We start from the raw sequence: 55,657 nt of genomic DNA on the forward strand, positions 1-55,657 counted from the left end.
CCATGGCGCTGACCCCCACCCCGCTCCGCTTCGCGGATCGACCCTCCCCACAAGGGGGAGGGTAAAGCTCACTCCGCCGGCTTGTCAGCCGGATAGGGCGTCCTCACCAGTATCGCCATGCCGATGCCGAGGAACAGGATGATCACGGCCATGCCAAGCCGCGCCGAGTCGCTCAGCGCGGTGATGGTCGCCACCATGAACGGCGCCAGGAAACTGGTCGCCCGTCCGGCGAGCGCATAGATGCCGAAATAGCGCCCGGATTCCGCCGCCGTGACGCTGCGCGCCATGTAGGAACGCGACGACGCCTGCACCGGACCGAAGGCCAGCCCGATCAGCAGGCCGTACATGATGTAGGCCTTTTCGGCGGCCGTGCCAAACAGGCCACCTGAGTCGGTGGTCGGGAGTTGGATCAGGCCGAGCAAGGTGAAGCCCGGACCGGTCGAGACGACACCGATGGTGGCGACGGACAGCATGACCAGCGAGATCATCACCACTGCCTTGGAGCCGAGCGCGGTGTCGAGCCGGGCGGCGATCCAGCAGCCGAAGATGGCGACGACATTGAGGATGATGCCGAACATGCCGATCTCGGTGATCGACCAGTGGAACATGCCCGCCGCGAAGGTGCCGCCAAGCGCCAGCAGCGCGTTGACGCCATCCTGGTAGATCATGCGGGCGACGAGGAAGCGGAAGATGCCGCCGCGCTTGCGCACCTCGGCCAGCGTCGATTTCAGCTCCGACAGGCCCTCGCGCACCGCCGGCCCGATCGGAATGCCCTTGATGGCATCCGGCGTGAAGAAGAACATCGGCAGGATGAACAGGAAATACCAGCCGGCCGAAAGCGGCCCGGTGGCGCGCGCATCCTCGCCCAGCTTCGGGTCGAGCCCGAACAGCGGGTTGATGCCGATGATCGTCTTGCCGGTCTCCGGCGAGCCGGCGAGACAGGTGACGACGAAGATCAGCGCGATCATGCCGCCGAGATAGCCGAGACCCCAGGCCGTGTTGGAGATGCGGCCGATCTCGCTCTTCGGCACCAGCCGCGGCATCATCGAATCGTTGAACACGGTGGAGAATTCCGCCGCCACCGATGCCAGCGAGAACAGCGCCACGATCAGGAACAGGTTCGAGCCCGGCGCGGCGAACCAGAGCAAGGTGAGACTGGTGATCTTGATCGCCGCGAAAAACCCGATCCACGGCTTGCGCGGACCGGTCTGGTCGGCGATCGAGCCGAGGATTGGCGACAATATTGCAATGACCAGCCCGGCGGCGGCTATGCCGTAACCCCATACAGCCTGGCCGGTGGTGGGATCGCCCGCCATCCGCGAAACGAAATAGGGGCCGAAGATGAAGGTGGTGACGACCGTGAAGAACGGCTGCGCCGCCCAGTCGAAGAACATCCATCCCCAGATGCCGCGCCCGGACGCACGCTGCACTGCTACCTCGGCCATATCCCCTCCACTCGCCTACGCTTCGTTGGCGGTTCGCGCCATGTCTGCATGTTTTCCGATGGTCATGCAAACACAAGCGTCGCAGGCGCCAACCCTTACCTCCCCCTTGTGGGGAGGTCGGACCGAAGGTCCGGGTGGGGGTCTGGCACCGCCACCCCCGCTGCTTCGCAGCGACCCTCCCGCTAGGCGGAAGGTAAGCCTCACATCCCCGTCAGGTCGCTCATCAGCCCTGATGCCACCGACAGCCGCGACACGGTGATGTCGCCGCCTTCGGTCAGCGCCTGCAGCCGCTCGCGGATACGCGCCACGCGCTCGCCGCCGGCTTCCAGCCAGGCCGCGACCGCATCGGCCGCCTTGGCATGGCCGGTGAGTGCCGCAACCGCAATGCCGCGACGCGCCGCACCAATCGTGTCGGTGGCCCGCGAAAGCGCCAGCTGATCATAGTAGTCCGAAGGCGTGATCGAGCGCGCGGCGTCCTCGACGCGCGGAATGCGGAAGGCATCGCTCACCGCAAAGAATGCTCGTGCAGCCGCGACGATGTCGGCATTTGCCATCCGCGCGGTCAGCGCGATGTCGGGGATGAGTTCCGCCACCTCGCTCAGCGCCAGTTGTTCGGCCAGCCGCTCAGGCGCGCCGGCCTTGAACAGCCCGTGCCGTTTCTCCTCGATGCGTTCGCGCGAAAACGCCGGCAGCAGCGAAACGAGCTTCGGCTCCAGCGCCTTGCGCGCCTCCTGCAGTTCCGCGATGCGCTGGCCAAGGGGTGCCGTGCCGGTATCGTTCTTGAGATACCAGCCGCTGGTCACGTAGATCAGCCGGCTCACCATCTGGTAGAGATCGAGCTGCACCTGGCCGTCGATCTGGTTGTCGAGCGCGTCGATCTCGCGATAGAGCGCCGGCAGCGCAAAGCCGTCACGCACCACGGCGAAGGTGCGCACCACGTCGGCGGCGGTGCGCCCCGTGGCCTCCTGCAGCCGGTTGACGAAGGAAGGGCCACCGCGATTGACGAGGTCGTTGGCGACGACGCGGGCGATGATTTCGCGGCGCAGTCGGTGGCCATGGATTTCGGCGGCGTATTTCTTCGCCATCCGGTCCGGGAAATAGCCCATCAGATCGCGGTCGAAATGCGCGTCATCAGGCACGTCGCTGGCGACGATGTCGGAAAACAGCACGATCTTGGCGTAAGCGAGCAGCACGCCGAGCTCGGCCCTGGTCAGCGGCTCGCCACGTGCTTCACGCTCGGCAAGGGCCGCCGGCGACGGCAGTGTTTCCACGGCACGGTCGAGCAGGCCGCGCGCTTCGAGCGCCGACATGAAGCGGGCCTGGTGCGCGATGTCGGCGAGGCCCCGCTTGCGGGCGATCGAAAGCGCCAGCGTCTGCTGATAGTTGTTGGACAGCACCAGCCCGCCGACCTCGTCGGTCATCTCGGCCAGCAGCTTGTTGCGTGCAGGGCGCGTCAGCGATCCCTTGCGCATGGCCGACGCCAGCGCGATCTTGATGTTGACCTCGACGTCGGAGCAATTGACGCCGCCCGAATTGTCGATGGCGTCGGAATTGCAGCGGCCGCCATTCATGCCGAATTCGATGCGCGCCCGCTGCGTGACGCCGAGATTGGCGCCCTCGCCGATCACCTTGGCACGCACGTCGAGCGCGGTGATGCGGATGGCGTCATTGGCGCGGTCGCCGACCTCGGCGTTGGTTTCGGTGGATGCCCTCAAGTAAGTGCCGATGCCGCCGAACCACAGAAGATCGACCGGCGCCTTGAGGATGGCGGTCATGATCTCGACCGGCGTGGCGGTCGTCTTGCCGAGGCCGATTGCCGCCGCGGCCGCGGCCGGCAAGGTGATCGACTTCTGATTGCGCGAGACGATGATGCCGCCTTCCGACAGCTTGCTCTTGTCATAGTCCTGCCAGCTCGAACGCGGCAGCGCGAACATGCGCTCGCGCTCGGCCATCGAGGCCGCCATGTCCGGATCGGGATCGATGAAGATATCGCGATGATCGAAGGCTGCGATCAGCCTGGTTTTCGGCGACAACAGCATGCCGTTGCCGAACACGTCGCCCGACATGTCGCCGACACCGACGGCGGTGAACGGCGAGGCCTGGATGTCGCGGTTCATCTCTCGGAAATGCCGCTTGACCGCTTCCCAGGCACCCTTGGCGGTGATGCCCATCTTCTTGTGGTCATAGCCCGCCGAGCCGCCGGAGGCGAAGGCATCGTCGAGCCAGAAGCCATGCTTCTCGGAGATGGCATTGGCGGTGTCGGAGAAGGTCGCCGTGCCCTTGTCGGCGGCGACGACGAAATAGGGATCGTCCTGGTCGCGCCTGATGACGCCGGCCGGCGGAATGACACCCTCCAGTCCGATATTGTCGGTGATCGACAGCAGGCTGGAGACGAAATTCTTGTAGGCGGAGGTGCCCGCCTCGAAGATCGCGTCGCGGCTGCCGCCGACTGGAAGGCGCTTGGGGAAGAAACCGCCCTTGGCGCCGACCGGCACGATCACGGCGTTCTTGACCTGTTGCGCCTTGACCAGGCCGAGCACCTCGGTGCGGTAGTCCTGGGCACGGTCCGACCAGCGCAAGCCGCCACGCGCCACCGGGCCGAAGCGCAGATGCAGGCCCTCGACCTCGGAACCATAGACGAAGATCTCGCGCCACGGCCGTGGCGCCGGTAGCCCTTCGACCGCCTGCGACTCGAGCTTGATCGCCAGGGACTGGCCGTTCTGCTTCGTATCGGTAACGAAATGGTTGGTGCGCAGCGAGGCTTCGATCAGGTTGAGGTAGCGGCGTATGATGGTGTCGTCATCGATGTTGGGCACATCCTCCAGCGCATCCTTGATCTTGGCCTTGAGATGCTTTGCCGCCACCACCCCATCGCCCTCGGCCGTGGGGCCAAGCCGGGCAATGAACAGCGCGTGCAGGCCACGTGCGATCTCGGGATAGCGGTTGAGGGCGGCAGCGATGAAGTCCTGGCTTTGCGGAATGCCGACCTGCTGCAGATAGCGGCCATAGGCGCGCAGGATGATGATTTCGCCGGACCACAGGCCGGCCGTCTGGGCGAGGCCGTTATAGCCGTCATTGTCGACGTCGCCGCGCCACACCGACAGGAACGCGTCCTCGAACAGCGCGCCGCCATCGGCAAGGTCGATCGGCTTGCCATAGCTGTTCTCCAGCTCCATGTCGTGGATGAAGACCATGCCGGGCTGATCTCTATTGATCATGCCGGGCTGGTCGTCGCCGACCTCGAAGGTGCGCTCGCTGATGACGCGGAAGCCGATGTTTTCCAGCACCGGCACACGCCGCGACAGCGCCACCGGGCTGCCATGGTGATAGATCTTCAGCGCCGCCTGATGCGGCTTCTGCTCGGCATGGCGGTAGTAGTCGATGGCGATCGGATTGTCGGCGCTGATCCTGGCGATGCGCCCGGCATCGACCAGCGCCACCGCCGCGCTGAACGAGTCGCGATAACTTTCCGGCAGCCTTGCGGCGATGGCCTTCAACACCTGGTCGCCACCATCGGCGTCCGCCGCGTCGGAAAGGGCATCCTCCCAGGTGCGCACGATATCGCGGATCGCCGCCTCGATCGTCGCCTGCTCGACTTTCGGCGTCTTGCCGCCGGAGCGGCCGATGATGAAGTGCACGCGCGCCAGCCCGCCTTCCGGGAAGGCCGGGTAATAGGCCGACAGCCGGCCCTCGAACACGGTCTTGAGATAGGCGCCGATCTTCTCGCGCACGACGCTGTCGTAGCGGTCGCGCGGTACGAAGACGAGAATCGAGACGAAGCGGTCGAACTGGTCGGCACGCACCAGCGCCCGAACGCGCGGCCGCTCGATCAGCCCCAGAATGGCCGCGGCGTGCTTGCGCAGAATCGGCACCGGCACCTGGAACAATTCGTCGCGCGGATAGCTTTCCAGCACGTTGATCAGCGCCTTGCCGGAATGGTCGTGCCGGTCGAAACCGGACTTGGCGATGATGGTCTCGGCCTTTGACCTGAGATACGGGATCTTCATCACCGACCGGGTGTAGGCGGTCGAGGTGAACAGGCCGACGATGCGCAGTTCACCCGACAACACACCCTTGGCGGTGTAGGTCTTGACGCCGATGTAATCGAGATAGATGCGCCGGTGCACGGAAGACTTGGCATTGGCCTTGGTGACGATCAGCGGCTCCGGCCCATGCAGGAAGGCGCGAATCTCGGGCGTTGTCGTCACCGCTTCGGTGCCGCGCCTCAGCACCAGCACATCGGGATCGCTGAGGATACCGAGGCCGGGCTTGTCGGCGCGCTCCAGATTGCCGCTTTCCTCGCCGCCGGTGTATTTGAACTCACGCATGCCGAGGAAGGTGAAATTGTCGTCGCGCAGCCATTCCAGGAAGGCGATCGCCTCCGCCACGCTCTTCTTGTCGAGCGGCACCGCGGAATAGCGGAACTCGGAGATCGCCTGGTCGAGCCGGGCCAGCATCGGCTTCCAGTCGTTGACGGCGGCGTGAACCTGACCAAGCATCTTGCGCAGCCGCTCGGTCAAGGCGTTTGCCGCGTCCGCGGTCAGCCGCGGGATATGGACGTGGATGACGCTCAGCCGGTCGTGATTGCCGTCGTCCTTGGCGAAATTGCCGTCGCCCAGGATTTCCTCGACACCGCGTTTGCCGTGGCGCACGGTGATGACCGGGTGGGTGACCAATGTCGGCTCACCCGATGTCTCGGTAACCTCGCCGAGGATGGAATCGAACAGGAACGGCATGTTGTCGTTGACGACGGTGATGACCGTCACCGGGCGGCCTTCGCGAGCGACGCCCGAATCGGTCTCGACGGCAACGACGCACGCGCCCTTCTTGTGCCTGGCGACCGCCTCGCCGGCGAGGTCGGCGGCGCGTTCGAGGTCCGCCACGTCATAGGCGGCGATGTCTTCGGCCGGCGCGCGGGCGAGGAGGTAATCGGCGAGCCGGGCTGGCCTTTCCTCGGTCTTTGTCGCTGATGTGGGTTTTTTCTTCGGCTTCGCTGCGGATTTCACGCTGGCCATGACGCTATTCCCTCCCGTCGAATGCTTTTACGACTATCGTAGCAGATGACCGCTGTTTGGCGACAAAGGTTTGACGGCTTGCCGAGAATTATCCGAATTCGGCGGCAAGGCGGCGCCCGAAGAGGAGAAAATGACCATGACCGGCAAAATCACCGCGCTTGATCTCGATTCAGGGGAACTGAGCGAACCGACAAAGGCCTATTTCGCCAAATGCGAGGAGAAGCTCGGCCTGGTTCCGAACGTGCTCAAGGCCTACGCCTTCGACGACAAGAAGCTGCGCGCCTTCACCGACATGTACAACGATCTGATGCTGGGTGATTCGGGCCTGTCGAAGCTGGAGCGCGAGATGATCGCGGTCGCGGTCTCCTCGATCAACCATTGCTATTACTGCCTGACCGCGCATGGCGCAGCGGTGCGCCAGTTGTCCGGGGACCCTGCGCTCGGAGAAATGATGGTGATGAATTTCCGCGCCGCCGCTCTGTCGCCGAGGCAGGCCGCCATGCTCGAATTCGCGGTCAAGCTGACCGAGGAGCCCGCCAAGATCGTCGAGGCCGACCGGGTCGCGCTTCGGAAGGCCGGCTTCAGCGACCGCGACATCTGGGACATCGCCTCGACTTCAGCCTTCTTCAACATGTCGAACCGCGTGGCTGCTGCGATCGACATGCGGCCGAACGACGAATACCACGCCATGGCACGGTGAGGCTCCAACCTCGCCTTACATTAGGCATTCCTCATTCTCGTTGCTTGTTTGCCGGTTTGGTCCGATGATCGGCAGGCGGCATGACCGCATGCCGGTTCGATGCCGCTCATCAAGGGAGGAGAACATGGCGAAGTTTCTCTATGTCTATCACGGCTCCGGAAAGATGCCGACGAGCGAAGCCGAGCGAAAGGCGATGACCGACGCCTGGACAGGCTGGTTTGGAAAGCTTGGTTCGGCTGTTGTCGACCCGGGCAATCCGGTCGGCATGTCGAAGACCGTCATGCCCGGCGGCAAGATAGAGAACAATGGCGGCAGCAACCCAACCGGCGGCTACTCGATCATCGAGGCCAGGGATATCGACGATGCCGCCGAGAAGGCAAAGGGCTGCCCGATGCTGGCCATGCCGAACTGCAACGTCGAGATCGCACCCATCATCAATATGATGGGCTGACGCCTCGCCTCAGGACCGCACAGCGATCGCCGCGGCGGCGCCGGCCATCGTCGTGGCGCTGATCCGGTTGGCGATCTTCATGGCGCGCTTGCTTTTCAGGAGCTTGCGCGCCTGAGAGGCGGCAAGCACCCAGGCGAGATCGATCGCGATCAGCACCACCGCCATGGTCGCCGTCAGCTCGACCCAGCCGACAATGCTGACCGAAGCCAGGTCGATGATGGTCGGCAGCAGCGCCAGGTAGAACATCATGATCTTGGGATTGCCGAGCGTTACCGCCATGCCCGCGAAAAACAGCTTCGCCGGCGAATCCTCGCGCGGCATCTCGCCCTCTTTCGCGTCGACAGGCGCCGTCCACATCTTCCAGGCGAGGTAAGCGAGATAGGCGACACCGGCCCATTTCACCACGACAAAGGCGAAGTGGAAGGTCTGTGCCACCACGGCCAGCCCGAACACCGCCAGCGACAGCCAGATGCCCTCGCCGATCCACATGGCGAGCAGGAACGGAAACACGTCGCGAAAGCCCTTCGAGATGACGCGCGCCACGAGTGCGGCGATCGACGGGCCGGGCGAGCCGGCGGCAACGAACAAGGCGGCGGCGAAAATCAGCAGCGAGGTGAGGTGCATGGCGGAGCCTTCCAGCGTTGGAGGGTGAAAGATATCCGATCGGTGGTGGTTTGGCACCCTGCCGCCCATCGTGAGATTCGCCCTCAAGAGACGTCGGCGCCGCCCCTCATCTGGCTGCCGCCATCTTCTCCCCATGGGCAGCGCTGACGTCCGCAGCAATTGAGTGACCTCCCATGCATCAGTTGTTCTGCCGGCCGCTGAAACCCTTGCCCGTCCGCCGCCACGCCGCTAGAAGACCCGCCGCGAAACAATTTCGAGCTTCACTTTGCCTCAGTAATCGCCGGTCTCGCCAACTCCCCTGATCACACCTGCAGGGCGCCGCATCAGCGGTGACTGCTCATTTTCATGTGTTCCTCAGGCGGCGGTTCGAGACCGGTTTGGCACTGCTGAACCGCTGTCGCGTGCTTGTCGCCCGTGACACCTGACTTCCGACCATAGCTAGCTCTCGCCACGCCGTGCCCGCATGGGCATCTCGACATTGCCAGCCTGAAGAACTTCCGCACTGGAAGGTTTTTCGGCTTGTCTCAACATCTTGTCATTCAATGGGCGATCACGCCTGCAATCGCCCCTCAACCCCTGATCAACTGCAATCGCTGCGGAGGCGTGAAGGCCTATCGCTGCAGCGGCAAATTCCGCGTCAACGCCAACGGCAAGCGCATCGATGTCTGGCTGATCTATCGCTGCGTCGATTGCGACAATTCCTGGAATTTCGGCATTTTCGAGCGCTGCAATCGCCGCGACATCGAGCCCGCGCTGCTGCGGGCACTCGAAAGCAACGACCTGGGGCTTGCGCGGCGCCATGCCTTCGATGTCGTCGCCTTGCGCAACCAGGTGGGGCGTGTCGAGGAGTTTGCCGATGTCGCCGTGCGCAAGCTATTGCTCGGCGGTACCAGGGAAAGCGCGGCGACCCTGGAACTGCGGCTCGGGCTGGAAATGCCGACATCGCTCCGGCTCGATCGTCTGCTTGCCAATGAACTCGGCATCTCGCGCTCGAGGCTTCAGGCGCTGGAGGAGCGACGTCTGCTGGTCGTCGATCCGGACGGAGCCAAAGCCTTGCGCAAGCCGGCCCGCCAGGGAATGACGATCCGCCTCGACCTGGCCGGCGAGCCGGACCACGAAGCGATCATCAGCGCGGCCGGCGGATGAACGAGAGAGGGGCGGAGCACTTGATGCTCCGCCCCTCTCAGAAATCGTCAGTAGAAGAAATTACGCCGCGCCGACCGCCTTGGCCGACTTCTCGAAACGCTTGCGCTCGTTCGGATCGAGATAGAGCTTGCGCAGGCGGATGGTCTTCGGCGTCACCTCGACCAGTTCGTCGTCCTGGATCCAGGCCAGCGCGCGTTCCAGGGTCATGCGGATCGGCGGGGTGAGCTTGACCGCCTCATCCTTGCCGGCGGCACGGATGTTGGTCAGCTTCTTGCCCTTCAGCACATTCACTTCGAGGTCGTTGTCGCGGGAGTGGATGCCGATGATCATGCCCTGATAGACCTTGACGCCCGGGTCGATGACCATCGGGCCGCGGTCTTCCAGGTTCCACATGGCGTAGGCGACCGACTCGCCCTGCTCGTTGGAGATCAGCACGCCGTTGGTGCGGCCCGGCAATTCGCCCTTGTAGGGCTCGTAGGCATGGAACAGCCGGTTCATCACGGCGGTGCCGCGCGTGTCGGTCAACAGTTCCGACTGGTAGCCGATCAGGCCGCGCGTCGGCGCGTGGAACACGATGCGCTGGCGGTTGCCGCCGGACGGGCGCAACTCGACCATCTCGGCCTTGCGCTCCGACATCTTCTGAACGACGACGCCGGCATGCTCCTCGTCGACGTCGATGACGACTTCCTCGACCGGCTCCAGCAATTCGCCGTTCTCGCCCTTCTGCATGACGACGCGCGGACGCGACACGGCGATCTCGAAGCCTTCGCGGCGCATGGTCTCGATCAGCACGGCGAGCTGCAATTCGCCACGGCCGGAGACGAAGAACGAATCCTTGTCGGGCGATTCCTCGATCTTGAGCGCGACATTGCCTTCGGCCTCGCGCAGCAGGCGGTCGCGGATGACGCGGCTGGTCACCTTGTCGCCTTCGGTGCCGGCGAGCGGGCTGTCATTGACGAGGAACGACATGGTCACGGTCGGCGGATCGATCGGCTGCGCATGCAGCGCCTCGCTCACCGCCAGGTCGCAGAACGTGTCGGCGACGGTACCCTTCGACAGGCCGGCGATGGCGACGATGTCGCCCGCCTGGGCTTCGTCGATCGGCTGGCGCTCAAGGCCGCGGAAAGCCAGGATCTTCGAGATGCGGCCGGTTTCGATCTGGGTGCCGTCATGGTGCAGCACCTTGACCGCCTGGTTGGCCTTCAGCGTGCCGGATTCAATGCGGCCGGTGATGATGCGGCCGAGGAAGGGGTTGGCTTCCAGGATGGTGCCGATCATGCGGAACGGGCCGGGATGAACGGTCGGCGCCGGCACATGCTTGACGATGAGGTCGAACAGCGGCGCCAGCTGCTGGTCCTTCGGGCCTTCCGGATTTTCCGAAACCCAGCCGTCACGGCCCGAACCATAGAGGATCGGGAAGTCGAGCTGCTCGTCGGTGGCGTCGAGCGCGGCGAAGAGGTCGAACACCTCGTTGACCACCTCGACATGACGCGCGTCCGGGCGGTCGATCTTGTTGATGACGACGATCGGCTTCAGCCCGACCTTCAGTGCCTTGCCGACGACGAACTTGGTCTGCGGCATCGGGCCCTCGGCGGCGTCGACCAGCACGATGGCCGAATCCACCATCGACAGGATGCGCTCGACCTCGCCGCCGAAATCGGCGTGGCCGGGGGTGTCGACGATGTTGATGCGGGTGTCCTTCCAGTCGACCGAGGTCGCCTTGGCCAGGATGGTGATGCCGCGTTCCTTTTCGAGGTCGTTGGAATCCATGGCGCGCTCGGCGACGCGCTGATTGTCGCGGAAGGAACCGGACTGCTTCAAAAGCTGGTCGACCAGGGTTGTCTTTCCATGGTCGACGTGCGCGATAATCGCGATATTACGGAGTTTCATGTTCTGGTCTCGGGAGCGTTGCAGGCAGCAGGCCAAAGGCGCCGCCTCTTTCGGTTGCGCGGCTCATACAGGGTTTTTCGCATTTGCGAAAGAGGACGCGCGACACCAAATACTCATCAAATCTTAAGCATCTGCGTGTGAGATGATTTTGTTAACCAAGGCGGGAACCTTTTCAGGACCCGGACAGTTCGACCATCATGACCGATAAACTCAATCGTTTTTGGCCGCTCATCGCATCCGCGGCCTTTGCCATGCTGCTGGCGGCCAATGCCGCGCAGTCGGCCGCGACGCTGAAGGAGGCACGGCCGGCCCTGCCGTCCAATCCGCCGGCCGAACAGGTCTTCGCCGACGCACCCGATGGCGTCGATCCGGTGGTGACCGGCCCGGTCACCGCCGCCTTCAAGCAGCGCCAAGCCGCCGCCAACTGCGACAGCGCGGTGTGGCCGAACATTCCGATGGTCTGCTACCCGGATTAGGATCCCATCGCGGAACTAGCGGGGTCGAAGCTGCCAATCTCCCTCCTTGAGGGGGAGATGGCCGGCAGACCAGAGGTGGTCGGTTCGACCGGGCTCAACTCATTCTCGCAGGCGCAGGACGTCAGCGCTTCACGCGAGGTCCCCCTCTGTCGCCCTTCGGCGACATCTCCCCCTCGATGGGGGAGATCACAAGGCCTCACCACGTCAAGCGGCTTGCGGTTCCGGGTCGAACGCTGGCCGGCTGGTGTTGATCAGCAGCGAGATACAGGCCGCCGCGATGGCCGTCATGCCTGCGATGAGGAAGGCCAGCTCGTAATTGCCCTGCAGCTCGCGCATGGTGCCGCCAAAGGCGGCCGCGGCCGCGGCGCCAACCTGGTGTCCGGCAACGATCCAGCCGAACACGATCGGGCCGCTGCGGTCGCCGAACGCCTCGTTGGCGAGCCGCAGTGTCGGCGGCACGGTTGCGATCCAATCGAGGCCGTAGAGCACGGCGAAAATGATCAGGCTGGTGGCCGAGAAGCCGGAATAGGGCAGGTAGATCAGCGACAGGCCACGGATGGCATAGTAGACACCGAGCAGCTTGCGCGGGTCGAAGCGGTCGGTGAGCCAGCCCGACAGCGTCGTGCCGATCAGGTCGAAAATGCCCATCATCGACAACAGGCCGGCGGCCTGCACCTCGCCGATGCCCATATCACCGCAGAAGGCGATCAGATGCGTTCCGACCAGCCCGTTGGTGGTGAAGCCGCAGACGAAGAAGGTGGCGAACAGGTACCAGAACACCCTTGTGCCGGCGGCGCGGCGCAGCGTGTTCAGCGTATGCGCCAGGAAATTGCCTTGCGATGCCGGCGAGACCGGCGGCACGTCATCGGCCTCGGCGCCATAGCGCACCATGCCGATCGAGGCCGGGCGCTCCGGCACCAGCAGCCAGACCAGCGGCAGAAGACAGGCGGTGGCGATCGCGACCGCGATGGCGACCGGCTTCCAGCCTCCCGACTGCGCCAGCGAGGCAAGCAGCGGCAGGAACACCAGCAGACCGGTGGCACTTGAGGCCGACATCAAGCCCATGACCAGGCCGCGATTGGTCTTGAACCAGCGGTTGACGATGGTGGCGCCGAGCACGCTGGCGACAGCGCCGGAGCCGATACCCGAGAAGACGCCCCAGGTGATGAACAGATGCCAGGGCTCGGTCATCAGCAGGCTGAGCGCCGTCGAGCCCGACATCACCACCAGCGACGCGATCAGCGTGCGGCGCATCCCGATCCGCTCCATCAGCGCGGCGGCGAACGGACCGGTCAGGCCATAGAGCAGGATGCCGACGCCGGCGGCCAGCGAGATAACGTCGCGCCGCCAGCCAAAACTGTTTTCCAGCGGCAGCATCATGACAGCGGGCGCGGACCGCAGGCCGGCCGCGATCAGCAGGCAGAGGAAGATGACACCGACCACGACGAAAGCGTAGCGCTGGCCAAATGGACGGGATTGGGCTATCATGTTACTGACCGGTACGTTGCAAGAAGGGAGCATGTATACGTACCGATCGGTAACATTGTCAATCGAGTCCCATGATGCCAACCGACAAAAATATTGAACTGACGATCAGCGACGGTCATGCACCGGCGCCGCCGAAGGCCGCCAAGAAGATCCTCGACGTGGCATATGACCTGTTCTACCGGCGCGGCATCAGGGCGATCGGCGTCGACGAGATCGTCAGGCGCGCCGGCGTCACCAAGCCCAGCCTCTATCGCAGTTTCCCGTCCAAGGACGAATTGGCCGCTTCCTATCTCAGGCGGTACGACCTCGAGTTCTGGGGGCGTTTCGACGAGGCGGTCAACGCCCATCCGGGCGATCCGCGGGCGCAGATCCGCGCCTTCCTGACCCGCATCGGCAAACGCACGCAGATGCCGGAATATCGCGGCTGCGGCATGACCAATGCGGCGGTCGAATATCCGGAGCGCGGCCATCCGGCGCGCGTGGTGAGTGAAGACAACAAGCAGGAACTGCGCCGCCGCCTGCGCGCCATGGCCGCGGCGATGGGTGCCGGCGACGCCGATACGCTGGGCGACGGGCTGCTGCTCTTGATCGAGGGCGCCTATATCAGCGGCCAGCTGTTCGGGCTCGGCGGTCCTGCGCAGTCGGTTGCCCGCAACGCCGATCTGCTGATCGAAGCGAGCTTGAAGAAATAGCGATTGGCGGTACGCTGCTCCGGCCCGAACCGGAGGTGTCCGTCATGCGTGCCGTTCTGATCCCGCTTGCCCTCGCCGGTCTCTGCCAGGCAGCCCATGCCGGCGACATTTCCAGCGCCTACACCGACCTCGACTGGAAGAAGGACTGCGTGACTTACGCGCAGGCTGGTGAAGGCGATGGCGACTGGGCCGATCTCGCCTGCTCCGGCTACCGCGGCTATCCCGTGCTGATCGCCTATGACGACGCCCGCGAATCGCTGTTTTACGGTTTTCCGCCGGGCGGCGACATGACGTCCGCCTGGGAGAGTTTTTCAGGCTTCAATTCATCCGGAGCCAAGGTCGAATGGCGCATCGAAACCAATGGCGACAAGGCCGTGCCCTTCGCGGTCATCCACCGCCGCACAATCAGCAATGGCGAGGACGAGAACAAGTCGATCGAGGTGCTGCTCGTCGCCAAGGTCGGCCAGATGGATGCGCGGGAAAGCTGCGCGGTCGGCCTTGTCCTGGCCACCGGTAACCCGCAAGCCAACGATCAGGCGCGAAAACTCGCCGACGAGAAGGCGCGAACCTTTGCCTGCGGCAAGGACCGGCACACCGCCATCGGCAATGTGCCGGCGTTTGGCAGGGTGGATAACTGAGGACGTTGGACGTTCGCTGAAGCACCGCGCCTTCGTCATCCACGGGCGAAGCAAGGAGCGAAGCGACGCGGCGCAGACCCGAGGATCCATGCCGCGACCTCAACAACAGCCGCAACGATGCAGAATTTTGCACTCCGCGCACTACGCCAGCGTCACGGCATGGATACTAGGGTCTCCGCGACGCCGCTTCGCGGCTGCTCCGCCCTAGTATGACGAAGCTGAGAGGCTTCGTCACAAGAGTCAGCAGAATCCCAGCGTCGCCTACTTGCTCTTCTTCGCCCGTTCGATCGCCTCGACGATCATCTTCTTGGCATATTTGGAATCGTGCCAGCCTTCGATCTTGACCCATTTGCCGGGCTCGAGATCCTTGTAGTGCTCGAAGAAGTGCTGAACCTGCTGGCGCGTGATGTCGGGCAGATGCGTGTACTCGGTGACGTTCTCGTAACGCAGCGTCAGCTTCGGCGACGGCACGGCGATGACCTTTTCGTCCTGACCGGCATTGTCTTCCATCACCAGCACGCCGATCGGCCTGACATTGATGACGCAGCCCGGCACCAGCGCGCGCGTGTTGCAGACCAGCACGTCGATCGGATCGCCGTCACCCGACAGCGTGTGCGGCACGAAGCCGTAATTGCCGGGGTAGCGCATCGAGGTGTGCAGGAAGCGGTCGACGAACAATGTGCCGGCCTCCTTGTCCATCTCATACTTGATCGGCTCGCCGCCGATCGGCACTTCGATGATGACGTTGATGTCCTCAGGCGGATTCTTTCCGATGGCTATGGCTTCAATGCGCATGGCTTTGTCCCTCTCTCGATTGGGAGGAGATAGCGGGCGGCGCGGAATGGTGCAATGCGGCGAATGGTGCTCACGAAGGTCAGGCGGGACGCGCAGGCATCCGGCACGTTCAATCATCGGCACAAGATGTTTCAGCGCCGTGATTTGGCGTGGGATACGAACCGCGCACCGGCTTGGCTTGCCGCAATCGCCCCTGGGCGGTCACTCCCAGACGAAAGCGACCTTCTTCAACGCCTTCTGCTCGAAGATTTCGACACCCTCGGCGATATCGCGACCGCCGGCGCCGGCATAGAAAGCCAACGCGTTCTGGTTATCTTCCAGAGCCCACACCACCATGCCTTTCAGGCCATGGTCAGCAAGACGCGCCCTGGCTGCCGCGAACAGGCGACGGCCGAGACCGATGCCCTGATATTCCGGGCGCAGGTACAACTCGTAGATTTCGCCTTGCTGCTTGAGCTCCCGCGCGCGGTTCTTGCCGATCGTCGCGTAGCCGGCGATCGTACCGCCGATTTCGACCACCAGAACGGTGGCGGCGCGACGAATCGCATTCGCCCACCAGTCGGCGCCGCGGCGGTTGATCATCGATGTCAGCGTGCGGTGTGGAATAATGCCGGAATAGGCGCCGCGCCAGGCTTCCAGATGCACCTCGGCGATGGCGCCTGCATCGCGCGGGTCGGCTTTCCGGATGTCGATCGTCAGCGTATTCATGATTTGTTAACCATAAACCCGCATCGCCCGATTGCAAGAGTCCGGGCGACCCGTCGATCGCTTTCTCACAGCCGATGCCGACACCGCTGCCGTCGGGCAACGCCCGTCCCCAAGCAGGCCGGATCGGCAAGGTGGCGCTTGCAGGCAGGCTTTTCAGATTTCGACCAGATGGTCGTCCAGCTCGTTGGCATCGCCCGGGGTGACCGGGAAATGTTCGGCCAGCACCGACCCCACCTGCTCGATCGCCTTGACGAACCCGTCGGCAAGCCGGTCGTCGCCGGCGTGCGCCGTGAGGTCGCGCACCACCCCGTCCCAGACATGCTGGCCGACCTTGGCGTCGATGCCCGAATCGGCGACCACCTCGGCGTAGCGCTCGGCGATCGAGACGAAGATCAGCACGCCGGTCCGCGCCGCGGTACGATGGACGTTGCGGGCAAGGAACTGCTTGATCGCATTGGCGTGCGCCGCCTGATAGCGCAGCCGCCGTGGCACCATGTGGATGCGCAGGCCGGGCAACCCCCACAACAGGGCCAGCACGCAGGCCAGCGCCAAGAGCTGGGCGATGACGAAATGCGGCAGGCGGATGGTGAGCCACCATGCCTCCAGCCCGTAGGCCACGGCAAGGCTGACGACCAGCATGCCAAGCGTCGCCATCAGGGCGGCGGGGGCGAAATAGCCGTCGCTGGCATGCGCCACGACGCAGTAGATCTCGCCATCGGTCTTGGCCTCGGCGGTGCGGATCGCATCGGCGATGCGCTCATGATCCTGCGGGCTGATCGGTCGTGTTGCCATTGTCTCACCAGCTTCCTGAAGAACCGCCACCACCGGACGAGCCACCGCCGCCCGAAAACCCGCCGCTGCTCGACCCGGATGACCAGCCACTGCTGGAGCTTCCCGACGACCAGCCGCCGCCTGACGATCCCGTTGTCCAGCCGCTGGAGCCCGACGACGATCCGCTTGGCCCCCGGCCGTAACGAAACGTCATGCCCAGCCATCTATACACGCCCGGCGACAGTTTCGTGCCGAACATCGGCGGCAGGAATGCCATCGCCAGGCCACCGAAGAACAGCGTCGCCCACAGGATCAGGAACACCGCGACGATGGGATCGATGGAGGTGCTGCTGTCAGCAGGATTGCGCTTGCCGCGTGCTTCCAGCTCCTCCGGATTGCCTTCCAGCACCATGACCATGTCGTCCACGGCCTTGGAGATGCCACCCGAGAAGTCGCCTGCGCGGAACGCCGGCACCATGTCGTTTTCGATGATCAGCTTGGTGTGCAGGTCGGTCAGCGTGCCTTCCAGCCCGTAGCCGACCTCGATGCGCATCTTGCGATCGTTCGGCGCGACCAGCAACAGGACGCCGTTGTTCTCCTTGGCTTGGCCGAGTTTCCAGAAGCGGAACAGCCGGTTGGCGTAGGGTTCGATCTCCTCGCCATCGAGGCTTGGAATGGTGGCGACGACGATCTGGTCGGAACCCTTTGTCTCGAAGTCGGCGAGTTTTTGCGTCAGCGCCGCCTTGGTCGAGGCATCGATGATGCCCGCATTGTCGACAACGCGGCCCGTGAGCGCCGGCAGTTCGGCGGCGAAAACCGCGAAGCAGGACAGCAGCAACGCCAGAGCCGTCAGGACAGCGTGGATCGCCGGACTAAGGAAACCAGGCCTCGGCGTGCTGACGGTGCGTGTCGTCATGCCGTCACCAGCTTCCCGAGGAGCCACCACCGCCGGACGAACCGCCGCCGCCGGAAAAGCCGCCACCGCCGCCACCCGAAGACCAGCCGCCGCCTGAGCTCCCCGAGGACCAGCCGCCCCCGGATGAGGAACGCCGTCCGGGCTCGAAGGTCATGCCAAGCCAGCGATAGCGGCCTGGCCCGAGCTTCTGGCCAAAGATCGGCGGCAGGATGGAGGCGGCGATACTGCCGAAGAAGATGATCGCCCAGATGCTGATGAAGATGGCGAAGAACAGGTCGTCGGAATTGAACGGCGCCTCCTGGTTGCGCTTGCCGCGCGCTTCCAGCTCCTCCGGATTGCCTTCCAGCACCATGACCATGTCGTCCACGGCCTTGGAGATGCCACCCGAGAAGTCGCCTGCGCGGAACGCAGGCACCATGTCGTTTTCGATGATCAGCTTGGTGTGCAGATCGGTCAGCGTGCCTTCCAGCCCGTAGCCGACCTCGATGCGCATCTTGCGATCGTTCGGCGCGACCAGCAGCAGGACGCCGTTGTTCTCCTTGGCCTGGCCAAGCTTCCAGAAGCGGAACAGCCGGTTGGCGTAGGGCTCGATCTCCTCGCCGTCGAGGCTTGGAATGGTGGCGACAACGATCTGGTCGGAACCCTTTGTCTCGAAGTCGGCGAGTTTTTGCGTCAGCGCCGCCTTGGTCGAGGCATCGATGATGCCGGCATTGTCGACAACGCGGCCGGTGAGCGCCGGCAGGTCCGCTGCGAAGGCCGCGAACGGAAGCGCCAGGATGAAGAGCATGGCTGCGACAAGGCGAACCAGACGTCGTCCCTCATCGGCCTGCAAGATCACGACGTTTGGCCCCGGCTGTCACCCGCCCTGCTTCGTGCCGAAATCGACCTTCGGCGGCTGCATCTTGTCTTCGTCGACGGTGAAATTGGCGAAGGGCTCGTTGCCGCGGAACCAGAAGGTGGCCCAGAGCACGGACGGGAAGGTCTTCAGCGTCAGATTATAGTCCCTGACCGCCTGGATGTAGTCGCGCCGCGCCACCGCGATGCGGTTTTCCGTCCCTTCGAGCTGTGCCTGCAGCGCCAGGAAATTCTGGTTGGCCTTGAGGTCCGGGTAGGCCTCCGACACCGCGATCAGCCGCGACAGCGCGCTGGTCAGCCCTGCCTGGGCATCCTGGAATTTCTTGAGCGCCTCGGGATCCTTCAGCGTTTCCGGCGTCACCGTGATCTGCGTCGCCTTGGCGCGGGCCTCGACGACAGCGTCGAGCGTGTCCTTTTCATGCGAGGCATAGCCTTTGACCGTCTCGACCAGATTGGGGATGAGATCGGCGCGGCGCTGATACTGGTTCAGCACCTCGCTCCATGCCGCCTTGGCATTCTCCTCCGCCGTCGGGATCGTGTTGTAGCCGCAGCCGGCAAGCAGCGGCAGCACGATTGCCATCATCAGGAAGGCGGGCAGCGTGCGGAATGTCGATGGTCGGGCAAGGCGCTGGGCAAGCATGATGGGGTCCCTCGGTAGAAGTTGCATGCGAAGCATTACCACAATCAGCGCGCAAGAAAACGGCCTCGACCTCCTGAGCCGGCCCGGCAATGTATCGTCCTGCCGCAAGGCCCTGTGATTGGCCGCGCGAACGCGATAAGGTCCCGGCAAAACGGGACATCATCATGGCGGAACGCCCGGACAGCGACAGGGAATCGCGCCGTATCCTCGAGCGCGTTGCGCAGGAAACCGACCCGGCCGGCGCCTCCTTCGTAGCGCGGACGACGAAAGGCGTGCGCGACCACGTCGCCGCCGCCGACGCCGACCGCACAGACCCGATTGAAGTCTGGGGCACGCGCATTGGCAGGATACTCGGCCTGCTTCTGGCGCTGGGCCTGATGGTCTGGCTCGTGCTTTTCCTCACCCGGGGCAGCTAGGAATCACAAAACAATGAGCGCCGAAAAACCCGACGCGCCGCGTGCGGTCATCGTCATTTCCAGCCATGTCGCACGCGGTTCGGTCGGCAACCGTGCCGCCGTCTTCGCCTTGGAGACCCTCGGCTTTCCGGTCTGGGCGGTGCCGACGGTCATCCTGCCCTGGCATCCCGGCCACGGGCGGGCGACGCGCATCGTGCCGCCACTCGACCAGTTCAAGGCACTGATGGCTGATCTTGAGCGCGCGCCATGGCTGGGCGAGGTCGGCGCGGTGCTGTCGGGCTATCTCGGCGAGGCGGGCCAGGCCGAGGCCGTCGCTTCGCTGGTCGCCGCGGTGAAGGCCAGGACGCCTGGCGCCGTCTATATCTGCGATCCGGTGATGGGTGATTCCGGCGGTCTCTATGTGCCGGAGCCCACCGCTGTCGCGATGCGCGACCGGCTGATGCCGATCGCCAACATCGCCACGCCCAATCGCTATGAGCTCGAATGGATGGCCGGCGTTCCCTTGCCCGATCTGAAATCGGTGATTTCGGCGGCGCTCCATGCCGGTCCGTCGACCATGCTGGTCACCTCGGCACAGTCGATGATGACGGGTGGCACCGGCAATCTGCTGCTCGACGGCACCCAGGCCCTGCTTGCCGAGCACCGCCTGATCGACAAGCCGCCGAACGGCCTGGGCGACCTGACGGCGGCCGTCTACCTCGCCCGCATCCTCTCCGGCCAGCCGCCGATCAAGGCGCTGCAATCGACCACGGCGGCGGTCTATGAGATCCTGGCACGCACCGCCAAGCGGGGCGGCGACGAGCTGCAGCTCGAAACCGACGCGCAGAGCCTGTCGCACCCGATGGCCATGGTGCAGATGCGTCACCTCACGCATCCGGGGCGGGACCGCCGGGCGTGACTTCGGCGGAGGTCGTGCTGGTCGGCGCCGACGGCTGCAAGGCCGGCTGGATCGCCGTAAGGCGCGCTCCCGGTTCAGCGCCCTCGGTCGATGTCTTCGCCAGCTTCGCCGCATTGATGGAGGCAAGCCCGGACAATGCGGTTGTCGCCGTCGATATGCCGATCGGCCTGCCCGAATTTTCCAGCAAAGGCGGGCGCGGACCGGAAGCGCTGGTCAGGCCGCTACTCGGGGCACGCCAGTCCAGCGTCTTTTCGATCCCGTCCCGCGCCGCGCTCTATGCCGACACGAGCGATTTCACCACCGTCGAAGCCTGGTACGCCGCGCATCGCAAGGCAAGCGAGGTGGCCAGGGCCACATCCGATCCGCCGCGCGGCGTTTCCATCCAGGCCTTCGGCATCTTTTCGAGAATCCGCGAGATCGACGCCTTGCTGATCGCGCGGCCGGATCTGCGCGGCCGCGTCTTCGAATCGCATCCGGAAGTCGCCTTCTGCCGCCTGAACGGCGATCAGGCCATGCAATTGCCGAAGAAGATCAAGGGCAGCGTCAACCCGGCCGGCATGGCGGAGCGCAAGGCGCTGCTGTGCCGGCACGGTTATGACATGGGCTTTCTCGACCAGCCGCCGCCGCGCGGAGCGGCCGCGGACGATTTCCTCGACGCGGCTGTCATGATGCTGGTCGCCGGCCGCATCGCCAGCGGCAGCGCGAAGCCATTTCCCAACCCGCCGCTCGCTGACGGTTTTGGCATACCGGTCGCCATCTGGGCTTGAATATCGACACACGCTCTGCTTTGGCGCATGGCATTTATGCCCAGCCCCCACAATTCTGCATTGCTCGCGACGGGCTTTTGCCGTTAGAGCCTTTCTCGACCGCAACGAGCTGCCGCCTCCAACTGGAAAGGCCTTAGCCGCCCATGCCTCATCTTCCTGACCACCTCCTCGCCGGCTACCGCAATTTCATGAATGGCCGCTACCTCACCGAGAGCGGGCGCTATCGTGAACTCGCCCGGGAGGGGCAAGCCCCCGAGACGATGATCGTCGCCTGCTGCGATTCCCGTTCGGCCCCTGAAGCGATCTTCGACGCCGGGCCGGGCGAACTCTTCGTGCTGCGCAATGTCGGCAATCTGGTGCCGCCCTACGAGCCGGACGGCGAGTTCCACTCGACCTCGGCCGCGCTCGAATTCGCGGTACAGAGCCTCAAGGTCAAGAATATCGTCGTCATGGGCCATGGCCGCTGCGGCGGCATCCGCGCCGCGCTCGACCCCAATTCGGCACCGCTGTCCCCCGGCGACTTCATCGGCAAGTGGATGAGCCTGATCGCGCCAGCTGCCGAGACCGTCTCCTCCAGCACCTTCATGACGGCAACGGAGCGCCAGACAGCACTTGAGCGCATCTCGATCCGCTATTCCATCGCCAACCTCAGGACCTTTCCTTGCGTCTCGATCCTCGAGGGCAAGGGCCGGCTGTCGCTGCACGGGGCCTGGTTCGACATTTCGACCGGCGAGCTCTGGGTGATGAACAAGGACACCGGCGATTTCGAGCGGCCGGTGCTGGAATGAACGGGGCGGTGCGCCAGGCGATGAACGTCCGGTCGGTCGTTTTCACGGCGGCCGCACTGCTGATAGCGATTATCGCCGCCCGCGCCGATGACGGCGCCATCATCAGCCGCTGGTATGCGGCGCTGCTGGTCGCCGACCGTACCGAACTCGCCGACCTGCTTGCCGACGATGTCCGCATCACGCTCGACGACCTCGGCATCGTTCAAAGCAAGCAGGAGTTCATCGCCTCGCTCGACGAATGGAAAGGCGCGGTAGCGGGTGCCGCGATCCGCCACCGGATCGAGAAGAGCGAGGGCGGTGTCACCACGGTGATCGCCTGCTACGACTTCCCCAACAATGACATGCTGATGCAGGAAACCTTCGCGGTGACAGACAACCGCATCACCGCCAGTTCGCAAGCGGCAATCGCAGAAAACTGCGAAGGCTATTGAGGCGGATCGGCCAACTGCCATATTGCGGCCCCGTGGGCCGCGCCCTACATCGGTGACACCCTCCTCCTTGATGCCAGCGAAAGACCGTCCATGTCCTCCACGAAAGCCGTCGACCTCGCCGCCCATCCGCTGACCGCCTGGCAGGGCCCGCTCGGCCTGCCAGACTTTGCCCATATCGGCGACGGTGATTTTTCCCCGGTCTTCGACGCGGCACTGAAGGCGCATGAGGCCGAGATCGACGCGATCGCCGCCAACAAGGATGCACCAACCATCGAGAACACGCTTGAAGCGCTGGAGCTGGGCGGCGATGCGCTCGATCACGTCTCGTCGATCTTCTGGTGCCGGGCCGGCGCCTACACCAACGATACGATCCAGGCGCTGGAGCGCGACATCTCGCCAAAAATGTCCAGGCATTTCTCGGCGATCTCGATGAACGAGAAACTTTTCGCCCGCATCGACGATCTCTACCAGCGCCGCGAGAACCTCGGGCTCGACGCCGAGACCTTGCGGGTACTGGAGAAGACCTGGAAGGGGTTTGTCCGCTCCGGCGCCAAGCTCGATGCCGAGGGCAAGAAGCGGCTGGCCCGGATCAATGAGGAACTGTCCTCGCTCGGCACGACGTTCGGCCAGAACGTGCTGGCCGACGAGCGCGATTGGGTGCTGTTCCTCGACGAGGCCGATCTTGCCGGCCTGCCGGATTTCCTGAAAAGTTCGATGGCCGAGGCGGCCGAGATGCGCGGCCAGAAGGGCCGCTACGCCGTCACTTTGTCGCGCTCGATCTACGAGCCGTTCACGACCTTCTCGGAACGCCGCGACCTGCGCGAGATCGCCTTCCGCGCCTTCACCATGCGCGGCCAGAATGGCGGCGCCAGCGACAACACATCCGTGGTGCGCGACATGCTGAAGCTGCGCGCCGAAAAGGCAAAACTGCTCGGCTACGCCTCCTTCGCCGCACTGAAGCTCGACGACACCATGGCCAAGACGCCGAAGGCGGTGCACGCGCTGCTCGATCCGGTGTGGGAAAAGGCGCTGGAAAAGGCCGCCGCCGACCAGAAGGAACTGGAACGCCTAGCGGCGGAAGCCGGCAGCAATGAAAAATTCGCCGCCTGGGACTGGCGTTTCTACCAGGAGAAGCTGCGGGCGGAAAAATTCGCTTTCGACGAGGCGGAACTGAAGCCCTATCTCCAGCTCGACCGGGTCATCGACGCCTGCTTCGACGTAGCGACAAAGTTGTTCGGCATCACCTTCGAGGAGAAGAAGGGCATTGCCGCCTGGCATCCCGATGCACGCGTCTTCGTGGTGAAGAATGCCGATGGCAGCGAGCGTGCCCTGTTCCTCGCCGACTATTTCGCACGGCCCTCGAAGCGGTCAGGCGCCTGGATGAGCGCGCTGAAGTCCGGCTATCATCTTGGCCACGGCTCGAAGCCGGTGATCTACAATGTCATGAACTTCGCCAAGCCGCCGGCCGGCGAGCCGGCATTGCTGTCGGTCGACGAGGCGAAGACGCTGTTCCATGAATTCGGCCATGCGCTGCACGGCATGCTGACCGACGTCACCTGGCCGTCGGTATCAGGCACTTCGGTCAGCCGCGATTTCGTAGAGCTGCCTTCGCAGCTCTACGAGCACTGGCTGACGGTGCCGGCGGTGCTGGAAAGGCACGCCCTGCATGTCAAGACAGGCAAGCCGATGCCGAAGGCGCTGCTCGACAAGATGCTGGCCACCCGCACTTTCGGCGCCGGCTTCGCCACGGTCGAATTCACGTCTTCCGCCTTGATGGACATGGCCTACCACGCTCGGCCCGATGCCCCGGCGGAGCCGCTTCGTTTCGAAGCCGAAACGCTTGAGAAGCTCGACATGCCCGACACCATCGCTATGCGCCACCGCACCCCGCATTTCGGTCATGTCTTCTCGGGTGACGGCTACTCGGCCGGCTACTATTCCTACATGTGGTCGGAAGTGCTGGACGCCGATGCCTTCGCCGCCTTCGAGGAGACCGGCGATCCCTTCAACCCGGCCCTGGCCGAGCGGCTGAGGAAGAACATCTACGCCGCCGGCGGTTCCAAGGATCCGGAAGAGCTGTACACGGCGTTTCGCGGCAAGATGCCGTCGCCGGAAGCGATGATGGTGAAGCGGGGGCTGGTGTAGCGCCGGCCTCCTTCTCCCCTTGCGGGAGAAGGTGGATCGGCGCGCAGCGCCGAGACGGATGAGGGGTGTTCCAGGGAACGCCGACGTCTCACTCCGCTGGAACACCCCTTATCCGTCGCCTGCGGCGACACCTTCTCCCACAAGGGGAGAAGGGGGAGTCTAAGCCTTCCAAGGATCCTTCACCCTCGGCCAGACCGGCCGTGTCAGCTTCCTGTAATCCGTCACCGCAGGATTGCTCGGATAGGAACTCGGCGCCGAGACATAGATGATCTCGGCGGCGATCGGTTCGAAGCCGGCATAGAAATGGTTGGTCGACTTGATCAGCAGCATGTCCTTGGCCAGCGGATCGACGCCGATGTTGGAGAAGATGTCCGGCTCGAAAGTCTGCGTGCGGTTGGTGTTGAGGATGATGTCGACCTCGGTGCCTTCGATGCGGACCAAAGCGGCCGGCCCAAGTGTCACCCGGCTTGGCCCGAAACTCTGCCACCCCTCGTTAACGGCTTTCAGCACCTTGACGCGCGCGTCGATCGGCTCGCCGGCCTGCGGGCCGGCCTTGCCGCCGAAACGCAGGTCGATGACGGCGCCTTCGCCCGCCGCCAGGCAAAAAGTCACGGCGATCGGATCCCAGATCGTCGCCACGCCGAACTTGTCCAGGCCACGCGCCAGCATCTGGCGCAACACGAAGGTGCCGTCGCCGGGAACGCCGCCGCCGGGATTGTCCCAGATGTCGGCGATGACCACGGGCTTGCCGGGATTCCCGGCACGTACGGCCAGCGCCCGGTCGATGCCGTCGGCGGTATCAAGCATCGTCATCGCCGTATTTTCGCGCATGGCGTAGAGTTCGCGTCCGAGCTGCTGCGCCAGCGCATCGCCCCTGGCCTTGTCATTGTCGGTGACGACGAGGATGCGCGTACCCATTTCCGGCACGTCGGCGGCCATGAAGCCGTGGATGACCGACACCGACAGCACGCCGTCCTTGCCGTGCATCGCCTTGATGCGGTCGACGAAGGAGCGCATCGGCTCGCGGCTGGTCGGCAGCACCTGGATCATGCGGCAGTCGAAGGTCGAAATCACCGGCTTGATCTCGCCGCGTGCGGCAGCCAGGCCAAGCTCGACGACATGTTCGCCGCGTTCATAGAAGTCGGTGTGCGGGAATTCGAGGAAGTAGGCCATGATATCGGAGGCCGCCACGCGCTTTGGCGTCAAATGGCTATGCGGATCGAACTCGGAGGCGATCACCACCTTGGGTCCGACAATTGCCCGCACGCGCTCAAGCAGGTCGCCTTCGCAATCGTCATAGCCTTGCGCCACCATGGCGCCATGCAGGCCGAGGATGACCGCGTCGACCGGCAGTGCCGCCTCGAGCTGCCCGAGAATCTCGTCGCGCAGCGCCTCGAAGGTCTGCCGCTGCACCAGGCCGCCGGGCTCGGCCCAGGTGGCGGTGCCTTCGATCACGGTCAGTCCTTCGGCGGCCGCGCGCCGGCGCAAGGCCACGATCGGCGAGGAACACAAGGTCGGCGTCTCGGGGTGCTTGCCCGGCCCGGCATAGAACGCCATCTCGAACGAGGCCCGGTCGGTCGGCACCGGCGAGAAGGTGTTGGTTTCCGTCGCCAGCGAGGCGGTGAAGATGCGCATGAAAACTCCGTGGTGATTGCCGGCTATTTGACCGCCCCGAGCGCCAGTCCACGCACGAGATAGCGCTGCAGCCAGATGAACAGGATCGCCACCGGCAGCGTCGCGAGCAGGGTCGCCGCCATGACGTGATGCCACTCGATCGTGTAGCGGCCGGCGACGAGAGAAAAGACCTGGATCGGCAGCGTGTAGCTTTCCTGGCTGCGCAGCATGGTCAGCGCCACGACGAATTCGTTCCAGGCGTTGATGAAGGTGAAGATCGCCGTGACCGCGATCGCCGGCAGGCAGAGCGGCAGGAACACTTTGCGCAGGGTCAGCCAGCGGCCGGCGCCTTCCATCCAGGCGGCTTCCTCGAGATCGCGCGGAATGGTGTCGAAATAGCTCTGCAGCATCCACACGGTGAAGGCGACGTTGAAGGCCATGTAGATGAAGCCCAGCGCCGTGGTCGACTCGACCAGCCCCCAGGCGGCCATCAGCCGGAACAGGCCGAGCACCAGCACGATCGGCGAGATCATCTGCGAGATCAAAAGGAACTGGCGAAAGGCCCCATAGCCGGCAAAGCGAAAGCGCGACATGGCGTAGGCGGCCGGTACGGAGATCAGGATGGCGCCGATCGTGGCGATGACCGACACATAGAGCGAGTTGGCCAACGCCTGGCCGAAGCCGGTCGCCACCCACATGTCGGAGAAGTTCGACCAGCGGAACTCGCTCGGCCACCATGTCGGTGACAGCACTTCCTGCCTTGGCTTGACCGCTGTCAGGAACATCACCGCGAAGGGAAAGATCGTCACCACGATCAGCGGCGCCAAAAGCAGCCAGGCGATGATGGTGCGTTTGAGCTTGCCCGTCATGAGCTGATTTGTCATACGCGTTGCTCCCGCATGGCGAGGCGCACATAGATCATGGTGAAGACCAGCAATATGGCGAACATCACCAGCGACACCGCCGAGGCCTCGCCCAGTTTGCCGATGCGGAAGGCCAGCTTGTAGAGGTGGGTGACCAGGATGTCGGTAGAGTTGGCCGGCCCGCCCTGCGTCATCACCCAGATGATCGGGAACGAATTGAAGACATAGATGGTGTTGAGCACGATGGCGATGTTGATGAACGGTTTCAGCAGCGGAAAGGTGATTTCGCGGAACTGCTGCAGCGGCGTGGCCCCCTCAAGGGCGGCCGCCTCGTAAAGATCGTCGGGGATCGACGACAGTCCACCGAGGAAGATCGTCGTGGTGAACGGCACCGTCACCAATATGCCGATCAGCACCTGCATCGGGAACGCCGTCCCGGCGCTGGCCAGCCACTGGATGTTGTGGTCGATCAGGCCAAGCCCGAGCAGCGCCGAATTCAGCATGCCGCTTTCGCCGCTCAGCGCCCAGCGCCAGACCACCGCCGTCATGGTCAGCGACACCGCCCAGGGCAGCATGATGATGACACGGGCAAGACCGCGGCCATAGAAATCGGTGTTGAGGATCATCGCCACCGGCACCGACAGCAGCAGTGCGCCGCCGACCACCAGCACGGTCCACAGACCGGTGCGCCAGAGGGCCGCGACGAAGTCGGGATCGGCGGCAAGGGCCGCGAAATTGGTGAGGCCGCTGAATTCGCGCAACTGGCCGAAGCGGTTGACGTCATGCGTCGAGATCTGGATCAGGTCCCAGACCGGCCAGAAGATGACGACCGCCGCCAGGAACAGGCTGGGCAAGGTCAGAAGATAGGGCAAGAAGCGATTTTGCATCGGTTGGCCTGCAACCTCGGCGCACAGGATCAGAAGGCTCTGCTTATGCGAATTTCGGATCGGGAAACCAAGGGGAGTGGCGCGCCCCGCCTGAATCTGAGGCGCGCCACGGGCGCAGGGAGATACGCCCTATTTCTCGGGCACGGCCCCTATTTCTTCAACACCGCATTGGCCTTGGCCGCCGCCTCCTTCAGACCTGCCTCGGGGTCGCCGCCGAGATAGATCTTCTGCATGGCATCCGAGGTGATCTGGGCGACTTCTTCCCAGCCCGGAATGACCGGCGCGAAGCGGGCATCGGGCAACAGCGCGGTGAAGGCGGCCAGATCGGCATTGTTGACGTAGTAGTCCATCTTGGCCTCTTCCTTGTTCACCGGCAGGAAGCCCTCGCCTTGTGTGAACTTGGCGCGCTGCTCCGTGGTGAACAGGAAGTCCATAAGCTTCCAGGCCTCATCCTTGTTCTTGGAGTTCTTGAACATGATCATCGAGTCGGTAACGCCATAGGTGCCGCGCGCGCCCGTCGGGCCGGCCGGAATGGCGGCGACGCCATATTTCAGGGTCGGCGCCTCGTCCTTGATCTGGTTGGATAGGAAGGGCGCGGTGATCATCATGCCGACCTTGCCCTGCTTGAACAGGTTCTGCACATCCTCGCGGTTGTTGGAGGTGACGCCCGGCTCGGTCAGGCCTTCGTCGATCATCGACTTGTAGAGCTTGGCGGCCTCGAGCGCACCCGGCGTGCCGAGGCCCGACGTGCCATCCTTGTTCAGGATCTCGGTGCCCTGCGACCACATGGCGTAGTAGTAATAGACGTCGGTCTCGATCTCCTTGCCCTGCAGGCCGAACCCGAAAGTACCGGACCCCAGCGCCTTGATCTTGCGGGCATCGTCCTGCAACTCGGTCCAGGTTGCCGGCGGCTTGGCGATGCCGGCCTTCTCGAACAGCTCCTTGTTGTAATACATGGCGCGGGCAGACGCCGCGATCGGCAGGCCGTAGGTCTTGCCGTTCATGATCGAGGGCGACAGGAAGGTGTCGATGAAGCGGCCCTTGAATTCGGGGGTGATGTAGCCGTCGAGCGGCTCGGCGACGTCCTGCTGGACGAAGTCGATCAGCCAGCGCGTGCCGATGATCGACAGGTCCGCATTGGTGCCGGCGGTGATGTCGGTGGTCAGCTTCTGCAGGAGCACATCCCACGGCACGACTTCGAACTTGACGGTGATGCCAGGGTTCTTTGCCTCGAACTCCTTCTTCACTTCCTCGAAATAGGGGCCGGTCTTGGCACTGTATTCGGCGACGGTGACGCGCACCTCACCCGCATTCGCCTGCGCGGCGAAGGCCAGCATGCTCATTCCGGCCATCAGGCCGACAGTCCATTTGGCAAGGCTCATCCGATCTCTCCCATTTGTTTCGCGCATTTGCGCTTCCTGTGCCGATGGCTGGCACAAGATTTATGTGGCTTTCCTACATTATCGATGAATTCACGCCATGCAAGCGGATTATCATGTTGCTTAATTACATTTCTTTCTTTAGCTTGCCGGCATCTGCCTGACCTGCGGGAGGAGCAAGCGCCGTGGTTTCGAAAGCCGAATTCGCAGGCCGCACTGTCGTCGTCACCGGTGCCGGCGGCGGCCTTGGCTCGGCCATCGTCGCGCTGCTGGCCGGCAGAGGCGCGCGGGTGGTCGGCTGCGACCAGTCCGAGGCGGCGCTGGCAAGCCCGCAGCTTGCCTCGCGCCATGTCTTCAACCTTCTCGACCGGGCTTCGATCGAGGCGGGGATCGCCGCTGTTCTGGACAAGGATGGCGTGCCCGACATCCTGATCAACAATGCCGGCTGGACCCGCGCCGAGACGATCTCCGCACTCAACGCTGACAACATCGAGCATGAGCTCGACCTCAATCTGACCGGGGTCATGACCTTCGCCGACCCTATCGCCAAGGCGATGGCCGCGCGCGGCTCGGGCAGCGTCGTCTTCATCTCCTCCGTCAACGCCATCGCGCATTTCGGCAATCCGGCCTATGCGGCCGCCAAGGCCGGCATCAACGCCTATGCGAAATCGATCGCCGTCGAGCTTGGCCGCAGCGGCGTGCGCGCCAATGTCGTCTGCCCGGGATCGATCCGCACCGCCGCCTGGGATCATCGCCTGGCCAAGGATCCGGAAATCCTGGGCAAGTTGCAGCGGCTCTACCCGCTCGGCCGCATCGTCAATGCCTCGGAAGTGGCCGAAGCCGTGGCTTTCCTTGCGTCGGACCGCGCCTCGGGCGTAACAGGCGTGGTGATGCCCGTGGATGCGGGACTGACCGCCGGCTGCCTGCCGTTCATCGACGACATATTGGGAGCGTGACCATGACCGACGTCCTGTTTCGCAACCTTTCGAAATCCTTCGGCCAGCACAGAATCCTCGAGGACATCGGCCTCGACATCAAGAGCGGCGAATTCGTGGTGCTGGTCGGCCCGTCCGGCTGCGGCAAGTCGACCTTGCTGCGCATGCTGGCCGGGCTGGAGACGATCACATCGGGCGATCTCCTGATTGGCGGCGTGCGCGCCAACGACCTGCCGCCACAGCAGCGCAACATCGCCATGGTGTTTCAGTCCTATGCGCTGTTCCCGCATCTGAAAGCCTCGGACAATATCGGCTTCGGCCCGAAGATCCGCGGCGAGACCCGCGCGACCATCGACCAGAAGGTCAAGAAGGCCTCGGGCGTCCTCAACCTGTTCTCCTATCTCGACCGCTACCCCCGGCAATTGTCGGGCGGCCAGCGCCAGCGCGTCGCCATGGGCCGCGCCATCGTGCGTGAACCGTCGGTGTTCCTGTTCGACGAACCGCTGTCCAACCTCGACGCCCAATTGCGCGTGCAGATGCGCACCGAGATCAAAGCGCTGCACCAGCGGCTGAAATCGACCATCGTCTACGTCACCCATGACCAGATCGAGGCCATGACCATGGCTGACCGCATCGTCGTGATGGACCGTGGCCGTATCCAGCAGGTCGGCGCGCCGCTCGAGCTTTATGATCGGCCGGCCAACAAGTTCGTTGCCGGCTTCCTTGGCTCGCCGTCGATGAGCTTTGTGTCCGGGGCTCTGAAGACAACGCCGGAGAAAACATGGTTCGAATCGGCCGGCGGCGGGCGGCTTGCGCTTGCCGGCAAGGCGGTGCCGGCGGGCAGCGCCGTGGAGGCCGGCATCCGACCCGAGCACTTCATCATCGGTGAAGCCGCCGACGCCATGGCGCTGAAGGTGGATGTCGTCGAGCCGACCGGCTCCGAAACCCACGTCTATGGCGCCATCGGCGCCGATACGGTGCGCGCCGTATTCCGCGACAGGGTGCCGGTCAGGCCGGGCGACCTGCTGCCGGTCTCGGTCGATCCTGGCAACATCCATCTGTTCGACAAGGCGACAGGCCTGCCGCTGTGAAACGAGACGTACCGAGATGAAGACGAAAACACGGGCATGAAGACACCGGCCGACATCATCACGCGGCTGCAGCTGATGTCGCAGGACGGCACCAAGTCGGATCGCCGGCTGGCTGGCCTCGTGCTGTCCGATCTCGATTTCGCCTCCAAGGCCGCGATCTCCGAGATTGCCGCGCGCGTCGGCGTCAGCGAGCCGACGGTGACCCGCTTCTGCCGTAATCTCGGCTGCGAGGGGCTGCGCGACTTCAAATTCTACCTGGCGCAGGCCATCGCCATCGGCGGCCAGTATCTTTCGCCCGAGCCGCTGAGCCGCGACGCCCGTGAGCAGCGCATCGCCTCCGCCATCACCGAAGCCGCGATCTCGGCCATCCAGCGCGCCAGCGAGAACCTCGACATGACGACGCTGGTCGCCGTCGCCGAGCGGCTTGCGACGTCAGGCAATGTGCTGTGCATCGGCTCCGGCGGCATCTCCTCGATGATGGCGACCGAAATGCAGAACCGGCTGTTCCGGCTCGGCCTGCCGGTGCTGGCCCAGATCGACGGCCAGTTGCAGCGCATGTACGCCGCCGTCGCCGCGCCGGAAACCACGCTGGTCGCCTTTTCAGTGTCCGGCTATGCGCGCTCGGTCATCGAGGCGGTGCAGGTCGCGCAGCAATATGGCGCCACCACGGTGGCCGTCACCGCGCCCGATTCGACGCTGGCCAAGGTGGCAGACACGGTCATCCACCTGCAGCCGCTCGAGGATGGCAACATCTACAAGCCCACATCGTCGCGCTACGCGCTGCTGGCGATCGTCGACATGATCGTGACATCGGTCGCCGAGACGCGCGGCCCGAAGGTCTTGGAGAATTTGCGCCGCATCAAGCAAAGCGTGAACACGCTGAAGGTTGACGACCCAAGGCTGCCGCTGGGGGACTGAAGGCAGGCGAAGCTGCCGATCTCCCCCCTTTTGGGGGAGATGTCCGGCAGGACAGAGGGGGGCACTGTCCCGCCGACATTTCAGGTTCGGAGTTACGACACCACTGGATTGCTGATCAGCCGAGCGCCTGAACAAGCTGCGCCAGCGCCTCTGGATCACCCGCTATGCGCAGCGTCTTGAGCCGTGCCGTGCCGCCGGCGACGACCGAAACCGCCGATGCCGGCACTCCCAGCGTCTTGGCGACCAGCTTCTCCAGCGCCTGATTGGCGGCGCCGTTTTCCGGCACGGCGCGGACCCGTGCCTTCAGATGGCTTCGCCCATCCGCCGATGTTTCGACGCCTTCCAACCTGTCCATGGAAGATTTTGGTGTCAGCCGGACGAACAGGTCGATGCCGTTCTCGCGGATGCGCAGCGGCGCGCTCATGCAATTGCCGGGTTCACAGCACCAGCGGGGCTACCGTGGTGAGAATGAACTGCCTGACGAAGAAAAGGATCAACAGCAGGATGATCGGCGAGATGTCGATGCCGCCAAGGTCGGGCATGAAGCGGCGGATCGGCCGCAGCGCCGGCTCGGTCAGCCGATAGAGCATGTTGCCGATGCTGCCGACGAACTGGTTGCGCGAATTGACGACGTTGAAGGCGTAGAGCCAGGAAAAGATCGCCGAGGCGATGATGATCCACCAGTAGAGGTCAAGCGCCATGACGATGGTTTGAATGAGGGCGAGCATGCCGGTCTCCAATTGTTGCCGACATGTAGCCATTGCACGCGAAACCGGCAAGGGCCGGCAGCCGCCGTGCCGGCCAACGAGGATTTCGGCAAAACGCCGCCTTGACAGAAATCCGCCGCGCCCGATAAATGCGCCATCCGTTGGACGGGGCTGTAGCTCAGCTGGGAGAGCGCGTCGTTCGCAATGACGAGGTCAGGAGTTCGATCCTCCTCAGCTCCACCATCGGAATAATCGCTTCTCCGTTTTTTGGGCGCGCCGCCAGGGCGCAAGCACATGCGATGCAAGGCGTGCGGCGTTCCGCGCGCCAAAGCCCCCAAAAAAAGCCATAGGCGATTTGGCGAGGTCCGAGGCAAGACAGATTGTCAATTGGACTTATGGCGATGACTGTTGTCGGATTGCGCTATTTTTTTTGAAAGCCTCCCCATTAGACTGCTGTTCTCAAATCAGTTTTTTCTGTGAGTTGCGACAAGGCGTTTCGGCGGGGCGACCGAAGGCGCTATATGGATTCCGAGTCGGAATGAAGAATTCGCCTGCGAAAGCAAAGACGTGTCCATACGCGAGAATCTCGCTGCAAATCTCAGACGGCTCTGCAAGGACCATGCCTCCGTAAGCGCGGTTTGCCGCGAATTGGGTATCAACCGCACGCAGTTCGAACGTTACCTGCAAGGGCAGACCGTTCCGAACAAGGCCACTGCCAAACTGATCTGCGACTACTTCCGCATCGATGAAGCCGAACTGTACCGCGACCCGGGTATTCCCGAGCCCATGGCCCCCGGCCTGCCGCCGATTTCGGAAAGCCTGTTCAAGCAGATGATCCGCCCGCCCGCCGCATCGATCGCGGGAGGCACCTATTTCACCTATTTTTCGATCCCGACCCGTTCCGACCTGTTGGTGCGGTCGGTAACCTTCGTGCGTCGCGAGGCCGAACTGGTCACATTCCGCCGGGTCACCGGGTGGTCGGAGCGCCGTGGCTCGATATGGGCGCGGGCGCGCGGCAATCACTATGGCGTGGCGATCTCTCGCCTGAACTGGATCTATTTCAGCGGCGTCAACCGTCGCCAGACCGGGGAGCCGTCGCTTATCTCCGTGCAATGGGCGCCGATCTCCGAACCGGTTCTGGTCGGCAAGGCCATGCTCCTGACCGAGACCGGGCCGGCATTCGTATCGGTCATCATGCGGCAGGACATGTCCGGCATCCGGCCACGGCATGCGATCCGCATGGCGCATGTCGTCAAGCTTGACGATCCGGGCATCGATCCGTTGGTCGTCAGTCTCGCCCGGGACGGGCAGGGCTGATCTCGCGCACCCAATTTACGCTAAATAAGAATAAGAATACCTCGAAAGAGCGTATGCTAGCGTATACCTACTCGCTATCTGAGAAAAATCGATTTTCTAAACTTTATCGCTAAGAAAGATATTTTAGATCGCGTGCCTTTTACTACAGTTTTAACACACCATTAACTCTTTCGACCTTACCTTTCTTCTCGCGGATCCCACGGTGGGGATCTTTCAACAGATCCCATTGGGGGGTCGGGAAAGGACGAAAAATGGCCAAGAAAGTGAACAATGCCCCGAAGCTGACGGTTGCCGCGGGCACGCAGACCGTCTTCTTTTCGCAGGGCATGCACTACAACAAGCGCTGAAGTCGTTCGGCGCCGACGGGGATGTTCGCCCGTCGGCGCCTCACATTCACAAAACGGCATTCAGCATCATGAAAATGCGCTCTTCAAAAACGCTTGTCTTCTATCCCGGGACCAACAAGGTCACGGCCTGCAATTTCCTGACCAGAAGTGTCTTCGACTGCAGCCCCGAGGTGATCGGTCTTCTTGCATCCTGGGACGAATGGGCCTCCACGGCGGAGATTGCACGCGCCCACGGATGGTCGAAATCCGACCTCAATGCCGTCGTGCCGCAATTGCTTGATTTTTCCGCCCTGGTCACCGCCGGCTCGCCGCTGGCCGAACAGGAAACACAGTTCTCCGGACAATGGAATTGGGGCATTCCGACCGCGCTGATGCATTTCTGTGTCCAGGACTCAGAGTTCATGACCATCGAACAGGCCGAGGCCCGCCAGATCGAGCGCGCCGGTCATGTCGCGCAGCCCGACCTCATGCTCAAGAACGCCGCCGGCGCCATCCGGCTGCCGAACGCACTCGACGACAACGAACTGCTGAGCCTGATGGCGCGGCGCCGCACCAACCGCACCGCGGCCGCGCCCACCATCACCGCGCGGCAGCTCTCCGATTGCCTGTTCGCGGGCATGGGCATTACCGGCGAGACCAGCAACTGCGTTGGCGCCCTACCGCTGGGCATGACCCCTTCGGGTGGTGCGCGGAATCCTTATGAGGCCTATGTGGTCGCGCTTGGTGTCGAGGGTCTGGATCCCGGCGTCTATCATTATTCCGCCGCCGATCACGACCTCGGCCGGATCCCGGCCAACCATCTGCCGAAGATCTCCGAACTGGTCGGCGGGCAGGAATGGGCCGATACAATGCCATGCCTGATCCTGCTCTGCGCCAGGCTCGACCGCACCATGTGGAAATATGAGGATGCCAACGCCTATCGTGTCGTGCTGATCGAGGCCGGCCATATCGGTCAGAACGTGATGTTGGCGGCGACCCGACATGGCTTGTCGGCCTGCCCCACGGCAGCGCTCAGCCATTCGGCGATCAAGCGCCTCCTTGGCCTCGACCGCCTCATGGACGCACCTGTTTATGCGTTGACCCTCTCGACCCCGGAACCAAGCCCGCATCCGGCGGGCCACTCTATTAATTAGCCGACTCAGTGTATCCAGTGTAGCCAGTACGCGTTTCCCGAGTTCCATCCGATTACAGGAGCAACACGTGGCAAATCATTCCTTACGGCAGTCAGAGATCGATAGTCTTCAATATATCGCATCGATGACCAATGAGCTGATGCAGATAGCCGAAGCAAGCCGTTTTCCCATGATCTCCTATCTGCTGGGCATGGCCTATGCCGAAGCCTTCGACATCCTGCGCGGCGCGCGGCCGGCAAGGCATGCCCAGCTCAGCGGCAATCCGATGCATCCCAGGCCGAACGTCAAGGAACACGCTCAGCCACGGAGAGCGTAGCGGATGCAACCGTCAGCCCTGTGCGCGCCGGTGGGCTCTCAGCCGAACCGGTGGGAGACACTGTGTGCGCTGCAAACCCTGCTGCCGCTCCTGAAAAGGGCAGCCGGCGACCTTGAGCGTCCCGACATGGTCTATTGGTTCGAGCAGGCCGACGCAGAGCTTGCCAACATCATCAGGGGTCGGCCGTCCGATACCGCCGCGATCCCCGCCTTGATCGCCCGCAGCCCGCAGAATTGACATCATGCCTGGAGAATCGAGGGGGACCCGCCAATGAACATGATCGCACCCATCAGGAGCGCCGACGCCAGGGAAAGCGTCTTCGGCCGGCTCCATGTCCTGATCGCCAGTCGACCGGCATCACCGGATGCCGCGCGCGTCGAGGCCCGCCAACTGATCTCCATGGCGATGGCCGACACCTGGCAGGCCGACAGCCTCTGGGGCGCGGTGGACGCCTTTCACATCCATTTCGATTTCATGATGCAAACCATCGAGATCAATGGCGCCGACGATCCGAACCTCCGGATCCTGCGCACGAAATGCCGTTTCTACCTGGAGCAGGTCGAAGCGCTGTGCCAGTCGATGAGCTGCTGATCGATCGCTATCCGCGCGAGGGGCCATCGCACCATCGTTTCGCCCCAGGACCCGCGCTAATTGCGCAGGTTGAAGACGAACGGCGCCGTCCGGCTTTGGCGCCCGCCAAGCTCAGGCGGAGGTGCCGGTACGGTAGCACCCTGGAGCACGGACAGTGCCGCCCGATCCAGGTCGGCATTGCCTGAGGAACGGGTCAGCCTGGCGGCCAGAACCCGGCCGGATGAGTCGACCGTGAACGTGACGTAGGCACTGCCTTCGACGCGTCGGGCTCTCGCCGCACTCGGATAGCGCGTGTGCCGATTGATCCATGAGCGCAGTTTTGAATCCCATTTGCTGGAGTCGCCGGATCGCCCTGTCGCTTCCGCCGACTTCGGCGCCGCTGTCTTGGCCGCTGGCTTGGCATCGGCGCTGGCGGCGGTCACCGTCTTGGGCGGTGCCGTCTTTTCCTTCTTCGGTTTGGGCTTGTCGACAGGCTTTTTGGCCTTGGCCTCGACCGGTTTCTTTTGCTTCGGCGTCTCGACCGGCTTCGCCTGCGGCAACGGAATGACTACATCCGGGGCGACAGCCTCGACAATGTCCGGGACCACCTCGTCCAGTGGCGGCTGATCGACCTGCTCCGTCTTTTCGGTCTGGGTGGGCTCGGTCTCGTCGGGCGCAACCGCTTCCGGCTGTTCGGTAACCGGTTCCGCCTTCTCGACCTGTTCGGGCGTTGGCTCCGTCGTCGGTGTTGGCGTTGGCTCGCTCTGGTCAGGCATCACTGCGTCCAGTGCCGCGACCTCTTCCTCCACGGCCGGCATCACCGTCATCGGTGCCATCTCGATCACCTGGGCCGGTGGCGGACCGCCATCCGCTTCATTGACCATGCTGAAGGTCTGCACGGCATAGGCAACCGCGACATGGGCTCCAAGGATAAGCGTCGCCGCCCCCGCCCAAAGACCAAGATCGCGCCAGCCGAAGCGCGATAGTTGCATCGTGGGCAAGGCGGCGGACTGCGTCATGGCGCGGCAGCTCCCGCTTGTGCCGGTGCATCGGCCGTGGACCCCGTCTCCAGGCCCACCAGCGCGATCTTCAGATAGCCGGCGCCGCGCAACAGGTTCATGGCCTCCATCAGGTCGCCATAGGCGACCGCCTTGTCGGCGCGCAGGAAGATGCGCGTCTGCTTGTCGCCCTTGGTCTTGGCTTCCAGCGTCGCCGCGAAGGCCGGGCGCGGCACGGTGTCATTGCCGATCGCCAGCGTGAGATCGTCCTTCAAGGTCAGGAACAGCGGCGTTTCGGGCCGGGGCGCGGGCGTCGCCGTCGACCCCGGCAGGTCGACATTGACGTCAACCGTCGCCAGCGGCGCGGCGACCATGAAGATGATCAGCACCACCAGGATGACATCGATGAAGGGCGTGACGTTGATCTCGTGGTTCTCCTCGAGATCGTCATCCATGGTCTGTCGGATTCTGCTTCCCATGGTGTCGCCCCGCTACGCCGCCGCCAGGGCTGTCGTTGGCGAGACAGCGCGGAAATCCAGGTCGCGGCTGACCAGCCGTTCGACGCCCGCCGAGGCGTCGGCGAGGATCTGCCGGTAGCCGGCTATCGAGCGGGCGAAGACGTTGTAGATCACCACCGCCGGAATTGCCGCGACGAGACCCATCGCGGTGGCGAGCAGCGCCTCGGCGATGCCCGGCGCGACCACGGCGAGATTGGTGGTCTGCGCCTGCGAGATGCCGATGAAGGCATTCATGATGCCCCAGACGGTGCCGAACAGGCCGACGAACGGCGCGGTGGAGCCGATCGTCGCCAGCACGCCGGTGCCGCGCGACATGCGCCGCGACGCCGCCGCCTCGATGCGCGACAGGCGCGATGTGACGCGTTCCTTCAGTCCGTCGCCGCCGACGTGGTCGAGCGCGCCGGCCGAGAGCGCGGTCTCTTCTTCAGCCGCCTTTACCAGAAGCGCGCCGGGACCGCCGCTGCGGTCGAGCGCGCGGCTGGCCTGCTTCAGCGTCGCGGCATCGCCGATCGCGCGGACTGCCCGGCGGACGCGCAGCTTGCCACCGAAAATCTCCAGCGATTTGGCCAGCCATATCGTCCAGGTCACGAGCGAGGCGAAGGCCAACCCGATCATCACCGCCTTCACGATGATGTCGGCGGCCATGAACATGCCCCATGGCGACAAATCGTGCGGCAGGTTCAGCTCCATGGCCCCCGCGGGCGCGGCTTCGGCAGGCTCCGCCGTGGCCGGCTGGCCAACTGGCTGCGCGGGCGCCATCGTGGCCGGTGCGGCGGGAGCGGCGGGGGCCTCGGCCGCAGGAGCAGTACCGGCCGGTTGCTCCTGGGCCACGGCCCCGCCGCCTGCCAGGATCACCGATGCGACCAACGCCGCCAACAAACGAGTTCTAGACAAAAGCTTCTTCCTTGTTCTCGCAGCGACCAGCCGCTTCCTATTGCGCCACCGCGTCAGATCTCGTCACTGCACATAGCCGACGGGTTGTCCGGTAACCGGGTGCGCGAACACGCCCATCTCCACGCCGAAAATGCCTCTCAGCACGTCGCCCCGCATGATTTCGTCCGGTGTCCCGCGCGTCAGCAGCTTGCCGTCCTTCAGCGCGATCAGCTCGTCGCAATAGCGCGCCGCCATGTTGGGATCGTGCAGCACGACGACGACGCAGAGGTCGCGCTTGCGGCTGAGTTCCTTGACCAGCCCCAGCACCTCGACCTGGTGGGCGATGTCGAGTGCGGAGATCGGTTCGTCGAGCAGCATCACGCCGGCGTTCTGCGCCACCAGCATGGCAAGCCACGCGCGCTGGCGCTCGCCGCCGGACAATTCATCGACCAGACGGTCGGCGAAGCCTTCCATGTCGGTCAGGACAAGCGCCTCCTCGACATGCCGCCTGTCCTCCCCGCTGAAGCGGCCAAGCGCGCCATGCCAGGGATAACGCCCGAGCGCCGCCAGTTCGCGCACCGTGAGGCCCGTCGCCGCCGGCGTCGTCTGCGGCAGATAGGCGAGCGCGCGGGCGAGCTCACGAGCGCCCCATTGCGGCAACGGCCGCCTGGCGAAGGTGATGGCGCCGGAGCTTGCCGGCTGCTGGCGCGCCAGCAGCTTGATCAGCGTCGACTTGCCCGAGCCGTTGTGACCGATCAGCCCGTAGACGCGCGAGCGCCGCAGTTCGAGCGAGACAGGGCCAAGCAGCGTCCGCTCGCCGACGGCAAACCGCACCGCGTCGATATGGAAGGCGGCCTCGGCTTCAGCCACGGTCATGGTGTCTCCAGTGCGGCCACTCGCATTTCCAATTTCTGGCCTCGGCAGTCCAATGTCCGGTTGACTATGAAACATGACCTTACTAGTCAACATTTAAGATGACTGCAACAATCAACAAATCATCCCGGCCGTCGATCTCGCGGCCAGAATCGGAAAAATGAAGCCCGGACTGGCATATTGCCCCCGCTGCGCCGCCACCTGTAAGCAGCGCCCAGCGATGACGGCCGGTGCACGCTACATCCCGCCCATCAAGACAGCATGCGGTTCACTGCGATGATCAGACGTTTCCTTGCCTACTACGCGCCCTGGAAGGGCTTGTTCGCGCTCGACTTCTCCTGCGCCGTGCTCGCCGGCCTGCTCGAGCTCGGCTTTCCGATGGCTGTGCGCGCATTCGTCGATCAGCTCCTGCCGCAGCAGGACTGGACCCTGATCATCATCGCCTCGATCGGCCTGTTGGTGATCTATCTGCTCAACACAGCGCTGATGGCTGTCGTCACCTATTGGGGCCACATGCTCGGCATCAACATCGAGACCGAGATGCGGCGCAAGAGTTTCGACCATCTGCAGAAACTGTCCTTCCGCTTCTACGACAACCACAAGACCGGCCATCTCGTCGGCCGCGTTACCAAGGACCTGGAGGAGATCGGCGAGATCGCCCATCACGGCCCCGAGGATCTGTTCATCGCCATCATGACCTTCGCCGGCGCCTTCGTGCTGATGTTCACCGTCAACATCCACCTGGCGCTGATCACCGCGGTGATCGTGCCCGTGATCGCCTGGGTGACGATGCGCTATGGCGACCGCATGGAACGCAACTGGCAGGCGCTTTACGGGCGCGTCGGCGATTTCAACGTGCGCATCGAGGAGAATGTCGGCGGCATGCGCGTCGTCCAGGCCTTCGCCAATGAGGAGCATGAGCGCGCCCTGTTCGCGCATGACAACCAGCGCTACCGCCAGACCAAGCTCGACGCCTACCGCATCATGTCCGCCTCGAACTCTCTGAACTATATGGGCATCAGGCTGATCCAGCTCGTGGTGATGATCGCCGGCAGCTACCTGGTCATCACGGGAAGCCTCAGCAATGGCGGCTTCGTCGGCTTTCTGCTCCTGGTCGGTGTCTTCGTGCGACCGATCGAGAAGATCAATTCGGTGATCGAGACCTATCCCAAGGGCATCGCCGGCTTCCGCCGCTATACGGAACTGCTCGACACCGAGCCCGACATCGCCGACCGGCCCAACGCCGTGGGCGTCAGCGGGCTCAAGGGCGACATCGAATACCGCGATGTCAGCTTCGGCTATGGCGACGGCAAGCCGGTGCTGCAACATGTGGACCTGACGATCCGCGCCGGCGAGACCATTGCCTTCGTCGGTCCATCCGGCGCCGGCAAGACTACCATCTGCTCGCTGCTGCCGCGTTTCTACGAGGTCGGCGCCGGCCGGATCAGCATCGACGGCATCGACATCAGGGACATGACACTGGCCTCGCTGCGCGGCCAGATCGGCATCGTCCAGCAGGATGTGTTCCTGTTCGGCGGCTCGGTTCGCGAAAACATCGCCTATGGCCGGCTCGGCGCTTCGGACGAGGCGATCGCCGACGCCGCGCGGCGGGCACAGCTCGACGGCATGATCTCGGGCCTGCCGGCCGGCTATGACACGATCATCGGTGAGCGTGGCGTGAAACTGTCAGGCGGCCAGAAACAGCGGCTGGCGATCGCCCGCATGTTCTTGAAGAATCCACCGATCCTGATCCTCGACGAGGCGACCTCGGCGCTGGACACCCAGACCGAGCGCGAGATCCAGAAGGCGCTGGCCGAACTGGCGCAAGGCCGCACCACGCTGGTCATCGCGCACCGGCTGGCGACGATCCGTGGCGCCGATCGCATCGTCGTCGTCTCGGAGACTGGCATCGTCGAGCAGGGCTCGCACCAGGAGCTGATCCATGCCGATGGCGTCTACCGGCGCCTGCATGACGCCCAGCATCTGGTATCGGCGCATTGAACGATTATGGTTGGTCAAAACCGGGAGCCGTCAATGATCAACGCAACGCCCTTCGACTTCCCTTATGACGGCAGGCTGGTGGCCAAAAACACGGCACTTGTCGTCATCGACCTGCAGCAGGATTTCCTGTCGACCACGGGCTATTTCGCCAAACAGGGATATGACCCCTCGCCGCTGCGGGCGATCCTGCCCACCGTGAACCTGCTGATATCAGCGGCGCGCGGAGCTGGCGTGAGGGTCATCCACACGAGGCAGGGTTATCGCGCCGACATGGCCGACATGACGCCCTACGAGAAATGGCGCCGCAAGCGCTCCGGCCTCGACGGAACCGAAATCCTGCTGCGCTCGGGACCGGGATTCCAGATCGTTCCGGAAATCGACGTCGCGCCTGATGACATCATCGTCGACAAGACCTGCAACAGCGCCTTCACCTATACGGACTTCGAGCTTGTGTTGCGCGCGCAAGGCATCACGCATCTGATGTTTTCGGGATGCACGACCGATGTCTGCGTCCACACCACGCTGCGCGAAGCCTGCGACCGCAATTTTCAGTGCCTGACGATCTCGGACGCCTGCGCCAGCGGCGACAGACAAGCCCATGAGGCGGCCCTGCACATGGTGACGGTCGAGGACGGCGTCTTCGGGGTGTTGGCTGGTTCAGCCGCCGTCATCGAGGGCCTGTCGCGGCTTGGCGACAGGCGGGGCGCGACAGACGATTGATCGGCTTCAGCCGGCAGCCCGCGTCCCCAGCCCTGCCCGAGGCGCATAGGCCCCAGGCTGGAAGGCATCATGGTCTTCGCGGCGCGCCAGGGAATTGCGCAACAGGGCGATGGTCTCCCTGCCGACCGTCGCGATCTCGCGCGGCGTGTCGACGCCAATGATCATGAATTCGTCGATCCCGAGCCCGGCATAGGCAAGCAGCGACAGGGCGGCTTGAGCCGGCGGGCCGGACAGATCGACCGCCTTGTAGCCGGCGGTGGAAGCGCCCTGGTGGATCCTCACCGGAAGCGCGAAGCGCAGCTTGCCGGCCCGGCCATGTTCGGCGGCGGCACCGCGCACCCGCTCCATCAGCTGCCGGACCTCATCAATCGAGCCCGGTGCCAGTTCGAAGACATCGGCATGCCGCCCGGCCACCTTCAGGGCCGTTCCCGATTGGCCGCCCATGCGGATGACAAGGTCGGCGCCATGCGGACCCTTGCGCTCGATATAGCCGCCCTTGATGCTGTAGAAGGCGCCTTCATGGTCGAAAGGCCGGTCGTTCGACCAAAGCCGCTTCAAAAGCACCAGATATTCGTCGATGCGCTGCCAGATCACGCCATGTCCGACCGGCCGCGTCTCGGCGTCGTCGTCGTTCAATGGCTCGCTGATCATCCGAAGCGCCAGCCGTCCGCCGCTCTCCCTGTCGATCGATGCCAGCTGGCGGGCCGCCACCGTCGGTTCGATCACGCCGGCCCAATGGGTCAGCACCACTTCCAGCGACGCGGTGCGATTGAGCACCTGGGCGCCAAGATCCATATTGGTCAGCAGTCCGGCCGGATCGTCGACGACGATCTTCTGAAAGCCGCCATCCTCGATCAGCCCGAGCTTGGTCGCGGTCTCGGCAAAGTCGTAGAAGAAGGGAACGGCGGCGTCAGTGGACTTGCCGGGGACATGGGTGAATTCGATCGGCATTGTCATCTCCTCCATCGCTGGAATCATGGATGCTGTGAAATGCGAACCCACGGTCGCGCGCAAACGCACCGGGATCCGGTTCATTCAACTCCGATTGCCTGAAGACAGTGGGGAAACTAACCCCTGCCGGTCCGACGCCTTAGGGAATGAGGCCCAGAACGACGGCCCCGGTGAACACGAACGCAAGGGCAAAGACGAGATAGGCGAAAGCTCCGGCATAGGCCGGGCGAAAAGTCTGGGCATTGGCCAGCCTCTGGCCGCTGCTGTCAGTCTGAGCGTTCTGGATATACGACATATCGACCTCCGTCTCGCCCGTTAATCTATAAAACTTGTAGACTTTGTCGATTGCTATTTTATGCCATTTGTTGGAATGAATTTCTCAAAATCTTGGAAGGATCGGTATTTTCAACCAGGATTTAGCGTATCCGGGTCTGTTCGTCCGACGCAAAAAGCCATGCGGATCACCGGCTTGCGATGTTCTTCAGGCCCATCGGCTTTGTCATCGGCCCGCCAGCAGATGCTTGATGAACAGGTTGAACAGTTCCGTCTGGCTGGAAATGTCGAGTTTGGCATAGATGTGCTTGCGATGGATCTTCACCGTGCCCTCGGCGATCTCAAGGATGCGGCCGATCGACATCGAGGAATGGCCGCGCAGGATCAGGCTGACGATGCCTTGCTCGCGCCGCGTCAGCCGCGACGGCGCGAAGGTCTCGAACGCCTGTTCGACATCCTGGCCGGTAGGCTGCTGGACCGGTTCGTTGTCCGAACCGGCCGGCGCCAGATGCTCCCAATGCCGTTGCGCCAGGCTGGTCACCATCGGCGCCGTCCGCTGCAGTCGCTCGAAATCCTTCTCGCAGAAAGCCGGGCTGCCATTCGCCCGCAGCAGCGAATAGGCGATGTAGAAGCTGCCCTGGACCGGAACGAGGAAGACGATCTCCTCCGCCAGCGTACCCGATTCCATCGAAATGCAGGGATGCACGTCGGGCGAATTGTAATATTCGCCCTCGAAGAAGGCGTCCGGCGCCAGGTCGACGAGGCGATGCAGCCCTTGCGGCGCGCGGCGCAGGCAGGCCGAATAGACGGCATCGAGCAGATAGGTGCCGTTGAGGTAGTTGGTCATGATCTGGGTCGAGGACACCGCGCCCAGCCCATCATGCAGGAACATCGGCCGGTCGCGGCCGGGATAGGCGAACGCACAGCTGAGATCAAAGGGGGCTACCTCGCGCAAGGCGTTATCGAGCCTTGCGGCAAATCCCGGTTTTCCGATCAGCGGCACCAACTCCGGCAAGGCGTCATGCCAGCCCGCCAGCGCCGCCATCTCCAGTGAACCCATCCTCGCTTCCTTGCCTGCATATCCTGCGCGTTGCGGTTCGCGCGGAACATATCTCCTTGGGGATATATACGCTGGTGACGTGCTCTTGAACTATGCCCCGATCGCAAGAGAGCGAAGCGGCCACGCTTCGCTGGAAAAGAAGGGGAACAGCGATGACAGAGCAAGCAATGGAGCGCGGCACGGCCGGCGTTACCTATCAGACCGTCGACAAGCAGTATTTCGAACAGCGCCAATTGCAGCGCCACGCCGGCCTGTTCTCGCTGTGGATGATGGGCGTCGGCGCCGTGGTGGCCGGCGAATATTCCGGCTGGAACATCGGCCTCGCGCAAGGAGGCTTCGGCGGCATGCTGCTGGCCGCGCTGATTATCGGCTTCATGTATATCTGCCTGTGCTGCTCGATCGGCGAGATGAGCGCCGCATTGCCGCATACTGGCGGCGCCTATTCCTTCTCGCGCACCGCGCTCGGTCCCTGGGGCGGCTTCACAACCGGCCTTGCCGAGAACATCGAGTTTGTGCTGGCGCCGGCCGCCAACATGTTCTTCATGAGCTCCTATCTCGCCGCGATCTTCGGCACGCCGCAAAGCGCGCTGCCGTTGTGGTGGGTGGCCGGCTACGTCGTCATGCTCGGCCTGTCGCTGCGCGGCCTCGAACTATCGATGAAGGTGGTGATCTATGTGACCGTCGCGGCGATCGCCGTGCTTGTGTTCTTCTTCGTCGTCGCCATCCCGCATGTCGATTTCTTCAGATACGCGCTGAACATCGGCGCGGCGGCGGACGGTCCGGCGGCACTGGCGGACGGCAATGGCCCCTGGCTGCCCTTCGGCTTCACCGGCGTGATGCTGGCCCTGCCCTTCGGCGTCTACATGTTCCTGGCCGTCGAACAGCTGCCGCTGACGGCGGAGGAGGCCAAGAACCCCACCCGCGACATGCCGCGTGCGCTGATCCTGTCGATCGTGACGCTGATTGCGCTGGCACTCGGCGTTCTGTTCTTCAGCGCCTCGATCCCGCATGGCGCGCACGCCATGGGCTCTTCCGGCGAACCGCTGCTTGACGGCTTCCGCACCATCTTCGGCGACGGCTGGGCCAAGCTTTTGGCTTCGGTCGCGGTGCTCGGCCTTGCCGCCAGCTTCTTCGCCGGCAGTTTTGCCTCCGGCCGCAACATCTACTCCCTGTCGCGCGCCGGCTATCTGCCGACGGCACTTTCGGTGACCGGCGCCCGCACCAAGACACCCAATCGGGCGCTTGCCACCGGCTCCGCCATGGCGCTGCTGATGCTGCTCGTGGTCTGGTATCTCGGCGGCGAGAACAATGTCGCCTTCATGGGCGGCTTCCTGGTCTCGATGATCGTCTTCGCCGGGATGGTGTCCTACATCCTGCAGAGCATCGCATACCTGCGCCTGCGCACGCTCTATGCCTCGATTACTCGCCCCTTCGTCAGCCCGCTCGGCAAGTTCGGCGCCTACGCCACGATCCTGATCTGCATCGTGACGCTGGCCTACCAGTTCTTCGATCCGCTCTACCGCTGGGCGGCGATCGCGGCGGCGGTGTGGTATGCGATCGGCCTCGCCTACTTCGCCTTCTACCGCCGCCATCGCCTGGTGCTGTCACCGGAAGAGGAATTCGCTGTCTCCGGTGGCTCCCTTGGCCATCCTGAGCGCGAGGGATAGCATTGCGATCGAAGACGAAAAGCCACTGAAACGGGACGGGAGTAAGAAGCATGGGCACAAGACTGGCCGGCAAGGTCGCCATTATCTCGGGCGGCGCGACGGGAATGGGCGGGGCGGCCTCGGAGCTGTTCGCGGCCGAAGGCGCCAAGGTGGCGATCATCGACCGCAATGGCGAGGCGGCCGCGGCAACGGCGGCGGCGATCCGCGCGCGGGGACACATAGCCGAGCATTTTGTCGCCGACGTATCCGACGAAGCCCAGGTCGAAGCGGCGGTAAAGGGCGCGACGGAGAAACTCGGGCCGGCCACGGTGCTGTTCAACCATGCCGGCACCATTGTGATAAAGCCGTTCCTGGAGACGACCGTGCAGGAATGGGACTGGCTGCATGCCGTCAATGTCCGTTCGATGTTCCTGATGACGCGCGCCGTGCTGCCCGGCATGATCGCGGCCGGCGGCGGCTCGATCGTCTGCACCTCCTCGATCTCGGCGGTGGCGGCGACGCCGATGGAGGTGCTCTACGACACCACCAAGGGCGCCTGCCACATGTTCGCCCGCGCCATCGCCGTCGAGTTCCGCGACCGCAACATCCGCTGCAACGCCGTCTGCCCCGGCTTTATCAGGACGCCGCATGGACTGCGCGAGGTCGCCGACCTCGGCAAGCTTGGCGTCGACGTTTCCGATGCGGCACTCGCCGCGCAGCAGGGCCGCATCGGCGAGCCTGAGGAGGTGGCGAAGGCAGCGCTGTATCTGGCCAGCGACGAGTCCAGCTTCGTCAATGGCGCGCATCTGTTCGTCGACAATGGTTTTACCGCAATGTGAGGCTTCTCAGGGACAGCTTGGCGCCCTTCCTCTCCCCCTCCGGAGGGAGAGGAAAAGACGCCAAGCCCTCTACCGCTCTTCCCTTCGGAACGGCTTGAGCAGCGCCGACGGCGCCACCGCGTTGCGCGACATGAAGGCCATCGCGACGATCGTGAAGATGAAGGGCAGCATCAGGAATGCTTCGTAGGGTATATGCCCGAGCCCGCTCGCCTGCATGCGCAGCTGCAGCGCATCGACGAAGGCGAACAGCAGCGCGGCACCCGCCGAGCGCCACGGGTCCCAGCGGCCGAACACGACCAGCGCGATCGCCACCCAGCCACGCCCCGACACCACACCGAAAGTGAAGGCGTTGAACTGCGCCATCGACAGGAACGCGCCAGCCAGCCCCATCAGCGCACCGCCGAGGATGACGGCCTGGAAACGCGTGGCAATGACGCTGACGCCGGCCGAATCGGCCGCGCGCGGGTTTTCGCCGACCATGCGCACCGACAGGCCCCAGGGCGTGCGGTAGAGCACGAAGGCGGCGAGCGGGATGGCCAGGATCGCCATGTAGACCAGCGCGAACTGGTTGAACACCGCCGGTCCGAGCACTGGAATGTCGGAGAGAACCGGGATCGGCAATGTCTGGAAACCCTTGATGCTTGGCGGCACCGATTGCTGGCCGAAGATCAGCCGGTAGAGGAAATAGGCGAGGCCCGACGAGAACAGCGTCACGCCAATGCCGCAGACATGCTGGCTCAAGCCCAGCGCCACCGTGAACAGCGCATGCAGCGCGCCCATCAGCATGCCCGTCAGCACCGCCACCAGCACGCCCAGCCACAGGCTGCCGCTCAGGCTGGTGGCAGTGAAGCCGGTCATGGCGCAGAGCAGCATGATGCCTTCGATGCCGAGATTGAGCACGCCCGCCCGCTCGGAGAACATCTCGCCCAGCGTGGCGAAGGCCAGCGGCGTGGCGATGCGGATGATGGCGGCCAGGAAACCGACCTGGAAGATCTGTTCGAACACCGCGCTCATGAGGCTGTCCCCACGCGGCGGATGCGGTAGGCGGTGAACAGCAGCGCCACCAGCATGGCGAGCAGCGCTGTCCCCTGGATGACATCGCTGAGGAAGGCCGGCACGCCCGTTGCCCGCGACATCGCCTCGGCGCCGGTCATCACGGCGGCGAGGAAGATCGCCGCCGGCACCACGCCCAACGGATTGAGCCGCGCCAGCATGGCGACGACGATGCCGGAATAGCCGTAGCCCGGCGAGATATCGCTCATCACCTGGAAATGCACGCCGCCGACTTCGCCGACGCCGGCGAGCCCAGCTAGCGCACCCGACAGCAGCGCGGTCGAGAGCAGCACGCGTTCGACATGGATGCCGCCATAGCGTGCGGCTTCCGGATTTTCGCCGGTGACCCTGATCCTGAAACCAAGCGTCGTGCGCGCGATCAGGAACCAGATCAGAGGTGCGGCGATCAGCGCCACCACGACGCCGAGATGCAGGCGCGTGCCTTCGATCAGTACCGGAAAGTTGGCCGAGTCCTCGATCGGCGGCGAGATCGGATAGCCGCTGAAACTATCCTTCCACGGCCCTTCGATCAGCGCCATCAGGGCATAGTAGATGACCGAATTGAGCAGCAGCGAGCTGACCACATCGTCAACCTTGAACTTGACCCGCAGCGTGGCCGGAACAAGGGCGACGGCAGCACCAGCGGCGGCACCTGCGATAGCCATCAGCAGCATGGCGAGCGGCCCCGGCATCGGGATCGCGCCGACAAAGCAGCTGGCGACCGCGCCGGCCAGCAATTGCCCTTCAGCGCCGATGTTCCAGAATTTGGCACGGAAGGCGATGGCGACCGCCAATCCGGTGAAGATCATCGGTGCGGCGCGCACCAGCGTTTCGGTGATCGCATAGCTGTCGCCGAGCGAGGCCGTGAACATCACCCCATAGGATTCCAGCACGCCGGCGCCGGCCAGCGCGATGAGGCCGCTGCACAGGACAAGCGTGGCGCCGATCGCCAGCAGCGGCAGCGCCAGATTGAACCAGGCGGGCGTTGAGGTGCGGACTTCCAGGCGAAACATCAGCCGTGGCCCTCCGCCCCGGTCATCATCAGGCCGAGCCGCGCGATCGTCGCATCGGCGCTGTCGAGCGTGCCGACGATGCGGCCTTCATACATCACCGCGATGCGGTCGCAGAGCACCAGCAGCTCTTCGAGATCCTCGCCGATGACGATGATGCCGCAGCCCTTGGTCCGCATGTCGAGGAATTTTTCATGGATGAAGCGGGCGGCACCGATGTCGAGGCCGCGCGTCGGCTGCGAAACGATCAGGACCTTCGGATCGAAGGCGAGCTCGCGGGCCAGAAGCGCCTTTTGCAGATTGCCGCCGGACAGCGCCCCGGCGCGGGTCATCGGCCCGGGACATCTGATGTCATAGGCCTTGATCTGCGCTTCGGCGAAGGCGCGGATCGCATCCGGCTTGAGCAGGCCCTTGGCTGAAAAGGAGGCGGTGCCGATGCGCGGCAGCACCATGGAATCGGCGAGCGGCAGATTGGTGACCAGGCCAGTCGTCATGCGGTCTTCCGGGATGCGGCCGAGGCCAAGCGCCTGCACCTCGCGCGGCGAAAACCGCGACACAATCTGGCCGGCGATCGTCATCCGGCCGGCATCGGGCGCGCGCACGCCGGAGATCACCTCCGCCAGCGCCCGCTGGCCATTGCCCGACACGCCGGCGATGCCGAGGATTTCACCGGCGCGAACGGCAAGCGACACATCGCGCAGCACGGTGCCTGAATGACGCGAGGTGGAAATGCCGTCGAGCGTCAGCACATCGGCACCGGGCGTCGACGCGCCCCTTGCCGGCGGTACGATTTCGTGGCCGCACATCAGTTGTGCCATCGCCGCCGACGTGGTGTTGGCGGGATCGTCGACACGGCCCGCGACACGGCCGTGCCGCAGCACGGTGCAGCGATGGGTGAGCGCCCGCACCTCGTTGAGCTTGTGCGAGATGAAGATGATGCCGAGGCCCTGTGCCGCCATCGAGCGCAGCGCCGAAAACAGTCCGTCGACCTCGCTTGGCGCGAGCACCGCCGTCGGCTCGTCGAGGATCAAGAGCCTGGCGCCGCGAAACAGCGCTTTGACGATCTCCAGCCGCTGCTGTTCGCCGACCGACAGCGCCGAAACCGGCAGATCGGGATCAAGCGTCAGCCCGTGCTGGCGGCTGATTTCTGCCAACCGCGCCAGCCCGCCGGCGCGATCGATCCGCCCCGATTTTCCCGGGATACCGATGAGCAGATTTTCCAGGACCGTCAGTCTTGGCGCCAGATGAAAATGCTGGTGCACCATGCCGATACCTGCGGCCAGCGCGTCGGCCGAACTGGTGATCCGCACCGGCTGGCCCTGGATCAGGATTTCGCCGGCGTCCGGCGCGTAGGCGCCGAACAGCACGTTCATCAGCGTCGTCTTGCCGGCGCCGTTCTCGCCCAGCAGGCCGAGGATCTCGCCCGGCGCGACAATGAGGTCGACGGCCTCGTTCGCCTTGACGGCGCCGAAGCTCTTGGTGATGCCGCGCATTTCGATGAGTGGGGCGGGCAAGGGCACTCCTGCGGAGAAATGGCTCTGCTTCACCCTCCCCCTTGTGGGGAGGGTGAAAGATCAATCCGAAACCGGCGTGTTCTCATCCACGTCGACGCGGAAATTGCCCTCAAGAATCTCGGCCTTCTTCTTCTCGACCAGATCCTTGACGTCCGCCGGCAGCGTCTTGTCGAACTTGTGGTACGGGGCGAGATAGGAGCCGCCCTTGGCCATGCGCGAGAAATCGCCATAGTCCTGCGCGGTGTAGACACCGGCCTTGACCAGTTTGATCGCCTGTTCGACCGTCGGATACATATCCCAGACCGGGCCGGTGATGACCGTGTCGGGGCCGAGGCTCGACTGGTCGGACATGTTGGAGATGGCGTAGATCTTCTTCTCGACCGCCGCCTCGATGACGCCGAAGCGCTCGGCATAGATGACATCGACGCCGGCATCGATCTGCGCCACCGCGGCTTCCTTGGCCTTTGGCGGATCGAAGAAGGAGCCGATGAAGGCGACCTTCTTCTTGACGTTCGGGTTGACCTCCTTGGCGCCGGCAAAGAAGGCGTTGACCAGCCGGTTCACTTCCGGAATGCCCATCGCCGCCACGGCGCCGACCGTGCCCGATTTCGACATCTTGCCGGCGATCATGCCCGAGAGGTAGGCCGGCTCATGGATCCAGTTGTCGAAGACGCCGAAATTGGGCTCCGCCGGGCCGGCACCCGAGCCGAACAGCCAGGCCGTCTTGGGGAACTGCTTGGCCGTGCGGCGCGACTCGCGCTCGGCGGCGAAGGCATCGCCCAGCACCAGCTGGTAGCCGCCTTGCGCATATTCACGCATGACGCGGCTGAAATCGGCGGTCTGCACCTTCTCGGACCATTTGTATTCGATACCCAGTTCCTTCTCGGCCTTCTGCAGGGCGACATGGATCTGGTTGTCCCAGGGCTCCTCGATCGGCGTGGCGAAGATCGCCGCCACCTTCAGTTTCTTGTCCTTGGCGAAGGCGGCGCCCGGCAGCATCGCCGCTGCCAGGCCAAGCGCGCCGAGCTCCAGCACGTTGCGTCGCGAAATCCCTTCGCGTGTCGATTGGAATTTGGTCTTCCGGTTTTCCATTGCAGTCCCCTCTGTTCGACAGCCGTGTCGAGCCGGCTGTTCTAGAAATGTCAGACGGGGAACTATGGAACGGGTGCGGACTTTTGTCCACATGGTCAAATTTGGCGACGCGCCGAATCCGACCATGTTTTCGGCAAGCCGAAAGATCGCGCGATCAGGCCCTTTCGAGCGCGATGGCGATGCCTTGGCCGACACCGATGCACATGGTGGCCAGGGCATAGCGGCCGCCACGTTCGCGCAGCTCCAGCGTCGCCGTGCCGGAGATGCGTGCGCCCGACATGCCCAGGGGATGGCCAAGCGCGATGGCGCCGCCATTCGGATTGACGTGCGGTGCATCCTCGGCGATGCCGAGCTGGCGCAGCACGGCGATGCCTTGCGAGGCAAAGGCTTCGTTGAGCTCGACGACATCGAATTGTTGCGGCGTCAGACCGAGCCGCGCGCACAGTTTTTGTGTCGCCGGTGCCGGACCGATGCCCATGATTCGCGGCGCGACGCCGGCGGCAGCGCCGCCAAGGATGCGGGCGATCGGCGTCAGACCGTATTTGTGCGCTGCTGCTTCCGAGGCAACGATCAGCGCCGCCGCCCCGTCATTGACACCGGAGGCATTGCCGGCCGTCACCGTGCCGCCCTGACGGAACGGCGTCGGCAACTTGGCCAACGTCTCGACCGTGGTGCCGGCACGGGGATGCTCGTCCTTCGAGACGACGATCGCATCGCCCTTGCGCTGCGGGATCGTCACCGGCGTGATCTCCTTGGCCAGCCTTCCATTGGCCTGCGCAGCGACGGCCTTGTTTTGGCTGCGCACGGCAAAGGCGTCCTGGTCCGCGCGCGAAACGGCAAAATCCTCGGCGACGTTTTCACCGGTTTCAGGCATCGAATCGACGCCGTACTGCTTTTTCATCAGCGGGTTGACGAAACGCCAGCCGATGGTGGTGTCGTAAATCTCGGCATTGCGCGAAAAAGCCGTGTCGGCCTTGGGCATGACGAAGGGCGCCCGGCTCATCGATTCGACGCCGCCAGCGATCATCAGTTCGGCCTCGCCGGCCTTGATGGCACGGGCGGCGATGGTCAACGCGTCCATGCCCGACCCGCACAGCCGGTTGACGGTCGAACCCGGGATCTCCTTCGGCAGGCCGGCCAGCAGCAGCGCCATGCGCGCCACATTGCGGTTGTCCTCGCCGGCCTGGTTGGCGCAGCCATAGACGACATCGTCGACCGCCTGCCAGTCTATGCCGGCATTGCGCTCGACCAATGCCTTCAGCGGGACGGCGCCGAGATCGTCCGCGCGTACCGAGGACAGCGAACCGCCGAAACGGCCGATCGGCGTGCGGATGTAGTCGCAAATATAGGCCTCGGCCATGTCATGCAGCCTTTGCTTTTCCGGTTCCCTCATGCGCCGCCCTGGTGCGGGCCTGCAGGTCGCGCAATGTATTGAGTTCGAGTTCGCTTGGCGCGGGTGTTTCGTCAAGCGCCTCGGCGAACTTGACGACCCAGCCACAGCTTTCCTGCACCTGCTGGCGGGTGACGCCCGGATGCAGTGACACGACGGTGAATTCCTTGGTCACCGGGTCCGGCTTCCAGATGGCGAGATCGGTGATCAGCAAGGTCGGGCCTGATGTGTCGATGCCCAGCCGCTTGCGATGGTCACCGCCCTCGCCATGGCCGAAGGAAGTGAAGAAGTCGATCTTTTCGACCATGCCGCGCTTGGTCTGCGCCATGGTGATGTAGATTTCCTTCGACGAGGTCGCGATCTCCGGCGCACCGCCACCGCCGGGCAGCCTGGTCTTGGGATGAAAATAATCGCCGATGACCGTGGTGTTGATATTGCCGAACTTGTCGAGCTGCGCAGCACCCAGGAAACCGATCGAGATCCGGCCGCCCTGCAGCCAGTAGCGGAACATTTCCGGCACCGCGACGGTGGTGACAGCGGTTTCGCACAATTCGCCATCGCCGATCGACAATGGCAGCACATCAGGCGCGGTGCCGATCGTGCCGCTCTCATAGATCAGCGTGATGTCGGGCGCATGCGTCAGACGCGCCACATTGCAGGCGGCGGACGGCGCACCGATGCCGACGAAGCAGACATCGTCGTTCTTCAACGCGCGGCTGGCGGCAATGGTCATCATCTCGTTGGGGGTGAAGCCCATCCCGCTCATGCCGCTTTCCTCAGATGCTCGACACGTCCGGCGAAGTCGCCGGCGCTCTTCTCGATGACGTTTGCCTGCATCCAGGTCTGGAATTTCTCACGGTCGGCGGCGATCTCGTCCCACTCCAGATAGGCGGCGTTATCGCGTGCGTAATAGCCATGCGCGTAGGACGGGTGCGATCCGCCGGGCACGACGGAGATCGCCGCGATCGTCCAGCGCGGCAGCACCGTCAAATTGGGATGGAGATCGTCGAAATCGTCGACCACTTCCTCCACGGTCACCACGGCGCGTTTGGCCGCCAGCACCGCTTCCTTCTGGATGCCGATAATGTCCTCGACCAGCACATTGCCCTTTTTGTCGGCCTTCTGCGCATGGATGAAGGTGACGTCGGGACGGATCGAAGGCACCGCCGCCAGTACCTCGCCGGTGAACGGACACGTGACCGATTTTATGTTCGGGTTGACCGCCGCGAGGCCTGCGCCGCGATAGCCGCGAAACACCGCGCAGGGCAGGCCCGCCGCGCCCGCCTCATAGGCGTTGGCCATGCCGGCATGGCTGTGCTCCTCGACCTCGATCGACCGGGGAAAACCGTTCTCGATGGCGTCGCGCGCGCGCCGCAGCAGCCCGACGCCGGGATTGCCGACATAGGAGAAGACGATCTTCTTCGCCATGCCCATGCCGATCATCTGGTCGTAGATCAGGTCCGGCGTCATGCGGATCAGGGTCAGGTCGCGAAACCCCTGGCGGATCGCCTCATGCGCGGCGGCTGTCGGGATCAGATGGGTGAAGCCCTCGAACGCGACGGAGTCGCCATCGTTCAAATTCTCCGCAACGGCCTGCTTCAGCGGCAGGAACTTGACCATCGCCAGGGCTCCAATCCAAAAAGTTCGTATTGCGAACATATGTTTTATATGCGATACTTCTAAGCCGACTGGGACCACGGAGTCAATCCTGGCACTCAGCACCCTTGCGCGGAGGCGAGATGAACGAAGAGACCCCTTCCCGCGATCATGTCGGCTCGCTCGAACGCGGCCTTGCCGTCATGGAAATCCTGGCCCGGCATCCCGCGGGCATGACGCTGACCGAAATGGCCGAGGAGGCCGGCCTGACTCGCGCCGGCGCCCGCCGCTTCCTGCTGACCTTGGTTGCCACAGGCTATGCCACACAGGCCGGCCGCGTGTTTTCGCTGTCGCCTCGCCTGCTGACGGTTGCCCGCACCTGGCTCGGCGGCGCCTCGCTGTGGAGCTTTGCCGCCCCCATCATGCGGGCCGTGGCGGCACAACTGAACGAAGCCTGCTCGGCCGCGATCCTGTCGGG

The 55,657-nt window shown here is 64.1% G+C and carries 56 protein-coding genes and 1 tRNA gene (1 of these 57 cut by a window edge); 26 read left to right on the forward strand and 31 right to left on the reverse strand.

The window, feature by feature from the left end; genetic code table 11:
* Window positions 1–68: 68 nt before the first annotated feature.
* Together FJ977_RS30785 and FJ977_RS30790 are read right to left on the reverse strand one after the other, a co-directional pair.
* Window positions 69–1,445, reverse strand: coding sequence for an MFS transporter (locus tag FJ977_RS30785; protein ID WP_140775954.1), 1,377 nt, complete (start codon window positions 1,443–1,445; stop codon window positions 69–71).
* Window positions 1,446–1,645: 200 nt separating this feature from the next.
* The gene (locus tag FJ977_RS30790; protein ID WP_140775955.1) at window positions 1,646–6,460 is read right to left on the reverse strand and encodes an NAD-glutamate dehydrogenase; all 4,815 of its coding nucleotides are present in this window, start codon (window positions 6,458–6,460) and stop codon (window positions 1,646–1,648) included.
* Between the two features lie 136 nt (window positions 6,461–6,596).
* Here FJ977_RS30790 and FJ977_RS30795 point away from each other — a divergent pair, with 136 nt between their 5' ends.
* Both FJ977_RS30795 and FJ977_RS30800 read left to right on the forward strand, forming a co-directional pair.
* Window positions 6,597–7,160, forward strand: a complete 564-nt coding sequence (locus FJ977_RS30795) for a peroxidase-related enzyme (RefSeq protein ID WP_140775956.1) — start codon at window positions 6,597–6,599, stop codon at window positions 7,158–7,160.
* A 124-nt stretch (window positions 7,161–7,284) separates the two neighbouring features.
* Window positions 7,285–7,611, forward strand: coding sequence for a YciI family protein (locus tag FJ977_RS30800; protein WP_056575027.1), 327 nt, complete (start codon window positions 7,285–7,287; stop codon window positions 7,609–7,611).
* Between the two features lie 9 nt (window positions 7,612–7,620).
* On the opposite strand, the gene FJ977_RS30805 is transcribed toward FJ977_RS30800, so the two are convergent.
* Complete coding sequence (locus FJ977_RS30805; RefSeq protein ID WP_140775957.1) at window positions 7,621–8,235, reverse strand: LysE family translocator; 615 nt, start codon at window positions 8,233–8,235, stop codon at window positions 7,621–7,623.
* Between the two features lie 519 nt (window positions 8,236–8,754).
* On the opposite strand from FJ977_RS30805, the gene FJ977_RS30810 reads away from it, so the two are divergent.
* Entirely contained in the window at window positions 8,755–9,381 is a 627-nt protein-coding gene (locus FJ977_RS30810; RefSeq protein ID WP_140775958.1) for a DUF1062 domain-containing protein, read from the forward strand.
* A gap of 60 nt (window positions 9,382–9,441) precedes the next feature.
* Here FJ977_RS30810 and typA read toward each other — a convergent pair whose 3' ends face one another.
* A complete protein-coding gene (gene typA, locus FJ977_RS30815) occupies window positions 9,442–11,271 on the reverse strand; it encodes a translational GTPase TypA (protein ID WP_140775959.1) in 1,830 nt (609 codons plus the stop codon).
* Between the two features lie 197 nt (window positions 11,272–11,468).
* Between typA and FJ977_RS30820 the strand changes: the two genes are divergently transcribed.
* Complete coding sequence (locus FJ977_RS30820) at window positions 11,469–11,747, forward strand: hypothetical protein (RefSeq protein WP_140775960.1); 279 nt, start codon at window positions 11,469–11,471, stop codon at window positions 11,745–11,747.
* A 204-nt stretch (window positions 11,748–11,951) separates the two neighbouring features.
* On the opposite strand, the gene FJ977_RS30825 is transcribed toward FJ977_RS30820, so the two are convergent.
* Window positions 11,952–13,235 carry an MFS transporter gene (locus FJ977_RS30825; protein WP_181180122.1) on the reverse strand — a complete coding sequence of 428 codons (1,284 nt, stop codon included), beginning with the start codon at window positions 13,233–13,235 and terminating at the stop codon, window positions 11,952–11,954.
* Between the two features lie 74 nt (window positions 13,236–13,309).
* Here FJ977_RS30825 and FJ977_RS30830 point away from each other — a divergent pair, with 74 nt between their 5' ends.
* A complete protein-coding gene (locus FJ977_RS30830; protein WP_140775962.1) occupies window positions 13,310–13,927 on the forward strand; it encodes a TetR/AcrR family transcriptional regulator in 618 nt (205 codons plus the stop codon).
* Between the two features lie 44 nt (window positions 13,928–13,971).
* Window positions 13,972–14,565 carry a hypothetical protein gene (locus tag FJ977_RS30835; RefSeq protein ID WP_140775963.1) on the forward strand — a complete coding sequence of 198 codons (594 nt, stop codon included), beginning with the start codon at window positions 13,972–13,974 and terminating at the stop codon, window positions 14,563–14,565.
* A gap of 261 nt (window positions 14,566–14,826) precedes the next feature.
* Here the strand turns inward: FJ977_RS30835 and ppa are convergent, their stop codons facing one another.
* The 6 genes from ppa to FJ977_RS30865 form a co-directional block, all read right to left on the reverse strand.
* Window positions 14,827–15,360, reverse strand: coding sequence for an inorganic diphosphatase (gene ppa, locus FJ977_RS30840; protein ID WP_056575002.1), 534 nt, complete (start codon window positions 15,358–15,360; stop codon window positions 14,827–14,829).
* Between the two features lie 201 nt (window positions 15,361–15,561).
* The gene (locus FJ977_RS30845) at window positions 15,562–16,068 is read right to left on the reverse strand and encodes a GNAT family N-acetyltransferase (protein WP_140775964.1); all 507 of its coding nucleotides are present in this window, start codon (window positions 16,066–16,068) and stop codon (window positions 15,562–15,564) included.
* A 153-nt stretch (window positions 16,069–16,221) separates the two neighbouring features.
* Window positions 16,222–16,860: a TPM domain-containing protein gene (locus FJ977_RS30850; RefSeq protein ID WP_140775965.1), complete on the reverse strand. Its 639-nt coding sequence runs from the start codon at window positions 16,858–16,860 to the stop codon at window positions 16,222–16,224.
* 4 nt (window positions 16,861–16,864) lie between these two features.
* A complete protein-coding gene (locus FJ977_RS30855) occupies window positions 16,865–17,755 on the reverse strand; it encodes a YgcG family protein (RefSeq protein WP_140775966.1) in 891 nt (296 codons plus the stop codon).
* 4 nt (window positions 17,756–17,759) lie between these two features.
* Window positions 17,760–18,542 (reverse strand): YgcG family protein, encoded by a 783-nt coding sequence (locus tag FJ977_RS30860; RefSeq protein WP_140776423.1) that lies wholly within the window; start codon window positions 18,540–18,542, stop codon window positions 17,760–17,762.
* Between the two features lie 69 nt (window positions 18,543–18,611).
* Window positions 18,612–19,250, reverse strand: a complete 639-nt coding sequence (locus FJ977_RS30865) for a LemA family protein (protein ID WP_027053113.1) — start codon at window positions 19,248–19,250, stop codon at window positions 18,612–18,614.
* 164 nt (window positions 19,251–19,414) lie between these two features.
* Here FJ977_RS30865 and FJ977_RS30870 point away from each other — a divergent pair, with 164 nt between their 5' ends.
* The 6 genes from FJ977_RS30870 to FJ977_RS30895 all read left to right on the forward strand — a co-directional run bounded on the left by FJ977_RS30870 (window position 19,415) and on the right by FJ977_RS30895 (window position 24,695).
* Window positions 19,415–19,666: a hypothetical protein gene (locus tag FJ977_RS30870; RefSeq protein WP_140775967.1), complete on the forward strand. Its 252-nt coding sequence runs from the start codon at window positions 19,415–19,417 to the stop codon at window positions 19,664–19,666.
* Window positions 19,667–19,679: 13 nt separating this feature from the next.
* Complete coding sequence (pdxY, locus tag FJ977_RS30875) at window positions 19,680–20,564, forward strand: pyridoxal kinase PdxY (RefSeq protein ID WP_140775968.1); 885 nt, start codon at window positions 19,680–19,682, stop codon at window positions 20,562–20,564.
* Complete coding sequence (locus FJ977_RS30880; RefSeq protein ID WP_140775969.1) at window positions 20,561–21,331, forward strand: DUF429 domain-containing protein; 771 nt, start codon at window positions 20,561–20,563, stop codon at window positions 21,329–21,331. The genes pdxY and FJ977_RS30880 overlap by 4 nt, the downstream gene beginning before the upstream one ends.
* 143 nt (window positions 21,332–21,474) lie before the next feature.
* On the forward strand, window positions 21,475–22,119 hold the full coding sequence (locus tag FJ977_RS30885; protein ID WP_140775970.1) for a carbonic anhydrase: 645 nt from the start codon (window positions 21,475–21,477) through the stop codon (window positions 22,117–22,119).
* Window positions 22,116–22,550 (forward strand): nuclear transport factor 2 family protein, encoded by a 435-nt coding sequence (locus tag FJ977_RS30890; protein WP_140775971.1) that lies wholly within the window; start codon window positions 22,116–22,118, stop codon window positions 22,548–22,550. Before FJ977_RS30885 ends, FJ977_RS30890 begins: the two co-directional genes overlap by 4 nt.
* 90 nt (window positions 22,551–22,640) lie before the next feature.
* Window positions 22,641–24,695: a M3 family metallopeptidase gene (locus FJ977_RS30895; RefSeq protein WP_140775972.1), complete on the forward strand. Its 2,055-nt coding sequence runs from the start codon at window positions 22,641–22,643 to the stop codon at window positions 24,693–24,695.
* A 159-nt stretch (window positions 24,696–24,854) separates the two neighbouring features.
* On the opposite strand, the gene FJ977_RS30900 is transcribed toward FJ977_RS30895, so the two are convergent.
* The 4 genes from FJ977_RS30900 to FJ977_RS30915 all read right to left on the reverse strand — a co-directional run bounded on the left by FJ977_RS30900 (window position 24,855) and on the right by FJ977_RS30915 (window position 29,441).
* Window positions 24,855–26,330 (reverse strand): M81 family metallopeptidase, encoded by a 1,476-nt coding sequence (locus tag FJ977_RS30900; protein WP_140775973.1) that lies wholly within the window; start codon window positions 26,328–26,330, stop codon window positions 24,855–24,857.
* A gap of 23 nt (window positions 26,331–26,353) precedes the next feature.
* Window positions 26,354–27,178, reverse strand: coding sequence for a carbohydrate ABC transporter permease (locus tag FJ977_RS30905; protein ID WP_140776425.1), 825 nt, complete (start codon window positions 27,176–27,178; stop codon window positions 26,354–26,356).
* Between the two features lie 11 nt (window positions 27,179–27,189).
* A complete protein-coding gene (locus FJ977_RS30910) occupies window positions 27,190–28,059 on the reverse strand; it encodes a sugar ABC transporter permease (protein ID WP_140775974.1) in 870 nt (289 codons plus the stop codon).
* Between the two features lie 149 nt (window positions 28,060–28,208).
* Window positions 28,209–29,441 carry a sugar ABC transporter substrate-binding protein gene (locus FJ977_RS30915; protein ID WP_140775975.1) on the reverse strand — a complete coding sequence of 411 codons (1,233 nt, stop codon included), beginning with the start codon at window positions 29,439–29,441 and terminating at the stop codon, window positions 28,209–28,211.
* 182 nt (window positions 29,442–29,623) lie between these two features.
* Between FJ977_RS30915 and FJ977_RS30920 the strand changes: the two genes are divergently transcribed.
* From FJ977_RS30920 to FJ977_RS30930, 3 genes are read left to right on the forward strand one after another with little or no spacing between them, the layout of a single operon-like run.
* Entirely contained in the window at window positions 29,624–30,394 is a 771-nt protein-coding gene (locus tag FJ977_RS30920) for an SDR family oxidoreductase (protein ID WP_140775976.1), read from the forward strand.
* 2 nt (window positions 30,395–30,396) lie between these two features.
* On the forward strand, window positions 30,397–31,464 hold the full coding sequence (gene ugpC, locus FJ977_RS30925) for a sn-glycerol-3-phosphate ABC transporter ATP-binding protein UgpC (RefSeq protein ID WP_140775977.1): 1,068 nt from the start codon (window positions 30,397–30,399) through the stop codon (window positions 31,462–31,464).
* A 36-nt stretch (window positions 31,465–31,500) separates the two neighbouring features.
* Window positions 31,501–32,382 (forward strand): MurR/RpiR family transcriptional regulator, encoded by an 882-nt coding sequence (locus FJ977_RS30930; protein ID WP_140775978.1) that lies wholly within the window; start codon window positions 31,501–31,503, stop codon window positions 32,380–32,382.
* Between the two features lie 115 nt (window positions 32,383–32,497).
* Here the strand turns inward: FJ977_RS30930 and FJ977_RS30935 are convergent, their stop codons facing one another.
* Together FJ977_RS30935 and FJ977_RS30940 are read right to left on the reverse strand one after the other, a co-directional pair.
* Window positions 32,498–32,806: a DUF167 domain-containing protein gene (locus FJ977_RS30935; RefSeq protein WP_140775979.1), complete on the reverse strand. Its 309-nt coding sequence runs from the start codon at window positions 32,804–32,806 to the stop codon at window positions 32,498–32,500.
* A gap of 13 nt (window positions 32,807–32,819) precedes the next feature.
* Complete coding sequence (locus FJ977_RS30940; protein ID WP_027047523.1) at window positions 32,820–33,110, reverse strand: YggT family protein; 291 nt, start codon at window positions 33,108–33,110, stop codon at window positions 32,820–32,822.
* Window positions 33,111–33,256: 146 nt separating this feature from the next.
* Between FJ977_RS30940 and FJ977_RS30945 the strand changes: the two genes are divergently transcribed.
* The 6 genes from FJ977_RS30945 to FJ977_RS30975 all read left to right on the forward strand — a co-directional run bounded on the left by FJ977_RS30945 (window position 33,257) and on the right by FJ977_RS30975 (window position 36,793).
* Window positions 33,257–33,332, forward strand: a tRNA-Ala gene (locus FJ977_RS30945).
* A gap of 324 nt (window positions 33,333–33,656) precedes the next feature.
* Window positions 33,657–34,406, forward strand: a complete 750-nt coding sequence (locus FJ977_RS30950; protein ID WP_140775980.1) for a helix-turn-helix transcriptional regulator — start codon at window positions 33,657–33,659, stop codon at window positions 34,404–34,406.
* 421 nt (window positions 34,407–34,827) lie between these two features.
* On the forward strand, window positions 34,828–35,886 hold the full coding sequence (locus tag FJ977_RS30960) for a SagB/ThcOx family dehydrogenase (RefSeq protein ID WP_246683380.1): 1,059 nt from the start codon (window positions 34,828–34,830) through the stop codon (window positions 35,884–35,886).
* A 67-nt stretch (window positions 35,887–35,953) separates the two neighbouring features.
* Window positions 35,954–36,202 carry a hypothetical protein gene (locus FJ977_RS30965; RefSeq protein ID WP_140775982.1) on the forward strand — a complete coding sequence of 83 codons (249 nt, stop codon included), beginning with the start codon at window positions 35,954–35,956 and terminating at the stop codon, window positions 36,200–36,202.
* Window positions 36,203–36,205: 3 nt separating this feature from the next.
* Entirely contained in the window at window positions 36,206–36,439 is a 234-nt protein-coding gene (locus tag FJ977_RS30970; RefSeq protein ID WP_140775983.1) for a hypothetical protein, read from the forward strand.
* Between the two features lie 33 nt (window positions 36,440–36,472).
* Window positions 36,473–36,793, forward strand: a complete 321-nt coding sequence (locus FJ977_RS30975) for a hypothetical protein (RefSeq protein WP_140775984.1) — start codon at window positions 36,473–36,475, stop codon at window positions 36,791–36,793.
* Between the two features lie 56 nt (window positions 36,794–36,849).
* Here the strand turns inward: FJ977_RS30975 and FJ977_RS30980 are convergent, their stop codons facing one another.
* The 4 genes from FJ977_RS30980 to FJ977_RS30995 all read right to left on the reverse strand — a co-directional run bounded on the left by FJ977_RS30980 (window position 36,850) and on the right by FJ977_RS30995 (window position 40,037).
* Entirely contained in the window at window positions 36,850–37,791 is a 942-nt protein-coding gene (locus tag FJ977_RS30980; protein ID WP_140775985.1) for an energy transducer TonB, read from the reverse strand.
* Window positions 37,788–38,249: a TonB system transport protein ExbD gene (exbD, locus tag FJ977_RS30985; RefSeq protein ID WP_140775986.1), complete on the reverse strand. Its 462-nt coding sequence runs from the start codon at window positions 38,247–38,249 to the stop codon at window positions 37,788–37,790. The genes FJ977_RS30980 and exbD overlap by 4 nt, the downstream gene beginning before the upstream one ends.
* A 12-nt stretch (window positions 38,250–38,261) precedes the next feature.
* A complete protein-coding gene (gene exbB, locus FJ977_RS30990; RefSeq protein WP_140775987.1) occupies window positions 38,262–39,182 on the reverse strand; it encodes a tonB-system energizer ExbB in 921 nt (306 codons plus the stop codon).
* A 63-nt stretch (window positions 39,183–39,245) separates the two neighbouring features.
* Window positions 39,246–40,037, reverse strand: coding sequence for an ATP-binding cassette domain-containing protein (locus FJ977_RS30995; RefSeq protein ID WP_140775988.1), 792 nt, complete (start codon window positions 40,035–40,037; stop codon window positions 39,246–39,248).
* Between the two features lie 273 nt (window positions 40,038–40,310).
* On the opposite strand from FJ977_RS30995, the gene FJ977_RS31000 reads away from it, so the two are divergent.
* Entirely contained in the window at window positions 40,311–42,035 is a 1,725-nt protein-coding gene (locus FJ977_RS31000; RefSeq protein WP_140775989.1) for an ABC transporter ATP-binding protein, read from the forward strand.
* Window positions 42,036–42,068: 33 nt separating this feature from the next.
* Window positions 42,069–42,755: an isochorismatase family cysteine hydrolase gene (locus tag FJ977_RS31005; RefSeq protein WP_140775990.1), complete on the forward strand. Its 687-nt coding sequence runs from the start codon at window positions 42,069–42,071 to the stop codon at window positions 42,753–42,755.
* 6 nt (window positions 42,756–42,761) lie between these two features.
* Here FJ977_RS31005 and FJ977_RS31010 read toward each other — a convergent pair whose 3' ends face one another.
* From FJ977_RS31010 to FJ977_RS31020, 3 genes are all read right to left on the reverse strand, one after another.
* Window positions 42,762–43,706, reverse strand: a complete 945-nt coding sequence (locus FJ977_RS31010; protein ID WP_140775991.1) for an LLM class flavin-dependent oxidoreductase — start codon at window positions 43,704–43,706, stop codon at window positions 42,762–42,764.
* Window positions 43,707–43,845: 139 nt separating this feature from the next.
* The gene (locus FJ977_RS31015) at window positions 43,846–44,001 is read right to left on the reverse strand and encodes a hypothetical protein (RefSeq protein ID WP_010912229.1); all 156 of its coding nucleotides are present in this window, start codon (window positions 43,999–44,001) and stop codon (window positions 43,846–43,848) included.
* Window positions 44,002–44,205: 204 nt separating this feature from the next.
* On the reverse strand, window positions 44,206–45,039 hold the full coding sequence (locus tag FJ977_RS31020; RefSeq protein WP_140775992.1) for a helix-turn-helix transcriptional regulator: 834 nt from the start codon (window positions 45,037–45,039) through the stop codon (window positions 44,206–44,208).
* Window positions 45,040–45,206: 167 nt separating this feature from the next.
* Here FJ977_RS31020 and FJ977_RS31025 point away from each other — a divergent pair, with 167 nt between their 5' ends.
* Window positions 45,207–46,706, forward strand: a complete 1,500-nt coding sequence (locus tag FJ977_RS31025; RefSeq protein ID WP_140776427.1) for an amino acid permease — start codon at window positions 45,207–45,209, stop codon at window positions 46,704–46,706.
* A 50-nt stretch (window positions 46,707–46,756) separates the two neighbouring features.
* On the forward strand, window positions 46,757–47,524 hold the full coding sequence (locus tag FJ977_RS31030; RefSeq protein ID WP_140775993.1) for an SDR family oxidoreductase: 768 nt from the start codon (window positions 46,757–46,759) through the stop codon (window positions 47,522–47,524).
* Between the two features lie 69 nt (window positions 47,525–47,593).
* Here the strand turns inward: FJ977_RS31030 and FJ977_RS31035 are convergent, their stop codons facing one another.
* The 7 genes from FJ977_RS31035 to FJ977_RS31065 all read right to left on the reverse strand — a co-directional run bounded on the left by FJ977_RS31035 (window position 47,594) and on the right by FJ977_RS31065 (window position 55,203).
* Window positions 47,594–48,538 (reverse strand): ABC transporter permease, encoded by a 945-nt coding sequence (locus FJ977_RS31035; protein WP_140775994.1) that lies wholly within the window; start codon window positions 48,536–48,538, stop codon window positions 47,594–47,596.
* Window positions 48,535–49,590 (reverse strand): ABC transporter permease, encoded by a 1,056-nt coding sequence (locus tag FJ977_RS31040; RefSeq protein ID WP_140775995.1) that lies wholly within the window; start codon window positions 49,588–49,590, stop codon window positions 48,535–48,537. Before FJ977_RS31040 ends, FJ977_RS31035 begins: the two co-directional genes overlap by 4 nt.
* Window positions 49,590–51,101, reverse strand: a complete 1,512-nt coding sequence (locus FJ977_RS31045) for an ABC transporter ATP-binding protein (protein WP_140775996.1) — start codon at window positions 51,099–51,101, stop codon at window positions 49,590–49,592. Before FJ977_RS31045 ends, FJ977_RS31040 begins: the two co-directional genes overlap by 1 nt.
* Before the next feature lie 60 nt (window positions 51,102–51,161).
* Window positions 51,162–52,193: a BMP family protein gene (locus FJ977_RS31050; protein WP_056574893.1), complete on the reverse strand. Its 1,032-nt coding sequence runs from the start codon at window positions 52,191–52,193 to the stop codon at window positions 51,162–51,164.
* A 154-nt stretch (window positions 52,194–52,347) separates the two neighbouring features.
* Window positions 52,348–53,553 (reverse strand): 3-oxoadipyl-CoA thiolase, encoded by a 1,206-nt coding sequence (pcaF, locus tag FJ977_RS31055; protein ID WP_140776429.1) that lies wholly within the window; start codon window positions 53,551–53,553, stop codon window positions 52,348–52,350.
* 1 nt (window position 53,554) lies between these two features.
* Window positions 53,555–54,349: a CoA-transferase subunit beta gene (locus FJ977_RS31060; protein WP_140775997.1), complete on the reverse strand. Its 795-nt coding sequence runs from the start codon at window positions 54,347–54,349 to the stop codon at window positions 53,555–53,557.
* A complete protein-coding gene (locus FJ977_RS31065) occupies window positions 54,346–55,203 on the reverse strand; it encodes a CoA-transferase (RefSeq protein ID WP_140775998.1) in 858 nt (285 codons plus the stop codon). The genes FJ977_RS31060 and FJ977_RS31065 overlap by 4 nt, the downstream gene beginning before the upstream one ends.
* A gap of 119 nt (window positions 55,204–55,322) precedes the next feature.
* Here FJ977_RS31065 and FJ977_RS31070 point away from each other — a divergent pair, with 119 nt between their 5' ends.
* Window positions 55,323–55,657: the 5' portion of an IclR family transcriptional regulator C-terminal domain-containing protein gene (locus FJ977_RS31070; RefSeq protein ID WP_140775999.1), read on the forward strand. Its footprint extends 436 nt past the window's final position; only the first 335 of its 771 coding nucleotides appear in the window; the start codon lies at window positions 55,323–55,325; the stop codon falls past the right edge of the window.

This window comes from Mesorhizobium sp. B2-1-3A (genome assembly GCF_006442655.1).
Classification (GTDB): domain Bacteria; phylum Pseudomonadota; class Alphaproteobacteria; order Rhizobiales; family Rhizobiaceae; genus Mesorhizobium.

Excerpts from the sequence above, each read along its gene's own strand:
- FJ977_RS30785 (WP_140775954.1), bottom strand. The coding sequence starts at position 1,445 with ATGGCCGAGGTAGCAGTGCAGCGTGCGTCCGGGCGCGGCATCTGGGGA.
- FJ977_RS30790 (WP_140775955.1), bottom strand. The coding sequence starts at position 6,460 with ATGGCCAGCGTGAAATCCGCAGCGAAGCCGAAGAAAAAACCCACATCA.
- FJ977_RS30795 (WP_140775956.1), top strand. The coding sequence starts at position 6,597 with ATGACCGGCAAAATCACCGCGCTTGATCTCGATTCAGGGGAACTGAGC.
- FJ977_RS30800 (WP_056575027.1), top strand. The coding sequence starts at position 7,285 with ATGGCGAAGTTTCTCTATGTCTATCACGGCTCCGGAAAGATGCCGACG.
- FJ977_RS30805 (WP_140775957.1), bottom strand. The coding sequence starts at position 8,235 with ATGCACCTCACCTCGCTGCTGATTTTCGCCGCCGCCTTGTTCGTTGCC.
- typA (WP_140775959.1), bottom strand. The coding sequence starts at position 11,271 with ATGAAACTCCGTAATATCGCGATTATCGCGCACGTCGACCATGGAAAG.
- FJ977_RS30820 (WP_140775960.1), top strand. The coding sequence starts at position 11,469 with ATGACCGATAAACTCAATCGTTTTTGGCCGCTCATCGCATCCGCGGCC.
- FJ977_RS30825 (WP_181180122.1), bottom strand. The coding sequence starts at position 13,235 with ATGATAGCCCAATCCCGTCCATTTGGCCAGCGCTACGCTTTCGTCGTG.
- FJ977_RS30830 (WP_140775962.1), top strand. The coding sequence starts at position 13,310 with ATGCCAACCGACAAAAATATTGAACTGACGATCAGCGACGGTCATGCA.
- FJ977_RS30835 (WP_140775963.1), top strand. The coding sequence starts at position 13,972 with ATGCGTGCCGTTCTGATCCCGCTTGCCCTCGCCGGTCTCTGCCAGGCA.
- ppa (WP_056575002.1), bottom strand. The coding sequence starts at position 15,360 with ATGCGCATTGAAGCCATAGCCATCGGAAAGAATCCGCCTGAGGACATC.
- FJ977_RS30845 (WP_140775964.1), bottom strand. The coding sequence starts at position 16,068 with ATGAATACGCTGACGATCGACATCCGGAAAGCCGACCCGCGCGATGCA.
- FJ977_RS30850 (WP_140775965.1), bottom strand. The coding sequence starts at position 16,860 with ATGGCAACACGACCGATCAGCCCGCAGGATCATGAGCGCATCGCCGAT.
- FJ977_RS30855 (WP_140775966.1), bottom strand. The coding sequence starts at position 17,755 with ATGACGACACGCACCGTCAGCACGCCGAGGCCTGGTTTCCTTAGTCCG.
- FJ977_RS30860 (WP_140776423.1), bottom strand. The coding sequence starts at position 18,542 with ATGCTCTTCATCCTGGCGCTTCCGTTCGCGGCCTTCGCAGCGGACCTG.
- FJ977_RS30865 (WP_027053113.1), bottom strand. The coding sequence starts at position 19,250 with ATGCTTGCCCAGCGCCTTGCCCGACCATCGACATTCCGCACGCTGCCC.
- FJ977_RS30870 (WP_140775967.1), top strand. The coding sequence starts at position 19,415 with ATGGCGGAACGCCCGGACAGCGACAGGGAATCGCGCCGTATCCTCGAG.
- pdxY (WP_140775968.1), top strand. The coding sequence starts at position 19,680 with ATGAGCGCCGAAAAACCCGACGCGCCGCGTGCGGTCATCGTCATTTCC.
- FJ977_RS30885 (WP_140775970.1), top strand. The coding sequence starts at position 21,475 with ATGCCTCATCTTCCTGACCACCTCCTCGCCGGCTACCGCAATTTCATG.
- FJ977_RS30890 (WP_140775971.1), top strand. The coding sequence starts at position 22,116 with ATGAACGGGGCGGTGCGCCAGGCGATGAACGTCCGGTCGGTCGTTTTC.
- FJ977_RS30895 (WP_140775972.1), top strand. The coding sequence starts at position 22,641 with ATGTCCTCCACGAAAGCCGTCGACCTCGCCGCCCATCCGCTGACCGCC.
- FJ977_RS30900 (WP_140775973.1), bottom strand. The coding sequence starts at position 26,330 with ATGCGCATCTTCACCGCCTCGCTGGCGACGGAAACCAACACCTTCTCG.
- FJ977_RS30905 (WP_140776425.1), bottom strand. The coding sequence starts at position 27,178 with ATGACGGGCAAGCTCAAACGCACCATCATCGCCTGGCTGCTTTTGGCG.
- FJ977_RS30910 (WP_140775974.1), bottom strand. The coding sequence starts at position 28,059 with ATGCAAAATCGCTTCTTGCCCTATCTTCTGACCTTGCCCAGCCTGTTC.
- FJ977_RS30915 (WP_140775975.1), bottom strand. The coding sequence starts at position 29,441 with ATGAGCCTTGCCAAATGGACTGTCGGCCTGATGGCCGGAATGAGCATG.
- ugpC (WP_140775977.1), top strand. The coding sequence starts at position 30,397 with ATGACCGACGTCCTGTTTCGCAACCTTTCGAAATCCTTCGGCCAGCAC.
- FJ977_RS30930 (WP_140775978.1), top strand. The coding sequence starts at position 31,501 with ATGAAGACACCGGCCGACATCATCACGCGGCTGCAGCTGATGTCGCAG.
- FJ977_RS30935 (WP_140775979.1), bottom strand. The coding sequence starts at position 32,806 with ATGAGCGCGCCGCTGCGCATCCGCGAGAACGGCATCGACCTGTTCGTC.
- FJ977_RS30940 (WP_027047523.1), bottom strand. The coding sequence starts at position 33,110 with ATGCTCGCCCTCATTCAAACCATCGTCATGGCGCTTGACCTCTACTGG.
- FJ977_RS30960 (WP_246683380.1), top strand. The coding sequence starts at position 34,828 with ATGCGCTCTTCAAAAACGCTTGTCTTCTATCCCGGGACCAACAAGGTC.
- FJ977_RS30970 (WP_140775983.1), top strand. The coding sequence starts at position 36,206 with ATGCAACCGTCAGCCCTGTGCGCGCCGGTGGGCTCTCAGCCGAACCGG.
- FJ977_RS30975 (WP_140775984.1), top strand. The coding sequence starts at position 36,473 with ATGAACATGATCGCACCCATCAGGAGCGCCGACGCCAGGGAAAGCGTC.
- FJ977_RS30980 (WP_140775985.1), bottom strand. The coding sequence starts at position 37,791 with ATGACGCAGTCCGCCGCCTTGCCCACGATGCAACTATCGCGCTTCGGC.
- exbD (WP_140775986.1), bottom strand. The coding sequence starts at position 38,249 with ATGGGAAGCAGAATCCGACAGACCATGGATGACGATCTCGAGGAGAAC.
- FJ977_RS30995 (WP_140775988.1), bottom strand. The coding sequence starts at position 40,037 with ATGACCGTGGCTGAAGCCGAGGCCGCCTTCCATATCGACGCGGTGCGG.
- FJ977_RS31000 (WP_140775989.1), top strand. The coding sequence starts at position 40,311 with ATGATCAGACGTTTCCTTGCCTACTACGCGCCCTGGAAGGGCTTGTTC.
- FJ977_RS31005 (WP_140775990.1), top strand. The coding sequence starts at position 42,069 with ATGATCAACGCAACGCCCTTCGACTTCCCTTATGACGGCAGGCTGGTG.
- FJ977_RS31010 (WP_140775991.1), bottom strand. The coding sequence starts at position 43,706 with ATGCCGATCGAATTCACCCATGTCCCCGGCAAGTCCACTGACGCCGCC.
- FJ977_RS31015 (WP_010912229.1), bottom strand. The coding sequence starts at position 44,001 with ATGTCGTATATCCAGAACGCTCAGACTGACAGCAGCGGCCAGAGGCTG.
- FJ977_RS31020 (WP_140775992.1), bottom strand. The coding sequence starts at position 45,039 with ATGGGTTCACTGGAGATGGCGGCGCTGGCGGGCTGGCATGACGCCTTG.
- FJ977_RS31025 (WP_140776427.1), top strand. The coding sequence starts at position 45,207 with ATGGAGCGCGGCACGGCCGGCGTTACCTATCAGACCGTCGACAAGCAG.
- FJ977_RS31030 (WP_140775993.1), top strand. The coding sequence starts at position 46,757 with ATGGGCACAAGACTGGCCGGCAAGGTCGCCATTATCTCGGGCGGCGCG.
- FJ977_RS31035 (WP_140775994.1), bottom strand. The coding sequence starts at position 48,538 with ATGAGCGCGGTGTTCGAACAGATCTTCCAGGTCGGTTTCCTGGCCGCC.
- FJ977_RS31040 (WP_140775995.1), bottom strand. The coding sequence starts at position 49,590 with ATGTTTCGCCTGGAAGTCCGCACCTCAACGCCCGCCTGGTTCAATCTG.
- FJ977_RS31050 (WP_056574893.1), bottom strand. The coding sequence starts at position 52,193 with ATGGAAAACCGGAAGACCAAATTCCAATCGACACGCGAAGGGATTTCG.
- pcaF (WP_140776429.1), bottom strand. The coding sequence starts at position 53,553 with ATGGCCGAGGCCTATATTTGCGACTACATCCGCACGCCGATCGGCCGT.
- FJ977_RS31060 (WP_140775997.1), bottom strand. The coding sequence starts at position 54,349 with ATGAGCGGGATGGGCTTCACCCCCAACGAGATGATGACCATTGCCGCC.
- FJ977_RS31065 (WP_140775998.1), bottom strand. The coding sequence starts at position 55,203 with ATGGTCAAGTTCCTGCCGCTGAAGCAGGCCGTTGCGGAGAATTTGAAC.